Origin of the sequence: Virgisporangium ochraceum (assembly GCF_016863655.1) — a bacterium.
GTDB lineage: Bacteria > Actinomycetota > Actinomycetes > Mycobacteriales > Micromonosporaceae > Virgisporangium > Virgisporangium ochraceum.
Map to the genome: position 1 here is coordinate 1 of NZ_BOPH01000017.1, position 55,798 is coordinate 55,798.

General features: G+C 70.4%; 55 protein-coding genes, 1 tRNA gene and 5 pseudogenes (1 of these 61 cut by a window edge). 28 read left to right on the forward strand and 33 right to left on the reverse strand.

Features of this window, described 5'->3' with window-relative positions:
* Nucleotides 1-3 precede the first annotated feature (3 nt).
* Complete coding sequence (locus tag Voc01_RS05600) at nucleotides 4-1,452, reverse strand: CCA tRNA nucleotidyltransferase (RefSeq protein WP_203926186.1); 1,449 nt, start codon at nucleotides 1,450-1,452, stop codon at nucleotides 4-6.
* 112 nt (nucleotides 1,453-1,564) lie between these two features.
* On the opposite strand from Voc01_RS05600, the gene murJ reads away from it, so the two are divergent.
* The 7 genes and pseudogenes from murJ (at nucleotide 1,565) to Voc01_RS05635 (ending at nucleotide 10,015) form a co-directional block, all read left to right on the forward strand.
* Nucleotides 1,565-4,021 (forward strand): murein biosynthesis integral membrane protein MurJ, encoded by a 2,457-nt coding sequence (murJ, locus tag Voc01_RS05605; protein WP_203926187.1) that lies wholly within the window; start codon nucleotides 1,565-1,567, stop codon nucleotides 4,019-4,021.
* Between the two features lie 172 nt (nucleotides 4,022-4,193).
* On the forward strand, nucleotides 4,194-5,723 hold the full coding sequence (locus Voc01_RS05610) for a protein kinase domain-containing protein (RefSeq protein WP_203926188.1): 1,530 nt from the start codon (nucleotides 4,194-4,196) through the stop codon (nucleotides 5,721-5,723).
* Between the two features lie 38 nt (nucleotides 5,724-5,761).
* Nucleotides 5,762-6,331: pseudogene (gene sigM, locus Voc01_RS05615) on the forward strand (RNA polymerase sigma factor SigM); the annotation flags it as partial.
* A gap of 8 nt (nucleotides 6,332-6,339) precedes the next feature.
* Nucleotides 6,340-7,302, forward strand: a complete 963-nt coding sequence (locus tag Voc01_RS05620; protein ID WP_203926190.1) for an RsmA family anti-sigma factor — start codon at nucleotides 6,340-6,342, stop codon at nucleotides 7,300-7,302.
* An 85-nt stretch (nucleotides 7,303-7,387) separates the two neighbouring features.
* Nucleotides 7,388-8,320, forward strand: coding sequence for a thioredoxin-disulfide reductase (trxB, locus tag Voc01_RS05625; protein ID WP_203926191.1), 933 nt, complete (start codon nucleotides 7,388-7,390; stop codon nucleotides 8,318-8,320).
* An 8-nt stretch (nucleotides 8,321-8,328) separates the two neighbouring features.
* The gene (gene trxA, locus Voc01_RS05630) at nucleotides 8,329-8,643 is read left to right on the forward strand and encodes a thioredoxin (RefSeq protein ID WP_203926192.1); all 315 of its coding nucleotides are present in this window, start codon (nucleotides 8,329-8,331) and stop codon (nucleotides 8,641-8,643) included.
* Between the two features lie 235 nt (nucleotides 8,644-8,878).
* Nucleotides 8,879-10,015: an N-acetylmuramoyl-L-alanine amidase gene (locus Voc01_RS05635; RefSeq protein WP_203926193.1), complete on the forward strand. Its 1,137-nt coding sequence runs from the start codon at nucleotides 8,879-8,881 to the stop codon at nucleotides 10,013-10,015.
* A gap of 90 nt (nucleotides 10,016-10,105) precedes the next feature.
* On the opposite strand, the gene Voc01_RS05640 is transcribed toward Voc01_RS05635, so the two are convergent.
* The 10 genes and pseudogenes from Voc01_RS05640 to rpmH all read right to left on the reverse strand — a co-directional run bounded on the left by Voc01_RS05640 (nucleotide 10,106) and on the right by rpmH (nucleotide 20,428).
* Nucleotides 10,106-10,777 (reverse strand): GNAT family N-acetyltransferase, encoded by a 672-nt coding sequence (locus tag Voc01_RS05640; protein WP_203926194.1) that lies wholly within the window; start codon nucleotides 10,775-10,777, stop codon nucleotides 10,106-10,108.
* A gap of 1,049 nt (nucleotides 10,778-11,826) precedes the next feature.
* Nucleotides 11,827-12,190 (reverse strand): annotated as a pseudogene (locus Voc01_RS55035) (hypothetical protein); the annotation flags it as partial.
* 692 nt (nucleotides 12,191-12,882) lie between these two features.
* Complete coding sequence (locus Voc01_RS05650) at nucleotides 12,883-13,959, reverse strand: ParB/RepB/Spo0J family partition protein (RefSeq protein ID WP_203926195.1); 1,077 nt, start codon at nucleotides 13,957-13,959, stop codon at nucleotides 12,883-12,885.
* Nucleotides 13,956-15,080, reverse strand: a complete 1,125-nt coding sequence (locus Voc01_RS05655; RefSeq protein ID WP_275423695.1) for a ParA family protein — start codon at nucleotides 15,078-15,080, stop codon at nucleotides 13,956-13,958. The genes Voc01_RS05650 and Voc01_RS05655 overlap by 4 nt, the downstream gene beginning before the upstream one ends.
* A gap of 1,730 nt (nucleotides 15,081-16,810) precedes the next feature.
* Nucleotides 16,811-17,470: pseudogene (gene rsmG, locus Voc01_RS52845) on the reverse strand (16S rRNA (guanine(527)-N(7))-methyltransferase RsmG); the annotation flags it as partial.
* 113 nt (nucleotides 17,471-17,583) lie between these two features.
* Nucleotides 17,584-18,354, reverse strand: coding sequence for a Jag family protein (locus Voc01_RS54415; RefSeq protein ID WP_307781559.1), 771 nt, complete (start codon nucleotides 18,352-18,354; stop codon nucleotides 17,584-17,586).
* A gap of 121 nt (nucleotides 18,355-18,475) precedes the next feature.
* Entirely contained in the window at nucleotides 18,476-19,564 is a 1,089-nt protein-coding gene (yidC, locus tag Voc01_RS05670) for a membrane protein insertase YidC (RefSeq protein ID WP_203926197.1), read from the reverse strand.
* A complete protein-coding gene (gene yidD / locus Voc01_RS05675; RefSeq protein WP_203926363.1) occupies nucleotides 19,564-19,827 on the reverse strand; it encodes a membrane protein insertion efficiency factor YidD in 264 nt (87 codons plus the stop codon). Before yidD ends, yidC begins: the two co-directional genes overlap by 1 nt.
* Nucleotides 19,828-19,859: 32 nt before the next feature.
* On the reverse strand, nucleotides 19,860-20,273 hold the full coding sequence (rnpA, locus tag Voc01_RS05680; RefSeq protein WP_203926198.1) for a ribonuclease P protein component: 414 nt from the start codon (nucleotides 20,271-20,273) through the stop codon (nucleotides 19,860-19,862).
* Between the two features lie 17 nt (nucleotides 20,274-20,290).
* A complete protein-coding gene (gene rpmH / locus Voc01_RS05685; RefSeq protein ID WP_203926199.1) occupies nucleotides 20,291-20,428 on the reverse strand; it encodes a 50S ribosomal protein L34 in 138 nt (45 codons plus the stop codon).
* Nucleotides 20,429-20,878: 450 nt separating this feature from the next.
* Here rpmH and dnaA point away from each other — a divergent pair, with 450 nt between their 5' ends.
* The 5 genes from dnaA (at nucleotide 20,879) to Voc01_RS05710 (ending at nucleotide 27,175) form a co-directional block, all read left to right on the forward strand.
* Entirely contained in the window at nucleotides 20,879-22,759 is a 1,881-nt protein-coding gene (dnaA, locus tag Voc01_RS05690; protein ID WP_203926200.1) for a chromosomal replication initiator protein DnaA, read from the forward strand.
* Between the two features lie 579 nt (nucleotides 22,760-23,338).
* Nucleotides 23,339-24,469 (forward strand): DNA polymerase III subunit beta, encoded by a 1,131-nt coding sequence (gene dnaN / locus Voc01_RS05695; RefSeq protein ID WP_203926201.1) that lies wholly within the window; start codon nucleotides 23,339-23,341, stop codon nucleotides 24,467-24,469.
* 109 nt (nucleotides 24,470-24,578) lie between these two features.
* Nucleotides 24,579-25,454 (forward strand): phosphogluconate dehydrogenase (NAD(+)-dependent, decarboxylating), encoded by an 876-nt coding sequence (gene gnd, locus Voc01_RS05700; RefSeq protein WP_203926202.1) that lies wholly within the window; start codon nucleotides 24,579-24,581, stop codon nucleotides 25,452-25,454.
* A gap of 10 nt (nucleotides 25,455-25,464) precedes the next feature.
* On the forward strand, nucleotides 25,465-26,637 hold the full coding sequence (gene recF, locus Voc01_RS05705; RefSeq protein ID WP_203926203.1) for a DNA replication/repair protein RecF: 1,173 nt from the start codon (nucleotides 25,465-25,467) through the stop codon (nucleotides 26,635-26,637).
* Nucleotides 26,630-27,175, forward strand: a complete 546-nt coding sequence (locus tag Voc01_RS05710; RefSeq protein WP_239159975.1) for a DciA family protein — start codon at nucleotides 26,630-26,632, stop codon at nucleotides 27,173-27,175. Before recF ends, Voc01_RS05710 begins: the two co-directional genes overlap by 8 nt.
* Before the next feature lie 9 nt (nucleotides 27,176-27,184).
* Here the strand turns inward: Voc01_RS05710 and Voc01_RS05715 are convergent, their stop codons facing one another.
* Nucleotides 27,185-27,742: a hypothetical protein gene (locus tag Voc01_RS05715; protein ID WP_203926365.1), complete on the reverse strand. Its 558-nt coding sequence runs from the start codon at nucleotides 27,740-27,742 to the stop codon at nucleotides 27,185-27,187.
* Nucleotides 27,743-28,230: 488 nt separating this feature from the next.
* Between Voc01_RS05715 and gyrB the strand changes: the two genes are divergently transcribed.
* The 6 genes and pseudogenes from gyrB (at nucleotide 28,231) to Voc01_RS05740 (ending at nucleotide 36,564) form a co-directional block, all read left to right on the forward strand.
* On the forward strand, nucleotides 28,231-30,186 hold the full coding sequence (gene gyrB, locus Voc01_RS05720) for a DNA topoisomerase (ATP-hydrolyzing) subunit B (RefSeq protein WP_203926204.1): 1,956 nt from the start codon (nucleotides 28,231-28,233) through the stop codon (nucleotides 30,184-30,186).
* A gap of 258 nt (nucleotides 30,187-30,444) precedes the next feature.
* Nucleotides 30,445-31,633, forward strand: a pseudogene (locus Voc01_RS55040) (DNA gyrase subunit A); the annotation flags it as partial.
* Nucleotides 31,634-31,875: 242 nt separating this feature from the next.
* Nucleotides 31,876-33,972 (forward strand): annotated as a pseudogene (gyrA, locus tag Voc01_RS55050) (DNA gyrase subunit A); the annotation flags it as partial.
* A 414-nt stretch (nucleotides 33,973-34,386) separates the two neighbouring features.
* Entirely contained in the window at nucleotides 34,387-35,196 is an 810-nt protein-coding gene (locus tag Voc01_RS05730; protein WP_239159976.1) for a DUF3566 domain-containing protein, read from the forward strand.
* A 202-nt stretch (nucleotides 35,197-35,398) separates the two neighbouring features.
* A tRNA-Ile gene (locus tag Voc01_RS05735) sits at nucleotides 35,399-35,472 on the forward strand.
* A gap of 132 nt (nucleotides 35,473-35,604) precedes the next feature.
* On the forward strand, nucleotides 35,605-36,564 hold the full coding sequence (locus Voc01_RS05740; protein ID WP_239159977.1) for a tyrosine-type recombinase/integrase: 960 nt from the start codon (nucleotides 35,605-35,607) through the stop codon (nucleotides 36,562-36,564).
* Here Voc01_RS05740 and Voc01_RS05745 read toward each other — a convergent pair.
* From Voc01_RS05745 to Voc01_RS05760, 4 genes are all read right to left on the reverse strand, one after another.
* Nucleotides 36,561-36,962, reverse strand: coding sequence for a hypothetical protein (locus tag Voc01_RS05745; protein ID WP_203926205.1), 402 nt, complete (start codon nucleotides 36,960-36,962; stop codon nucleotides 36,561-36,563). The genes Voc01_RS05740 and Voc01_RS05745 overlap by 4 nt on opposite strands.
* Nucleotides 36,963-37,138: 176 nt before the next feature.
* Complete coding sequence (locus tag Voc01_RS54585; protein ID WP_203926206.1) at nucleotides 37,139-37,390, reverse strand: winged helix-turn-helix domain-containing protein; 252 nt, start codon at nucleotides 37,388-37,390, stop codon at nucleotides 37,139-37,141.
* Nucleotides 37,391-37,617: 227 nt separating this feature from the next.
* The gene (locus tag Voc01_RS05755; protein WP_203926207.1) at nucleotides 37,618-37,824 is read right to left on the reverse strand and encodes a DUF397 domain-containing protein; all 207 of its coding nucleotides are present in this window, start codon (nucleotides 37,822-37,824) and stop codon (nucleotides 37,618-37,620) included.
* A complete protein-coding gene (locus Voc01_RS05760; RefSeq protein WP_307781560.1) occupies nucleotides 37,821-38,711 on the reverse strand; it encodes a helix-turn-helix domain-containing protein in 891 nt (296 codons plus the stop codon). Before Voc01_RS05760 ends, Voc01_RS05755 begins: the two co-directional genes overlap by 4 nt.
* A 281-nt stretch (nucleotides 38,712-38,992) precedes the next feature.
* On the opposite strand from Voc01_RS05760, the gene Voc01_RS05765 reads away from it, so the two are divergent.
* Both Voc01_RS05765 and Voc01_RS05770 read left to right on the forward strand, forming a co-directional pair.
* Entirely contained in the window at nucleotides 38,993-39,247 is a 255-nt protein-coding gene (locus tag Voc01_RS05765) for a hypothetical protein (protein ID WP_203926209.1), read from the forward strand.
* A complete protein-coding gene (locus Voc01_RS05770; protein WP_203926210.1) occupies nucleotides 39,244-39,432 on the forward strand; it encodes a hypothetical protein in 189 nt (62 codons plus the stop codon). Before Voc01_RS05765 ends, Voc01_RS05770 begins: the two co-directional genes overlap by 4 nt.
* 140 nt (nucleotides 39,433-39,572) lie before the next feature.
* On the opposite strand, the gene Voc01_RS05775 is transcribed toward Voc01_RS05770, so the two are convergent.
* Nucleotides 39,573-39,842, reverse strand: a complete 270-nt coding sequence (locus Voc01_RS05775) for a hypothetical protein (protein WP_203926211.1) — start codon at nucleotides 39,840-39,842, stop codon at nucleotides 39,573-39,575.
* 89 nt (nucleotides 39,843-39,931) lie between these two features.
* On the opposite strand from Voc01_RS05775, the gene Voc01_RS05780 reads away from it, so the two are divergent.
* From Voc01_RS05780 to Voc01_RS05810, 7 genes are all read left to right on the forward strand, one after another.
* Nucleotides 39,932-40,720, forward strand: coding sequence for a DUF2637 domain-containing protein (locus tag Voc01_RS05780; RefSeq protein ID WP_239159979.1), 789 nt, complete (start codon nucleotides 39,932-39,934; stop codon nucleotides 40,718-40,720).
* Between the two features lie 100 nt (nucleotides 40,721-40,820).
* On the forward strand, nucleotides 40,821-41,240 hold the full coding sequence (locus Voc01_RS05785) for a hypothetical protein (RefSeq protein WP_203926212.1): 420 nt from the start codon (nucleotides 40,821-40,823) through the stop codon (nucleotides 41,238-41,240).
* On the forward strand, nucleotides 41,237-41,671 hold the full coding sequence (locus Voc01_RS05790; RefSeq protein ID WP_203926213.1) for a hypothetical protein: 435 nt from the start codon (nucleotides 41,237-41,239) through the stop codon (nucleotides 41,669-41,671). The genes Voc01_RS05785 and Voc01_RS05790 overlap by 4 nt, the downstream gene beginning before the upstream one ends.
* Before the next feature lie 4 nt (nucleotides 41,672-41,675).
* The gene (locus tag Voc01_RS05795; RefSeq protein ID WP_203926214.1) at nucleotides 41,676-42,257 is read left to right on the forward strand and encodes a hypothetical protein; all 582 of its coding nucleotides are present in this window, start codon (nucleotides 41,676-41,678) and stop codon (nucleotides 42,255-42,257) included.
* Nucleotides 42,258-42,388: 131 nt separating this feature from the next.
* A complete protein-coding gene (locus tag Voc01_RS05800; RefSeq protein WP_203926215.1) occupies nucleotides 42,389-42,748 on the forward strand; it encodes a hypothetical protein in 360 nt (119 codons plus the stop codon).
* Nucleotides 42,745-42,930: a hypothetical protein gene (locus tag Voc01_RS05805; protein ID WP_203926216.1), complete on the forward strand. Its 186-nt coding sequence runs from the start codon at nucleotides 42,745-42,747 to the stop codon at nucleotides 42,928-42,930. The genes Voc01_RS05800 and Voc01_RS05805 overlap by 4 nt, the downstream gene beginning before the upstream one ends.
* A gap of 68 nt (nucleotides 42,931-42,998) precedes the next feature.
* Nucleotides 42,999-43,136 carry a hypothetical protein gene (locus Voc01_RS05810; protein WP_203926217.1) on the forward strand — a complete coding sequence of 46 codons (138 nt, stop codon included), beginning with the start codon at nucleotides 42,999-43,001 and terminating at the stop codon, nucleotides 43,134-43,136.
* An 80-nt stretch (nucleotides 43,137-43,216) separates the two neighbouring features.
* Here Voc01_RS05810 and Voc01_RS05815 read toward each other — a convergent pair whose 3' ends face one another.
* A complete protein-coding gene (locus Voc01_RS05815; protein WP_203926218.1) occupies nucleotides 43,217-43,417 on the reverse strand; it encodes a hypothetical protein in 201 nt (66 codons plus the stop codon).
* A 36-nt stretch (nucleotides 43,418-43,453) separates the two neighbouring features.
* Between Voc01_RS05815 and Voc01_RS05820 the strand changes: the two genes are divergently transcribed.
* Nucleotides 43,454-43,666, forward strand: a complete 213-nt coding sequence (locus Voc01_RS05820; RefSeq protein ID WP_203926219.1) for a hypothetical protein — start codon at nucleotides 43,454-43,456, stop codon at nucleotides 43,664-43,666.
* On the opposite strand, the gene Voc01_RS05825 is transcribed toward Voc01_RS05820, so the two are convergent.
* The 15 genes from Voc01_RS05825 to Voc01_RS05895 all read right to left on the reverse strand — a co-directional run.
* Complete coding sequence (locus Voc01_RS05825) at nucleotides 43,663-44,028, reverse strand: hypothetical protein (RefSeq protein ID WP_203926220.1); 366 nt, start codon at nucleotides 44,026-44,028, stop codon at nucleotides 43,663-43,665. The genes Voc01_RS05820 and Voc01_RS05825 overlap by 4 nt on opposite strands.
* A gap of 12 nt (nucleotides 44,029-44,040) precedes the next feature.
* Entirely contained in the window at nucleotides 44,041-44,991 is a 951-nt protein-coding gene (locus Voc01_RS05830; RefSeq protein ID WP_203926221.1) for a hypothetical protein, read from the reverse strand.
* Between the two features lie 11 nt (nucleotides 44,992-45,002).
* Nucleotides 45,003-45,548, reverse strand: a complete 546-nt coding sequence (locus Voc01_RS05835; RefSeq protein ID WP_203926222.1) for a hypothetical protein — start codon at nucleotides 45,546-45,548, stop codon at nucleotides 45,003-45,005.
* Between the two features lie 10 nt (nucleotides 45,549-45,558).
* Nucleotides 45,559-48,378: a hypothetical protein gene (locus tag Voc01_RS05840; protein WP_203926223.1), complete on the reverse strand. Its 2,820-nt coding sequence runs from the start codon at nucleotides 48,376-48,378 to the stop codon at nucleotides 45,559-45,561.
* The gene (locus tag Voc01_RS05845) at nucleotides 48,375-50,444 is read right to left on the reverse strand and encodes a phage tail tape measure protein (RefSeq protein ID WP_203926224.1); all 2,070 of its coding nucleotides are present in this window, start codon (nucleotides 50,442-50,444) and stop codon (nucleotides 48,375-48,377) included. The genes Voc01_RS05840 and Voc01_RS05845 overlap by 4 nt, the downstream gene beginning before the upstream one ends.
* A 179-nt stretch (nucleotides 50,445-50,623) precedes the next feature.
* On the reverse strand, nucleotides 50,624-51,169 hold the full coding sequence (locus Voc01_RS05850; protein ID WP_203926225.1) for a DUF7426 family protein: 546 nt from the start codon (nucleotides 51,167-51,169) through the stop codon (nucleotides 50,624-50,626).
* A complete protein-coding gene (locus tag Voc01_RS05855; protein WP_203926226.1) occupies nucleotides 51,166-51,648 on the reverse strand; it encodes a phage tail tube protein in 483 nt (160 codons plus the stop codon). Before Voc01_RS05855 ends, Voc01_RS05850 begins: the two co-directional genes overlap by 4 nt.
* A 13-nt stretch (nucleotides 51,649-51,661) precedes the next feature.
* Complete coding sequence (locus Voc01_RS05860) at nucleotides 51,662-52,102, reverse strand: phage tail terminator protein (RefSeq protein WP_203926227.1); 441 nt, start codon at nucleotides 52,100-52,102, stop codon at nucleotides 51,662-51,664.
* Nucleotides 52,103-52,194: 92 nt separating this feature from the next.
* A complete protein-coding gene (locus tag Voc01_RS05865) occupies nucleotides 52,195-52,545 on the reverse strand; it encodes a minor capsid protein (protein WP_203926228.1) in 351 nt (116 codons plus the stop codon).
* 10 nt (nucleotides 52,546-52,555) lie between these two features.
* Nucleotides 52,556-52,888 carry a hypothetical protein gene (locus tag Voc01_RS05870; RefSeq protein ID WP_239159980.1) on the reverse strand — a complete coding sequence of 111 codons (333 nt, stop codon included), beginning with the start codon at nucleotides 52,886-52,888 and terminating at the stop codon, nucleotides 52,556-52,558.
* A complete protein-coding gene (locus Voc01_RS05875; protein WP_203926229.1) occupies nucleotides 52,876-53,571 on the reverse strand; it encodes a head-tail connector protein in 696 nt (231 codons plus the stop codon). Before Voc01_RS05875 ends, Voc01_RS05870 begins: the two co-directional genes overlap by 13 nt.
* On the reverse strand, nucleotides 53,568-54,374 hold the full coding sequence (locus Voc01_RS05880) for a DUF4082 domain-containing protein (protein WP_203926230.1): 807 nt from the start codon (nucleotides 54,372-54,374) through the stop codon (nucleotides 53,568-53,570). Before Voc01_RS05880 ends, Voc01_RS05875 begins: the two co-directional genes overlap by 4 nt.
* Before the next feature lie 12 nt (nucleotides 54,375-54,386).
* Nucleotides 54,387-54,770: a phage tail fiber protein gene (locus Voc01_RS05885; RefSeq protein ID WP_203926231.1), complete on the reverse strand. Its 384-nt coding sequence runs from the start codon at nucleotides 54,768-54,770 to the stop codon at nucleotides 54,387-54,389.
* Nucleotides 54,767-55,270, reverse strand: coding sequence for a hypothetical protein (locus Voc01_RS05890; protein ID WP_203926232.1), 504 nt, complete (start codon nucleotides 55,268-55,270; stop codon nucleotides 54,767-54,769). Before Voc01_RS05890 ends, Voc01_RS05885 begins: the two co-directional genes overlap by 4 nt.
* A gap of 71 nt (nucleotides 55,271-55,341) precedes the next feature.
* On the reverse strand, nucleotides 55,342-55,798 hold the 3' portion of the coding sequence (locus Voc01_RS05895) for a hypothetical protein (RefSeq protein ID WP_203926233.1). Its footprint extends 137 nt past the window's final position; only the last 457 of its 594 coding nucleotides appear in the window; its start codon lies off the right edge, out of view; its stop codon occupies nucleotides 55,342-55,344.

Here is a 55,798-nt window from a genome sequence, read left to right on the forward strand (position 1 = left end):
ACACTAGAGGCCCTGTTCAGCCGCCCACCTGCGCAGCTCGGCCTCGGCCTCCTCGTGGGTCAGCGGACCCCGGTCGAGCCGTAGCTCCTTCAGGTGCCGCCACGCCTTGCCCACCAGCGGGCCGGGCGGAAGCCCGAGCAGCTTCATGATCTCGTTGCCATCGAGGTCGGGCCGCACCCGGGCGAGGTCCTCCTCGGCGGCGATCCGCTCGATCCGCTCCTCCAGCGCCGTGTAGTCGGCGGCCAGCGCGGCCGCCTTGCGCCGGTTGCGGGTGGTGACGTCGCTGCGGGTGAGCTTGTGCAGCCGCGCCAGCAGGTCGCCGGCGTCGGTGACGTACCGGCGCACCGCCGAGTCGGTCCACTCGCCCCGGCCGTACCCGTAGAACCGCAGATGCAGCGCGACCAGCCCGGCCACGGCGGAGATCACGTCCTTCGGGAACTTCAGCGCCGACAGGCGCTGCTTGGTGAGGCGGGCACCGACGACCTCGTGGTGGTGGAAGCTGACCCGCCCACCGGTGCCGACCGCCTTCGTGGCCGGCTTGCCCACATCGTGCATGAGCGCGGCCATGCGCAGCACGAAGTCGGGACCCTCGCTCTCCAACGCGATCGCGTTGCGCACCACGGTGAGCGTGTGCTCGTAGACGTCCTTGTGCTGGGCGTGCTCGTCGATCTCCAGCCGGAGCCCGGCGAGCTCGGGGAGGAACTGGTCGGCCAGGCCGGTGTCGACCAGCAGCCGCAGGCCGGCGACCGGGTCGACGCCGCACATCAGCTTGACCAGCTCGTCACGGATGCGCTCGGCGGTGATGCGACCGAGATCGGCGGCCATCGCCTCCATCGCCTCGCGGACCGGCGGCGCCACCTCGAACCGCAGCTGCGCCACGAACCGCGCGGCCCGCAGCATGCGCAGCGGGTCGTCGGCGAACGACTCCTCCGGCGTGCCGGGCGTACGCAGCCGGCGCGCGGCGAGGTCGGCCAGGCCGCCGTGCGGGTCGGCGAACACGTGGCCGGGCACCGACACGGCCATCGCGTTGACGGTGAAGTCGCGGCGGCGCAGGTCGTCGTCGAGCGACCGGCCGTACTTCACGATCGGGTTGCGGCTGACACGGTCGTAGGCGTCGGCCCGGAAGGTCGTGACCTCCAGGCGCAGCCCCCCGCGGCTGAGCCCGATCGTGCCGAACTCCTGCCCGGTCGTCCAGACCGCCTCGGCCCAGCCCTTGATGATCTCGAGCGTCTTCTCGGGCCGGGCATCGGTGCAGAAGTCGAGGTCGTCGCCGAGCCGCCCGAGCAGCGCGTCGCGCACCGAACCGCCCACCAGGTGCAGTTCGTGCCCCGCGGCGGCGAACCGGCGACCGAGCTCGTCGGCGACGGGGGAGACCCGCATGAGCTCGGTCACGGCCCGGCGCTGGGCCGCGGTCAGCTCGCGGTTCGTCGTCGAAGTAGAGGTCTCGGACATCGGACGAACCTTAGCTGGGACGACGAAAGCTCCGCGCCCGGGTTTACCATCCAGCGGACGCCGCAAGATCGGGTGCAGACCCGATCGACCGCTCCGCGTAATCTCGTATGCCATGAGCCGGCCCGGTGATCCCGACGAGACCGTCGCAGCTCCCGCCGGCACAGACCCGGAACAAACCGTGGTGGTGCCGCCTGTCGGCGACTTCGACCAGACGGTGACGATGGCGGCGTCCCCGGTGACGGCCCTCGACACCCCGATCGCGCCCCCGCTGCTGGTATCGGGACCCTCCCCGGCGGACCCCGACGCCCGGCCCTCGGTCGACGAGACGATCGTGATGGCGCCGATCCCCGACGGCGGCGCGCCGCACCCCCCGGTGCACACCCACCGTGCCCGGCACGCGGCGCCCCCGACCGCGGTAGGAGCCGCCCGCGTACCCGAGGCGCCCCCCGGAGGAGCCGCCCGCGTACCCGAGGCGCCGCGCCAGCCGTACCTCCCGCCGCACATGCCGAGCGCCGCCACCGGCCACGCGTCGGTCCCGGCACCGCCCCTGCACGCCGACCGGACGATGGCCGTCGGCATCCCGGGCATCCCCGGTGCCGTGCCGCCGCCCGTGACCGGTCACGCCCAGGCCCCGACCGCGGTACCGCCACCCGTGACGGGTTCCGCGCAGGCCCCGACCGCGGTGCCGCCGCCGGTGGTCGGCTCGGCGCAGGCCCCGACCGCGGTTCCGCCGCCGGCCGTCGGGTCCGCGCGCGTGCCCGAGGCGCCGGCCGTGCCGCCGACGACCGATGGCACCACCGGTCCGGACTCGTCGGTCGTACCGCCGGTCACACCGCCACCCAACCTCGAACAGCCCAACCTCGGACAGCCCGGCCTCGACCAGCCCGTGGCGGCCGGCCCGCCCGACGCGCGGCCAACCGAGGCTGCGGCTCAGGCTGCGGCGCCGGCCGAGGCGCGCAGCGTCGCGCGCAACAGTGCGGTGATGGCCGCCGGCAGCATCGTCAGCCGGCTCACCGGGTTCCTCCGGGCGGCGGCGATCAGCGCCGCGCTCGGTGCGGGGCTGGTGGCCGACGACTACCAGCTCGCGATCACCCTGCCGAACATGGTGTTCGAGCTTCTCGTGGGTGGCGTCCTCTCGAGCGTCATCGTGCCGATCCTGGTGCGCACGCGGAAGGCCGACGCCGACGGGGGACAGGCCTACACGCAGCGTCTGCTCACGCTGGCGGTGATCGCGCTCGGCGTCGCCACCGCGCTGGCGGTGGCCGCCGCGCCGGTGTTCACCGAGCTGCTCACCTGGTCGAACGACAGGATCCAGGACGAGGACAAGCGGCTCATCACCGACCTGGCGTACCTGATCCTGCCGGCGATCTTCTGCTACGGCATGGCGGCGCTGATCGGTGCGGTGCTCAACTCCCGGGGCCACTTCGCCGCGCCGATGTGGACGCCGATCCTCAACAACTTCGTCGTGATCGCCACGGCGGGCGTGTTCATCCTCGTGACGCGCGGCGACCTGGTCGAGCCGAACACGATCTCGAGGGCGCAGATCCTGGTGCTCGGCCTCGGCACGATGAGCGGCATCGTGGTGCAGGCCGCCGGCCTGCTGCCGGCCCTGCGCCGGGTCGGCTTCCGGTGGAAGCTCCGGTTCGACTTCCGCGCGCTCGGCCTCGGCGAGATGGGCCGGCTGGCGAGCTGGATGCTGCTGTTCGTCATCGTCAGCCAGATCGGGTTGTTCGTCGTCATCGGCATCGCCAAGGCGGTGGGCACCGACGGCGAAGCCGGCGTGATCGTGTTCCAGAACGCCTTCCTGATCTTCATGATGGCGCACGGCATCGTGGCTGTGTCTGTTCTCACGGCGCTGATGCCGCGGCTGTCCGGCGCCGCGGCCGACGGGCGCCATCAGGACCTGGTCGGCCACCTCAACAGCGGGCTGCGGCTGGTCTCGGTGGTGCTGGTTCCGATCACCGCCGCCTACCTGGTGCTCGGCACGCCGATGGCGGTGACGCTGTTCCAGTGGGGCAACTACAACTCCGAGGCCGCGCTGGCCACGGGTCCGGTGATCGCGGTCGCGGGCCTCGGCCTCGTGCCGTACGCGGTGATGCAGCTCCAGCAGTTCGCCTTCTACGCGCTGCGCGACACGCGGACCCCGGCGCTGCTCAACGTTCCCGTGGTGGCGCTGCGGGTGGGCGTCGACCTGCTGTTCTTCTGGCTGCTGCCGACCGCGGCGGTCACGGCGGCCCTGATGGGCGGCAGCGCGCTGTCGTTCGTCTTCGGAGCACTGGTGAGCATCCGTCTGCTCCGCCGCAAGCTGGGGTACCTCGGGCTGCGGCGGGTGGCGTCCGCGCTGGTCAAGCTGGTCGGCGCGGCTGCCATCGCCGCGCTTCCCACGTACCTTCTCGTAGACCTGCTGAGCGGCGAGTTCGGCACCGGAAAGGGAGCCAGTTTCGTGCAGCTCCTGGTTGGCGGTGCGCTGCTGTTCGGCCTCTACTATGTGTGTGCACTGATGTTCCGGGTGGCCGAAGTTCGGGACCTTACCCGGATGGTCCGTGGCCGGCTCGGCAGATCCGGATAGCTGACCGGATAACTGAACAGTCGGTTCGTCGCCGAGTGAGACGACCGAGGTACAAACCGGGCGCGCTGCGTCCTGTGGATTGGCGCAAGGCAGGTAGGGTCGCTCTAGACCGTCGTGTCCGCCGAATAGGCTGTGAGACAAGGTCCGGCGGAAGGGAGGACGGGTGACGCCGATGGACGACGACCCTCAGGCGCGTACCCCCGCTCCCCAGGTTCTGGAGTACGGATCACCGCAGGTCGGTGAGGTACTGGCCGAGCGGTACCGGCTCGAGGAGCACATCGGCGACGACATGCTCGGTCGCCAGCTCTGGCGCGGCGCCGACGTGATCCTCCAGCGTCCGGTAACGGTTGTGTTGCGGTATCCCGGTGGCGACTCGGCCGCCGAGATGCTGTCGGCCGCCGTCACCGCGAGCCGCATCGTCCACCCGCACCTCATCGGCGTCTACGACGCGATCGACGAGGGCGACCGGGCCTACGTCGTCCGGGAATGGGTCGAGGGCACGTCGCTGCGCAAGGTCGTGGCGAGTTACGGCCCGCTGGAGGCAGACAAGGCCGTCGCGATCGCGCACGCGGTCGCCGCCGCGGTCTCGGCCCTGCACGACACCGGTATGGCGCACGGCAACGTGCAGCCGGGCACGGTGCTCATCGGAGACGACGGCCGGGTCGTGCTCGGCGACGCCCGCGCCGACGAGGCCGCCACCGTCGAGTCCGACATCCGCGCGGTCGGCGCGGTGCTCTACTGCGCGCTCACCGGGAACTGGCCGCACGCCGAGGCCGGTGTCACGGCCGAGGCCGACGCCAGCCGGAACGCCGCCGGGGTCATCCTGGCGCCGCACCAGATCAAGGCCGGCATCCCGAACCAGGTCGATCAGCTCGCCGTCGACCTGCTCAACCCGAACCTCGACCTGCCAACGGCCGACGTGCTGGCCCAGGAACTGGGGCACCTCGACAACGCCGAGGGGTCGCTGTTCGCCGACGAGCCGCTCGACCTCGACGCGTTCGACTCCGCCGCCATGGCACCCGAGTCGTCGACGCCCACCGGCCGGAAGATGGCGATCGTCATCGCCGCGCTGCTGGTCATCGCGATCGCCGGCACGATCGCCGCGGTGAACACCCTGGGCGGCGGCAGCAGCGGCACTCCGGGGCAGCAGCAGGCCAACGGGGCGCCGCCGTCGGTCTCCGCCCCGCCCACCACGGGCACCGGTGCGGCGGCTCCGATCGCGATCCAGGCGGCATCCGTGCGCGTCGTGGCGCCGGTGAACGAGCGCGACAACAACGACCGGGTCGGCGCCGCCGTCGACGGCGACCCGAACTCGGCGTGGCGCACGAACCAGTACTTCGGCTCCGCCAACTTCGGCAACAACGGCAAGCCCGGCATCGGCCTGATGATCGACCTGGGCAAGGAGACCTCGGTCTCCGCCGTGCAGATCGACATGGTGCGCGGTGGCGCCACCGTCGAGCTGAAGGGCAGCCCGACGCCCGTCGACAACTCGCAGTCGGGCGACCAGGCCGCGGTCGCCTGGCCCACCATCGGTGAGAAGCGGGCCGACGCGCCCACGAAGCTGATCCTGCCGGGCCAGGACCAGCGGGTCCGGTACCTGCTGATCTGGTTCACGAAGCTGCCGAACTCGCCGAACGACGGTGCCGACCGGTTCCGGCTCGAGGTCATCGACGTCACCGTCCGCGGGGCCCAGTCACCGTAGGTCTCCACCGTTGGCGCGATCCGGATAGATTGCACGCCGTGCCCGTCGAAGACAGCCGAGACGACGCCACGCTGCTGCGTGCGCATCTCGCGGGCGACCGTGACGCGTTCGGCATCCTCGTCGGCCGCCACCGTGACCGGTTGTGGGCGGTGGCGCTGCGCACGATGGGCGACCGTGAGGATGCCGCCGACGCGCTCCAGGACGCCCTGCTCTCGGCCTACCGGGCAGCGGAACGCTTCCGCGGCGACAGCGCCGTCACCACATGGCTGCACCGCATCGTGGTGAACGCGTGCCTCGACCGCATCCGCCGGCAGAAGGTCCGCCCGACGGTGCCGCTGCCCGAGGTCGACACCACCGTGGCGCCGGCATCCGACCGGGAGGTCCGGCTCGACGTGCAGGCCGCGCTGGCCCAGCTACCGGTCGACCAGCGGGCCGCCCTGGTACTGGTCGACGTGTACGGGTACGCGGTGTCGGAGGCGGCGGAGATCCTCGAGGTCGCCGAGGGCACGATCAAGAGCAGGTGCGCGCGGGGACGGGCGCGGCTGGCCGGGCTCCTCGGGTATCTACGGAACCCGTCGGCGTCCGCGAGCGTCGGATCTGAGCGGGAGGAGGGTGCATGAGCGAGCGCGTGGACTTTGACCGGCTGGCGGACTACGTCGGCGGGGCGCTCGACGGCACCCCCGACGCCGCCGAGGTGCGCCGGCTCGTCGACACCGACCCGGAGTGGGCCGCCGCGCACGACACCCTGGCCGCCGCGGTGTCGACCGTCGCCGTCGACCTCCGTGCGCTCGGCGCCGTCGTCGACCCTGTACCGGAGGCCGTGGTCGCCCGGCTCGACGACGCCCTCCGTCACCTCGGATCCACCGACGACGCGGCGCGACCCGCCGCGGAGGCCACGCCCGGCGGACCTCCCGCGACCGCCGACCGGGTGGGGAGATTCTCGCCGCCCGGGCGCGAGCGGGTCGCGAGCGGACCGGGCGGCACGGGGCCGGGACGGGAGCGGAGGCGCCGGACGGCGCGGTGGGCGGCCGGGTTGTCGGCGGCCGCGGCCGTGATCGCGTTCGGCATCGGGGTCGTCGCGACGTTCCCGACCACAGACAGCGGGTCGGAGAGCACGGCCGCCGGCGACGCGGCCGCACCGGCCGTGGCGCCGTCGCCGGAGGTCGCCGCCGGCGCCAACGCCGGTGGCGCGGCGAGCACCGGGCGCGACTACCGGGCCGGCTCGTTCGACGGCCTGGCCGACCTCGCGCCAGTGCCCTTCGCGGGCTCCGACACGAGCCGCGACCGAACCGACGCCAAGGCGGCCCAGGTGCCGCCGGCAGACGGGGAGGCGCCGCCCGAACTGGCCCGGTTCCGGTCGCCGGCCGCCGTCGAGTCCTGCCTCGACGCGATCCGGCGGCTGTTCGGCGGCGACGTGCGGGTGACCGACCTCGCACGGTACGAGGGCCGGCCGGCGGTCGTCGTGCTGCTCGACAACTCAGTCGTTGGCGGGGGCCGGCCGCTGGTCGTGGTCGCGGGACCGCGCTGCGGGGAGATCCCCGGCGACGTCGACGAGGTTTACCACGCCCCCTTGGCGTGACCTGACACACGGACCGCGCACCATCGGGAATGACCACTTCGTACGATGGCGTTCTGCTGGTGACGTTTCGTAGAAGGAGCATCTCGTGGACGAGGTCCGCAGCCTCATCATCGTGGGGTCTGGCCCGGCCGGGTACACCGCCGCCGTGTACGCCGCGCGCGCCAACCTGAAGCCTCTGGTGATCGAAGGTGTGACCTCGGGTGGGGCCCTGATGACCACCACCGAGGTCGAGAACTTCCCGGGGTTCCCCGACGGGATCCTGGGACCCGAACTCATGGACAACATGCGCAAGCAGGCGGAGCGCTTCGGTGCCGAGTTCATCACCGACGACGCCACCCGGGTCGAGCTCGAAGGCCCGGTCAAGACCGTGTGGATCCACGAGACGGCCTACAAGGCCCGCGCCGTGATCCTGTCGACCGGTTCGGCCTGGCGGCCGCTGGGCGTGCCGGGGGAGCAGGAACTGCTCGGGCACGGCGTCTCGTCGTGTGCCACCTGTGACGGGTTCTTCTTCCGCGGCCAGCAGATCGCGGTGGTCGGCGGCGGCGACTCGGCGATGGAGGAGGCCACGTTCCTCACCAAGTTCGCCGAGAATGTCACGATCATCCACCGGCGTGACTCGTTCCGCGCCAGCAAGATCATGGCCGAGCGTGCGCTGTCGAACCCGAAGATCTCCGTCGCCTGGAACTCGACCGTTTCCGAGGTCATCGACGGCGGAGGCAAGGTCAGCGGCGTCCGGTTGACCGACACGGTCACCGGCGATTCGCGTGAATTGCCGGTCAGCGGGGTGTTCGTGGCGATCGGCCACGACCCGCGGAGTGAGCTTTTCCGCGGGCAGGTTCCCCTCGACGAGAACGGGTACGTACTCGTGGAGGCGCCGAGCACGCGCACGTCGGTCACCGGTGTGTTCGCCGCGGGCGACTTGGTCGACCACACGTACCGGCAGGCGATCACCGCCGCCGGCACGGGTTGTGCGGCCGCGCTGGATGCCGAGCGGTTCCTGGCCTCCCTGGAACAGTAGGAGTTGAGTTGAAGGTCGTTACCGACACGTCGTTCACCAGCGACGTGCTGCAGTCCGACAGGCCTGTGCTTGTCGACTTCTGGGCGGACTGGTGCATGCCGTGCCGCAAGGTCCAGCCGCTGCTCGAGGAGATCGCCTCCGAGCTCGGCGACAAGGTCGAGATCGTCAAGCTCGACATCGACGCGAACCCCGAGGTCACCCGGGCGTACCAGGTGATGTCGGTTCCGACGCTCACGGTCTTCCGGGGCGGGCGCCCGGTCAACACGCTGATCGGCGCGCGCCCGAAGGGTGACCTTCTGAAGCTGATCGAGTCGGCTCTCTAGCGCCTGCTGGGAGAGAGGGCCGAACTGTCGGACGTTTGACGGGCGCCCCGGCGGGACGGGTGATTGTCCCCCGCCGGGGCGCCCGCTTATGGTGGGCCGCTTGATCTTTTCGACCTTCCCGGGCTGCGGCCTTCTCGCGTTGGTTGTACGCTCCGGCCGGGTATCAGGCGTTTTGGCCCCGTAGCTGGCTCTGTGGTGAATCGTGTTATACGTGACACATCTAGGAGGCTTGTGGATGCGTCCGATCCGGCCCGGCGAGCGCGGTCCAGCCGTCGCGGAGATTCGTAACGTCCTCATGACTGTGGGTGCTCTCGCCGACGGTCCCGCGCATGACTTCTATGACGCCTCCACCGAGCAGGCGGTCCGCGCGTTCCAGCAGAGTCGCGGTCTCTCCACCGACGGCGTCGTGAGCGAGGAGACCTGGCTCGCCCTCGACAGCGCCCGCTGGCGCCTGGGGCAGCGCGCCCTCTACTACGGCGTGTCCGACCCGTTCACCGGCGACGACGTCCTGCAGCTGCAGGAGCGCCTCCTGGAGATGGGTTACGACCCGGGCCGTACCGACGGCATCTACGGCCAGCGCACGGCCCGCGCGGTCGCGCAGTTCCAGCGCGAGGTCGGGCTCGACTCAGATGGCTCCTGCGGGCCGCAGACGCTCGGCGCGCTGCGGCGGCTCGGCCGGAAGGTGGTCGGCGGGCGTCCGCAGTGGTTGCGGGAGACCGTGGCGTTCGGTTCCTCCGGTCCGGCCCTCCTGGGCAAGCGCATCGTGATCGACCCGGGCCACGGCGGCTCCGACCGGGGCGTGGTCGTGGGTCCGTACGCCGAGGCCGACCTGGCGTACGACCTCGCCGCCCGCCTCGAAGGTCGGCTGGCCGCCGCGGGGATGCGGGTGTTCCTGACGCGCGGACCGGCGTCCGGCGACGTCTCCGACCGCGAGCGGGTGTCGCTGGCGAACGAGCTGGGTGCCGATCTGTTCATCTCGCTCCACGTCGACGGCTACAAGAACCCGGAGGCGGAGGGCGTGGCGACCTACCACTTCGGTACGACGGCGGGCGTCTCGTCGACGGTGGGGGAGCGGCTGGCAGGTCTGGTGCAGCGCGAGATCGTGGCCCGCACCGGCATGCGCGACTGCAAGACCCACGGCAAGGTCTGGGACCTGCTGCGGCTGACCCGCATGCCCGCGGTGCGCGTCGAGGTGGGGTACCTGACGTCACCCAACGACCGGGCGCGGTTGGTCGACCCGCAGTTCCGGGAGCTGGTGATCGAGTCCATCATGGCCGCGGTGCAGCGGATGTACTTCCCTGTGGACTCCGATGTGCCGACCGGGTCCATCGACGTGAGCGCGCTGCGGGCGTTGGTGGCTGCGGAGTCTTAGTGGTTCTTCTGATGGCGGCCGGTCCCCTGTGGGGGCCGGCCGCTTCTCTCTCTACGACTTGTCTTTACGGCGTCTTGTTGCGACTTACCTTTACGAGGAGCTGCGGGTGGCCGGCGCCGGGCGGACGGGGCGCAGGAGCGCGTCGGGCGTCATCGAGCCGAGCAGCTTCTCCAGCGCGTACTCCACGTCGGACTTCCACGACAGCGCGGTGCGCAGCTCGAGCCTCAGCCGCGGGTAGCGCGGATGCGGCCGGACGGTCTTGAACCCGACGCTGAGGAAGAAGTCGGCGGGGGCGAGGCATCCGGTGCGGTTGTGGTCGCGCTCGTCGGCCTCGCCGAACTTCGCGTCGCCGAACGCTTCGATCGCCTTGATGCCCCGCTTGGTGAGGTCGCGGGCGACTCCCTGTACGAGCATGCGGCCGAGCCCACCGCCGGCGAACGGACCGACGACGTGCGCCGTGGTGAGGAGCACCGCGTCGGGCGAGACCGGCGACGTCGGGAAGGCCATCGAGCGGGGGACGTACGCCGGAGGCGCGAACATGACGTACCCGGCCGGCATGCCGTCGACGTAGATGAGCTTGCCGCAGGAGCCCCACTCCAGCAGCGTCTGGGAGACCCAGGCTTCCTTCTCGAGGGCGGGGTCGCCGGTGGCACAGGCCCGTTCGGCGGCTACCGGGTCGAGCTCCCAGAAAACGCACTGCCGGCACGAGCGCGGCACGTCTTCGAGCGTGTCGAGGGTCAGATTGACCAGGCGTCGCGACATACACCGATCCAGACGATCAGAGTTGGCTGGCCGAGGGGCCTCAGGCATCCAAGCAACAGATCGTACGCGCGTTGGGTCGATCAGGGGAGATGACGGTGATATTTGTCGTTTATGCCCTGTGGTGGTCGGTACAGCGGGTGACGGCCCTTTGTACTTCTCGGCCTACGCCTCCGCTTGGGCCTCTGCCTCGGTCTTGGTCTTGCTCTGTGCGCCGGCCTCGGTCCTTGCCTGGGCCTGGGCCTCGGCCTGGGTCCTTGCCTTGGACTGGGCGGCCGCCATTGCGTCGCCGGTGGGGAAGACCATTGTCTGGGTGCCGTTCCCGGAGACGCCGCTCGTGCCGAACCGCATCGTGGGGGACTGGTCGGCGGGTGCGTTGCCCGGGCCGCTCTGGGCGGCCGAGCGAGACCCTTCGGGAGCGCCCTGTGAGGCGGCCTGCGGGCCGGTCTGGCCGGCGTGCGGGTCTGTGGTGCCGGCGTGCGCGTCGGCGCGTGTGGCGGATCCTGTGGCGGGTCCTGCGACGCCTCCGGTGCTCGTTCCGGTGTCGTCCGCTCCGGGTTCGCCGTTTGCTCCGGCTGCTCCGGGTTCTCCGTTTGCTCCCGGCGCTCCCGGTGCTCCGGCGCCTCCGTTGCCGGCGCTGGCTCCAGCGCCGGTGGTGAAGCGAACCGTCGAGCCGCTCGCGACGTCGGCCAGGTTGACCGTCTCCCCGCCCGCCGTCCGAGCGGTGGGGATCCGGACGGTCTCGCCACCGCCGACGTCCGCCAGGTTCATGGTGCGGTCGGTTCCACGGGAAACCACGTCGTCCGTTTCACGGGCCGGCTGCCCGGTTCCCCGTGAAACCGTGCCGCCCGTCGTTCCGCGGGGGATGGCCACGGTGGTCACGCCGTCGCGCCCCACGGGGGCGGGCACGTGTAGTTCGCGGGTCAGCTCGCCGGTCTCGGCCGCGACGACGCTGGAGCCCATGCCACCGGTCTCGACCGGGTCCTCGGCGTCGTCGACGGCGAACGCCGGCTCGGAGTCGTCGACCTCGGCGCCGTTCGGGATGTTCAACAGCGCGGGGGACTGCCAGTCGATGTGCGGAGGCTCGGCGAGCGCTTCGCCGCCGAAGTCCGCGAGCCACGCTGCGACCAGAGCCAGGTTCTCGCGCCACTGTGTCTCGGGGATGCGGGGAAGGATGTCGTCCCACAGCGAGAGGAACGTGCCGCGGAGCTGGAGCCGACCGGCCGGACGCGCGAGGAACCAGACGTGCAGATGCGCCGACCCGTCGCCCCACCGATTCACGTGAACCCGAGCCACTCCGTCGAGCGAGCGGATCGCCCTCTCCAGTCGGACGGTCAGCACTCCGAGTTCCGCCGCGAGGAGGTTGGTCAGATCACCCATGTCGAGGTGCGACCGTGACTCCAGGATCAGCACCATCGGCAGCCCGGTCGGACGGTCGAGCGAGCGCACCCGCCACCGCTCGCTGATCCAGATGTAGGCCGAGTCCGGCGCGCGGCAGGCGCTGCACTCGGACGGATCCTCGCCGTGGCGGGGCGGCTCCTCGTCTACCGGATCGGCGAGCCGCTTGACCCGCAGATCACCCTCGAACGGGAACGTCGGCCAAGAGGTGAAGGCCGGGAGAGGGAGGGGTGCGTCCGACACGTGCCGACCCTATAGGACATGCGAGGGGCCTGTCGTTCCCCTGGTTGGCGCTCCTTCGGTCGACACCCGGTCGGCCATGAAACCGGGCCGGCCACCGGGTCGCCGCGCGGCCGGCCGCCGGGGCAACAGGGGAGATCGCCGACACCGTGGGGGCGACCGCGAACGGTCATCGTCGCCCACCGGGCCGAGCAGCCCCGGCGTTTGCCTAGCTCGGCAGTCCCGCCCCACCGGAGCTGCGCAGCCCGTCACCCCGGCGTTTCATCCACAGGCCCACAACGCCGCGACCGGCGGTTTCACGTGAAACGAGGCCCCCCTGTGGAAATCTCCTGTGGAAACCCGTGCGGCGGATGGGGCCGGCGGAGAAGGGGAGGCGGGTGGTTGCCGCCGACCGGTCCACGGACAAGCAGAACGGCCGGCGTCTCCGCCGGCCGTTCGATGTTCCTTGCCTCCCGCTGGAGCCCGGTGCGCTACTCCCGGCCTTCCATTCCGATGATGCCGACGATGCGCTCCAGGTCGTCCACCGTGGCGAACTCGATCGTGATCTTCCCCTTGCGACGGCCGATGTCGACCTTCACGCGGGTGTCGAAGCGGTCGGACAGCTTGTCGGCCAGGTCGTTGAGCGCCGGTGCGTGCGGCTTCGCCCGGCGCTGCGTGGGAGCGGGCTTGTGACCGTTCTCCGCGTCGGCGAGCGCCAGCTTCACCAGTTCCTCGGTCGCACGCACGGACAGCCCTTCGGCGACGATCCGTCGAGCGAGCTGCTCCTGCTGCTCCCCGTCGGTGATGGCGAGGAGGGCCCGTGCGTGGCCCGCCATCAGTACCCCGGCGGCGACCCGGCGCTGAACCGCCGGTGGCAGGTTCAGGAGACGGATCGTGTTGGAGATCTGCGGACGGCTCCGGCCGATCCGGCGCGCCAGCTCCTCGTGGGTCGCCCCGAACTCCTCCAGCAACTGCTGGTACGCGGCCGCCTCTTCCAGCGGGTTCAGGTTGGCCCGGTGGATGTTCTCGAGGAGCGCGTCGCGGAGCATCGCGTCGTCGCGGGTCTCCCGCACGATCGCTGGAATCGACTCGCGCCCGAGCGCGGTCGCCGCGCGCAGACGGCGCTCGCCCATGACGAGCTCGAAGCGGTCGGGCCCGAGTTCGCGGACCACGATCGGCTGGAGGAAGCCGACCTCCTCGATCGAGGTCTTCAGCTCGTCGAGCGCTTCGTCGTCGAAGACCTGGCGCGGCTGCTTCGGGTTCGGCGTGATCGCGCTGACGGGGATCTCAGCGAAGCGGGCACCCGGAACGGGAGCGAGCTCCTCGGCCGGCGCGGGCGCCGGTGCGGCCGGCGCCTCGGTCACCTCCGGTTCGACCGCCTTCGGGGCGGCCGGCGGCTCGACCGGCGACGCCGGCTCGGGCACGGTCTCAAGCGCCGGGACCGAGGGGGTCGGCACCGGCGGTGCCTCCGCGACCGCCGTCGCCGTGCCCCCGCCGGCCGGCGGGGGAGCAGTAGGGATCAACGCGCCGAGGCCCCGGCCGAGACCGCCGCGTCGGGTTGACTTCATCCGTTGCCTCCGGACTGGGTGCGCTGTGCGCCGGGCTGGGTGCGCTGAGCGCCGCGCAGCGCGATTTCCTGTGCGGCCTCAAAGTAACTCACTGCGCCCCGCGAACCGGGGTCGTACGTCATCACCGACTGGCTGTAGCTCGGCGCCTCGGAGACCCGGACGTTCCGGGGGATGACGGCGTTCAGGCACTTCGCTCCGAAGTGCGCCCGGACGTCCTGCTCGACTAGGTCGGCGAGTCGCGTGCGGCGGTCGTACATGGTCAGGAGGACCGTGGTGACCTCGAGCACCGGGTTCAGGTGCGACCGGATCATCTCGATGTTCTCGGTCAGCGCCCGCACACCCTCCAGCGCGTAGTACTCGCACTGGATCGGGATCAGCACCTCGTCCGTCGCCACAAGGGCGTTGACGGTCAACAGACCGAGTGACGGCGGGCAGTCGATGAAGATGTAGTCGTACTCGCCCTCGGAGGCCCGGATCGCGCGCTGGAGCCGCGATTCACGTGCAACCACCGAGACGAGCTCGATCTCCGCACCGGCGAGGTCGATGGTCGCGGGGACGGCCCACAGCGTGGGGATTCCCTCGACCGCCTGCGTCACCGCGTCGAGCGGGACGCCGTCGATCAGGCACTGGTAGATGTCCGGCACACCGGAGTGGTGTGGCACGTTCAGTCCCGTCGAGGCATTGCCCTGCGGGTCGAGGTCGATGACGAGCACCCGGTTGCCGTGGAGCGCCAGCGCGACCGCGAGGTTCACGGCGGTGGTGGTCTTCCCGACGCCGCCCTTCTGGTTCGCGACGCAGAGGATCCGCCGCTTCGGCGGTCGAGGCATGGTGATCTCGCCACTGGGATTCAGGATTTCGACCGCTCGCTTCGCTTCCTGGGCCAGCGGCGGATCCTCCGTTTCACGTGAAACGTAGGCGTCGGTCATATCGTTCTCCGCAAGATCAGACTCGGGAATCGGGCGCGGCGCGGGCCGGAACGGCGACTCATCCGATACTCCCCTGTGGGACGCCTCTTCGACCCGACCGACACGGCCATCGTCGGAAACATCGGCCGGACGGACAGGTGTGGGCGCCGGGGAGAGGCCGCCCGGGGGCCGGAACACGGGCGCGGCCGGACCCATCCCAGCGACCGTACTAGAGGGCACCCCACCGCCGGGCGGTCCACCCCGAGCTGAGACCGCCGGCGCCGGGCCGTCAGATGCGGGACGCGCGTGCGGCGGCCCGCCGGCTCCCCGGCGCAACGATCCCACGGGACCCGACTGTGGCGGCCCCGCCGAACCGACCGCGGACCGCTCGTCGCCCCCAGGCTGGAGCCCGGTTGGGAGATCGGCCTGGAACCCGGTCTGGGTTCCGGCCTGGAGCCCGGCCGGCCCTGGCCCGCCCGCGGGCTCCGGCGATGCTCCTCCCGAACTGGCCGGGTGGAGACCCTCCAAGGGCTCCCACGATGGCTCTTCCGGGCCCTCCGAACGCAGTCCACCAGAACGTTCCTCTGACGGTTCCCTGAAGTCCGCTGGGCGCAGCCCTCCGGAGGGTTCGCCAGAAGCCGCTGGACGAATCCCCGCCGAGCGACCCTCGGACGCCTCATCGGTCGGCCGCAACCCACCCGAACGCTCCCGCGCCGGGGCGTCCGGGTCGGCGGGCCGGAGACCGGCCGACCCTGTCCGCAGCGGCTCGGGAGAGCCCGACTGCGGGGAGCCCGGGATCGATGGGCCCGGGACCGACGGACCTAAGGGCGGCCAGTCCGACGCCGGCGGGGCCGGTGGGCCCGAGACCGGCGGGGCCGAGACCGGTGCCGGTACCCCCGACGACTGAGCCGAGACCGCAACCGGGGACCCCGCCACACCCGCCGACGCACCCGGAAGCGGGGCGACCGGCACCGTTCCCGACTCCGGCGACGTCTCAGGGGACCCGGGCGACCCAGCGGTCCCAGAGGTCACCGGATTTCCGCCTCGGCCGTAGACCGTGCCCGTGCGTTGGATCGGAGCGGGCAGGTGATCCGCTTCCGCTGTCGCGACCCGGGATGGCGCGGCCGCGCGTCCCATGAAACGGCCCATGTCGACCGTCGAGGTCGCCTCCTCGTCCAGCGGACGTGTTTCACGTGAAACCGGCGGCCCTTCTGAGCCGCCCGCGTTCCGTTCCGGAACGAAAGCGTTGTCGCGCACCGTGTCCGATCCATTCGATCCCGATGATGGGGCGCCGCGAATGTCCGTCGACTGCGGCGCCGAGCCCGATTCCGACACCTCGGTGTCCGTATCGATTGCGCGCGCCAAGCCTACGGTCGACGGCTCAGCCGTGCTATGCCCGTCTGACTCACAACTTGATTCGGACCGCTTCCGGCGGCCCCGAAAGGCCGGAAACATGGTCCGAACCCGCCGCTTCAGCCCCGCCCAACCGCCCCGCCGATCCACTGCTTCATGAGGCTCTCCGACGTCCCCCAACGCCAATCGCCGCATCCAGGAATCCCCCGCTTCTATTTCCTCGGGTGATCGCCCCCGTCACCCGATCGCGCGCCCCCATGCGTCCCTCGGGCATCACGGGCCTCTTGCGCCCCGCGGCCTCCGGACCGTCCTGCACCGGCGGAGCGGGCTCGTCCGCCCGCTCGACCACCGGCAGGCTTCTTCTCCACCCGAGCCTCGCCCCGAGCCGCGTGTGCGTCATCGCGGGCCTGGGCACGGGAGTCACCCCGAGCACCGGCGCGGGTGTCACCCCGAGCATCGGCCGGCGTTCCGCCCCGGGCCTCTGCCCGCGGTTCGGCTCGGGAGCCACCACGCGAGGAACCACCATGCGAGGAGCCACCACGCGAACCGGCCCGCGACTCACTCCGGGAGCCGGCTCCCGCATCGGTCCCAGACCCACCTCGAGACCTGACGGACCCGCCGGCCGTCCCCGTGTTCCGGATCTCCACGACCGTCGTCGGCTCGGGCAGCAACCGCATCCCGCACTGGACCAGCGACGGAGACCCACCACCCAGACGCCGCACCGCGGCCCGGTGCTCCTCGATCTCATCCGCCGCCGACGAGCCCTTGATCGCCAGCAGCACGCCACCGGGACGCGCGAGCGGGAGGCACCAGGACGCAAGCCGGTCCAGGGGGGCGACCGCGCGGGCGGTCACCACGTCGGCCGGTTCGAGTACGTTGACGCACTCCTCGGCGCGGGCCCGTACGACCTCCACCGACGACAGGCCGAGCTCCTCGACCACCTCGGTCAGGAACGCGGTTCGACGCGCCAGCGACTCCACGAGGGAGATGCGAAGGTCAGGGCGCGCCACCGCTAACACGATACCGGGCAAACCCGCACCGGAACCTACGTCTACAACATAGACCCCAGACGGTACTAATTCGCCCAGAACCGCACAGTTGAGGAGATGCCGGTCCCAGATGCGGGGAGCTTCGCGGGGACCGATCAGACCCCGCTCCACCCCCGCGGTGGCGAGCAGGGAGGCGAACCGCTCCGCCAGAGGAAGGCGCTCGCCGAACAGCTCGACCGCCGCGCCAAGCAGCAGATCAGGAATGCCGTCAGGAAAAGATTGAGGAACAGCGCCAGGAGCGGCAGGAACACCGTCCGGAACGGCATCGGGCGTCGACGCGGCCCGCGTCGACGCCCGATCAGGTTCTGCCACCGATGTCAGGGAGCCGGACGCACGACGATGCGCCGGCTCGGCTCGACACCCTCCGACTCGCTCTCCACCCCGGCGAGCGCGTTGATGACGTCGTGCACGCACTTCCGCTCGAACGCGCTCATCGGCTCGAGCCGCACGGCCTCGCCGAACTCCTTGACCTTCTCGGCCGCGTTCTTGGCGATCGCGCCCAGCTCCTTGCGCCGGGTCGCCCGGTAGCCGCCGACGTCGAGGAGCAGCCGGCTCGGCGAGCCGGTCTGCCGGAACACCGCCAGGCGGGTGAGCTCCTGCAGCGCCTCCAGCGTCGCCCCACGGGTACCCACGAGCGAGTTCAACCGCCCACCGACGACCTCGACCATCGGACGGCCGCCCGACACGAGCTCGTCGATGTCGCCGTCGTAGTCCAGGATGTCGAGCAGGCCCTCGACGTAGTCGGCGGCAATCTCGCTCTCCCGGAACAGGTCGGTCTTCGCCGAGGGCGCCGCCCCGTTGCCGGACGCCTCAGCGCCCGAGTCGTCATCATCGTCCGCGTCGTCGTCATCGTCGGAATCGTCCGAGTCGTCGTCCGAGTCCTCGTCCGAGTCCTCATCGTCGGAGTCCTCGTCGTCGGCGGAGTCCGAGGAGGAGACGGAAGAGGGGACGGAAGAGGCGTCGGGGGAGGAGGTCTCGGTATCAGCGACCGCCTCGGCCTCGTCGACGTCGGAGTCGGCATCGGCGACGGGCGCGTTCACCACCTCGTCCTCGGTCGGCCGGGTCTCGATGCCGCTAACTTCGTTCACGTATTACTCCGCACTGTTCGGGGCACCCGCAGGCACCTGACGTCCGTCTAACGGGCGGCGAGCCGGTGGGGGAGCGCCACACCGCCCGGCAGCCGACTGCGGCTCCCGGGCGGTGGTCGCATCAACCCGACGATGGCCGGCGGGCCGTACCGCCCTTCTTGTTGCGCACCGGTTTGGCACCCACGCGGGGTCCCTGCACCTTGGTGGGCGGCGCCGCTGCGTCGTCCGCCTTCTTGCCCTTGTTCAGGTTCGGCTTGGAGGCCTTGCCGTTGGACGCGGCCTTGTTCTCGGTGCGGTTCCGATCGGCGGAGCCCAGGCCGAACGGGTTCTTCGAGGCCGGCTTCGCCGGGGTGTTGCGGCTGGCCGCCGAGCCGGACGCCCGCTCGCTCATCGCCTGGTACGAGGTGCCGGCCGAGGACATCTTCGGCGGCGGGTACTTGCGCAGCACCCAGAACTGCTGGCCGAGGGAGAACAGGTTCGTGGTGACCCAGTAGATGACCACACCGATCGGGAACAGACCGCCGGAGATCAGCAGCGAGAAGGGGATGCCGTAGAGCATCAGCTTCTGGATCATGCGCTGCTGCGGGTCTTCGGACCAGCCGGTCTTGAGGATCATCTGACGGCTGGTCATGTACGTGGTCACGATCATGATCGCGACCAGGAAGCCGGCGACGATCTTCACCGTGACGCCGCTGCCGTTCAGGTCGGCCAGCTGCTCGGCGCTCGACGTGAAGTGCGCCGGGATCGGCGCCTTGAACAGCGTCGCGTTGGCGGCGCTCTCGAACTGGTCGGCGGTCCAGCCGTAGAGAGTCTGCATGTTCTCGGGCCGGCCCGGGCGCACGCGCTTGAGCACGTGGAACAGGCCGAGGAACACCGGGATCTGCAGGAACATCGGGAGGCAGCCCATGAGCGGGTTGGCCTTCTCGGTGCGGTAGAGCTCCATGAGCTCTTTCTGCATCGACTCCCGGTCACCCTTGTGCTTGGCCTGGAGTTCCTTGATCTTCGGCTGAAGCGCCTGCATCGCCCGCTGCGACTTGATCTGCTTCACGAAGATCGGGAACAGGATCACCCGGACCGTGATCACCAGGAACACGATCGACAGGATCCATTCCCAGTTCGTTCCGAGGAACGCGCCATCCGGGAGCACCGCATCCCAGAGCCCGTGCCAGCGCAGCAGGATCCAGGAGATCGCGGTGTAGATATAGTCCATCACTTCGCGGCTCCAGAAGCTTCGGTGTCAGCCTGTCCAGTGTCGGCCTGTCCAGAACGGGCGGGCGGCACCGGGTCGTAACCGCCGGGGTGGAACGGGTGGCAGCGCAAGATCCGCCAGGTGGTCAGAAGCAGTCCGCGCACGGGGCCGTGCACAGCGACCGCCTCCAACCCGTATGCGCTGCACGAGGGGTAGAAACGACAACGCGCCGGTATCACCGGGCTGATCCATCGACGGTACCCGCGGATCGGGGCCGCGATGATCCGGCCTCCGAGCGTCGCGGGCTCGGGAATGGTCACCGTCTCCTCCCGGAGGTCGCGCGGGCGAGCGCGCCGTCGAGATCGGCACCGAGCTCGGTGTAGCTTCGCTCGGCCGCGGCCGGCAGCGCACGTACCACCAGCATGGCACCGCGCGGCAGCGCGTCGATGCGCGCCCTCACCAGATGCCGAAGCCGGCGCTTCACCAGGTTGCGCACGACCGCGCCACCAACGGCCTTGGAAACCACAAAACCGGCCCGCGGCGGAGGCAGGGCCTCCGCCGAGGCCGGAGTAGTCGCGGATCGCGCCGGTTCCGGGTTCTCCGGGACCGGCGGCGCCGCGGCCGCAAAACCATAGTGGACGACCACAGCGCCCCGAGCCGCTCGCCGGCCGCCCCGGATGGTGGCGGCGAAGTCGACCCGCCGACGTAGCCGGTGGGGCGCCGCGAGCACGAGAGAGGTCCGCTAGGTCAGGCGGCGAGACGGCCGCGGCCCTTGGCCCGGCGGCTGTTGAGGATCGCGCGGCCCGCCCGGGTGCGCATCCGCAACCGGAAGCCGTGGGTCTTCGCCCGGCGACGGTTGTTGGGCTGGTAAGTGCGCTTGCTCACGTGAGGCTCCGATAACAGTTCGGTATGAACGGGCAGGTTCAGCGGGCACAGAGATCAGCCGCGCTGACCCAGCACAGCCGTTCCAGAGTACGCACCCGATGGGGTGAGGGTCAAAACGGGCCCGACCCCGTCCCTCAACCTGTGCACAACTGTTGAGGCCTGTGGACAACGCTGTTAGCGTCGCCCGTTGCGCGGAACGCATCGACGGTCCGCGCGGCAGTCCTTGGGGGGTGGCCAGCCGACGCCGCGAACGAGTTCGGCCGGTCACACGGTGTGGTGTTTGTGCACCATAACCACATCTCGTCGGGCCCGGATTCCGATCCGGGCCAGTTTGTCCAGGCGGGGACAGACCGTTGGCGGCGGGTCACTCGTTGATACACAGGTTGTGGATAACTTGTGGACAGCGACCCCGCTCGGTCGCTGCCGCGAACAGCGAGGGGGGAACCGCGCGTGGGGGACGCGATCGACTTGGCGGCCACCTGGGACGCCGCCACGGACGAGCTGGCCGACGGCATCGTCTCGGCGCAGCAACGCGCCTACCTCCGGCTCACCCGGCTACGCGCGATCGTCGACGACACGGCGCTCCTGTCGGTGCCGGACGCCTTCACGCGCGACCAGATCGAGTCCCGGCTGCGCCCGGCGATCACCGACGCGCTGACCCGGCGGCTGGGCCGGCCGATCCAGGTCGCGGTCACCGTGCGCCCGGCGAAGGAGACGCCCGCCGGTGGTCAGCCGGTGCCGATGGCCCGCAGCGGCGACCGGCTCTTCGACGACCCGGCCGCGCCGCTCGACCCGGCCGGCCCGTACGAGGCGACCCGTTACGAGGCCGCCTCCTATGAGACAGGTCCGTACGAGCCGAACCCGTACGGTCCGGCCCCGTACGAACCCGTCGCCTACGAAGCGACGGCGCCGACCAGCCCGGCCGCGCCATACAGCCCCGCTGCGGGTCCCGCGGCGGACGACGCCCCGGCCGGCGGCGCGCCGGCACCCGCCGAGGTCGGCGCCACCGGGGTCTTCGAGACGACCGACCCGGCCGCGCCGGTCAGCCCCGCCGGTCCGCGGACGGTCGAGCCGGAGCCGGAGCCCGTGCTCGCGGTCGAGCCCGTCGGGTCCGCGCTCGCCGGCGGCCACTCCGCTCCGGCCGACGACCGCCCGTACGAGCCCGCCTACCGGGGTGGGTACGAGGCCCGTGAGAGCTGGAACACCGTCCGTCCGCCGATCGAGGAGGTGCCTCCGCCGCCACCGCCCCCGCGGCAGGGGACCGGCCGCGACGAGCGCCGTCCCGCGACGGCCGACACCGGCGGCAACCGGCTGAACCCGAAGTACACGTTCGAGACGTTCGTCATCGGTTCCTCCAACCGGTTCGCGCACGCCGCGTCGGTCGCGGTGGCCGAGTCACCGGCGAAGGCGTACAACCCGCTGTTCATCTACGGCGGGTCCGGGCTGGGCAAGACCCACCTGCTGCACGCCATCGGCCAGTACGCCACCCAGCTCGGTCATGTCCGACATGTGCGGTACGTGTCGACCGAGGAGTTCACCAACGACTTCATCAACTCCCTGCGTGACGACAAGACCAGCGCGTTCCAGCGCCGTTACCGCGACGTCGACATCCTGCTGATCGACGACATCCAGTTCCTGGAGAACCGCGAGCGGACACAGGAGGAGTTCTTCCACACGTTCAATACCCTCCACAACGCCAACAAGCAGATCGTCATCAGCTCCGACCGCAAGCCCAAGGACCTGGCGACGCTGGAGGACCGGCTGCGCACCCGGTTCGAGTGGGGCCTGCTGGCCGACATCCAGCCGCCGGACCTCGAGACCCGGATCGCGATCCTGCAGAAGAAGGCCGCGCAGGAGCGGCTGTTCGCGCCGGCCGACGTGCTGGAGTTCATCGCCTCGCGGATCTCGAACTCGATCCGGGAGCTCGAGGGCGCGCTGATCCGGGTGACGGCGTTCGCCAACCTCACCCGCTCACCGGTGCAGCTCGCCCTGGCCGAGGAGGTCCTGCGGGACTTCATCCCGGACGGGTCCGGGCCGGAGATCACCGCGGACCAGATCATGGCGTCGACCGCCGACTACTTCGGCGTCAGCCTCGACGACCTGCGGGGCCACTCGCGCTCGCGCGTGCTCGTCAACGCCCGCCAGGTGGCCATGTACCTGTGCCGCGAGCTGACCGACCTGTCGCTGCCCCGGATCGGGCAGGCGTTCGGCGGGCGCGACCACACCACAGTCATGCATGCAGATCGCAAGATCCGTCAACAGATGGCCGAGCGTCGCTCCCTCTACAACCAGATCGCCGAGCTGACGAACCGCATCAAGCAGACGACCTGAGTCGCGTCTCCCTCCACCGCCGTCATCCACAGCCTGTGGACAGTGGCTGGGGACAGCGCTGTGGACGTATTCGATGGGTATCCATCAGGTGACGGAAAGGTGTCTCCCATCAGGCCAGATGCGGTGGACGAGCCGTGTGGATAACCCTGGGTAACGGTGGACCGAGGGTGGACAGCTTGTTGAAAACTTCTGTGGACAACCCGGCCTGTGGATGGAGGGGCCATTGATGCACGGGGTTGTGCACAGGTCGTCCACCGCCCCCATCAGGCGATGACCTGCATCAACAACCTCTGTCCACAACATCCACAACGCTGATGATGACGATGTTTTGATCTTTGATGAAGAAAACCAAAAACCATCTGTGTGTGGAGAGCGCCCGTCAGGCCCCCGAAACACTCGGTGTGCCAACCCCAGGGGTCCGTTGCACGGATGCCCCCTCGACGCCCTAAGGTGCGAGGGGCACGATGTGCAGCCAGTGCTCTACGGGGTCGTTGAGGTATCCGGTTCGTTCCCAACGGGCCCTCCCACCAAAACTCCGGTTTCAAGATCCAGCCCACCGTGACGCGGAGGATCCGCGAGATGAAGTTCCGAGTCGAACGCGACGCGTTGGCCGACGCTGTCGCGTGGACCGCCAAGAGCCTGCCCAGCCGGCCGTCGGTGCCCGTTCTGGCGGGTGTCCTCCTGCGGGTGGCCGACAACCGGCTCCAGGTGTCGGGGTTCGACTACGAGGTCTCGAGCCAGGTCACCGTCGAGGTGCAGGCCGACGCCGACGGTGCGGCCCTGGTCTCCGGCCGGCTGCTCGCCGAGATCGTGAAGTCGCTGCGGGCCCTGCCCATCGACATCGCGGCGGTTGGCTCCCACGTCGAGATCACCTGCGGCAGCGCCCGGTTCACCCTGCCGACGATGCCGGTCGAGGACTACCCGTCGTTGCCCGACATGCCGGCGACCGCGGGCACGGTCGAGGCCGGCGCGTTCGCCGCTGCCGTGCAGCAGGTGGCCATCGCGGCGGGTCGCGACGACACGCTGCCGGTGCTCACCGGCGTGCGGCTGGAGCTCACCGGGAACACGCTCACCATGCTCGCCACCGACCGGTACCGGCTCGCGATCCGCGACCTCGAGTGGCACCCGGACGAGTCCGACGCCGACCTCGCCGCCCTGGTGCCGGCCCGCACCCTGCACGACACCGCGAAGACGCTCGGCCCGCTGGGCGGTGCGGTCACCGTGGCGCTGTCGCGGGGCGGCATCGGCGAGGGCATGATCGGCTTCGCCGCCGGCACCCGCCGTACCACGTCGCGGTTGCTCGACGGGGAGTTCCCGAAGGTCCGGGCGCTCCTGCCCGACACCCACAACGCCCAGGCCCGGGTGCCGGTCTCGGCGCTCACCGAGGTGGTCAAGCGCGTCGCGCTGGTGGCCGAGCGCGCCACCCCGGTGCGCCTGTCGTTCGGCGACGACGGCCTGGTGGTCGAGGCCGGTGGCAGCGAGGACGCGCGGGCCAGCGAGGCCATGGACTGCGAGTACACCGGCGAGCCGATGACCATCGCGTTCAACCACCAGTACCTGCTCGACGGGCTCTCCGCCCTCGACGGACCGGTGGCCGTCCTGTCGTTCACCGAGCCCAAGAAGCCGGCAATCATGTCGCCGGCGGGAGAAGATGGGCAGGCGTCGTCGAGCTACCGGTACCTGATCATGCCGGTACGAATCGGCGGCTGAGCCGGGCAGACGGGAGGCCGGCTCGCGGGGCCGGTCGGAAAGGGTCGGCGGTCCCGTTCTGGGGGGCGCCGGCGCCGTCAGGCCGCCGGCTCGCAGGAGGAGGAGCACCATGCAGCTTGGTCTGGTCGGCCTGGGCCGGATGGGCGGCAACATGCGCGAGCGCATCCGTGCCGCCGGTCACGAGGTATTCGGCTACTCGAACGATCCCAATGTCGCCGATGTGAAGAGCCTCGCCGAGATGGTCGAGAAGCTGACCGAGACGCCGCGGGTGGTCTGGATCATGGTGCCGGTGGCGGCCACCGAGGCCCTCGTCGACGAGGTCGGTGCGCTGCTGTCGCCCGGTGACATCGTTGTCGACGGCGGTAACTCGAAGTTCGACGGCGACGGAGCCCGCGCCGAGCGGCTCGGCAAGCGCGGGGTCGGCTATGTCGACGTCGGCGTGTCGGGTGGCATCTGGGGCAAGGACTACGGCTACGCACTGATGGTCGGCGGCGAGAAGAAGGACGTCGACGCGGTCAAGCCGATCTTCGACGCGCTCAAGCCGGAGGGCGAGTTCGGCTACGTCCACGCCGGCCGGCACGGTGCCGGGCACTACGCCAAGATGGTCCACAACGGCATCGAGTACGGCATGATGCACGCGTTCGCCGAGGGCTACGAGCTCATGAACGCCGCCGAGATCATCGACGACGTGCCGGGCATCATCAAGTCCTGGCGCGAGGGCTCGGTGGTCAAGTCGTGGCTGCTCGACCTGCTCGACAAGGCTCTCGACGAAGACCCTCAGCTGTCGAAGATCCGCGGCTACGCCGACGACACCGGCGAAGGCCGCTGGACCATCAACGAGGGCGTCCGGCTCGCCGTGCCGATGAACGTGATCGCGGCGTCGGTGTTCGCGCGCTTCGTCTCGCGTCAGGAGGACTCGCCGGCGATCAAGGCGATCGCCGCCCTGCGCAAGCAGTTCGGTGGGCACGCCGTCAAAGACGCCTAGAGTCGGGTAGATGTACGTCCGCCGGCTCGAACTCGTCGACTTCCGCAGTTACCAGCGGGTGTTCGTCGAGTTCGAGGCGGGTCCGGCCGTTCTGGTCGGACCCAACGGCGTCGGCAAGACGAACCTGGTGGAGGCGCTGGGCTACCTGGCGACGCTGGGTTCGCACCGGGTGGCCACCGACGCCCCGCTCGTGCGCGCCGGCGCCGAGCGGGCGGTGGTCCGGGCCGAGATGATCAACGAGGGCCGCGAACTCCTCGTCGAACTGCAGATCGAGCCGGGACGCGCGAACAAGGCTCGACTGGGCCGGGCGCCGGCCACCCGTCCCCGGGACATCCTCGGCGCGCTGAAGCTGGTGCTGTTCGCGCCCGAGGACATCGCGTTGGTGCGCGGTGACCCCGACGGCCGGCGCAAGTTCCTCGACGAGCTTCTGGTGGCCCGTCAGCCGCGCATGGCCGGCGTCCGGGCCGACTACGAGCGGGTCGTCAAGCAGCGCAACGCGTTGCTGCGTACCGCCTACCTCACCAAGCGGGTCCGCGGCGCCGGCGGCGACCTGTCCACGCTGGACGTGTGGGACGCGCACCTCGCCCAGCACGGCGCCAAGCTGTGGGCGGCGCGGCTGGAGCTGGCGGCGACGCTGGCGCCGCTCGTCACCACCGCGTACGAGGCGGTCGCCGCGGGCAAGGGCGCCGCCGGTCTGGCGTACGTGTCGAAGACCCCGGCCCCGGAGCCGGCGTCGCTGGGGCCCGCGCCCGCGGAGGCGGGCGCATTGAGCAGAGCCCCGGACGGCGCGGATCTGGAGAAGGTGCTCGCCGAGGCGATCCGGGAGCGGCGGCCGGCCGAGATCGAGCGTGGGGTCACGCTCGTCGGCCCGCATCGCGACGACCTGGCCCTGACCCTGGGCGACCTGCCCGCCAAGGGCTACGCGAGCCACGGGGAGTCCTGGTCGGTCGCGCTGGCGCTGCGGCTGGCCGCGTACGAGCTGCTGCGGGCCGGCGGCTCCGAGCCGGTGCTCGCCCTCGACGACGTGTTCGCCGAGCTCGACACCGGCCGGCGGGAGCGCCTCGCCGACCTGGTTTCCGGAGCCGAGCAGGTGCTGGTCACCTGCGCGGTCGACGACGACGTGCCGGCGCGCCTGCGCGGCGCCCGGTACACGGTCCGCGACGGTGAGGTGCGGCGTGGCTGACGAGCCTTCTGAGAAAAAAGACATTCCGGGCGTCCCCGAGGGCCTGGCCGGTCCGGAGCTGGCCCGGGCCGCCCTCGACGCGGCGCTCGCCCGCCGCAAGGTTCCACCGCGGCGCAAGGCCGTCGGCGATGGCGGTGCCGGTGGACGCAGGCTGCGCGGCTACTCGGGGCCCGGACCCGACCCGCGCGACCCGCAGCTGTTCGGGACGCTGCTCGCGAGGCTGGTCAAGTCGCGGGGCTGGCAGAAGCCGGCCGCCGAGGCCCGGATCTTCGGGGAGTGGCCCAAGGTCGTCGGCGCCGACCTGGCCGAGAAGTGCCGGCCGGTGAAGCTCGAGAATGGCGAGCTGACCGTGGAAGCGACGTCGACCGCGTGGGCCACGCAGCTCAAGCTGCTCAGCGGCAAACTGATCAAGAGCATCGCGGCCGAGGTCGGCGACGGCGTGGTGCGCAAGCTGTACATCCACGGGCCGGTCGCGCCGTCGTGGTCGCGGGGTCCGCGCCGGGTCCGCGGCCGCGGCCCGCGCGACACGTACGGCTAGAAGTCCGCCCTAGAAATCCGCGTAGACCGCGAAGCCGCGGTCGGCGCACCGCCGGTAGAAGGCGGCCAGCACGGTCAGCTCGGTGAGCGTGAAGCTCCACTGCGGCGGCTCGCCCGACTCGTCCCGTAGCGCGTCGAGCCGACCGTCGAGCCAGCGCAGCTGCTGCTCCGCCAGCCGGGTGCCCTCGAGGGCCTTGCGCATCACCGCGCCGACCGACTCGAACGTGACCTCCTCGCCGTGGTCACGGTGACCGGCGAGGAAGCGCTCGAGGCCGCCGGCGACCCAGGCGCACTGATCGGGGTCGAGCACCGGGTCCTCGTCCTCTGCGCTGGCATCAGTGGCGTAGAGCACACCGCCGAGGCCGAGCAGGAGGTCGACGAGTTCGCTGTAGCTGGTGGCGCGCACCGTGCCGGTCTTCGCGATGTGGTCGGCGAGCGCCGCGGCCGGGCCCGGCATGGTGGGGTTGCTGTCGGCCATCGCCTCGAAGTCGACGAACTCCGCCGGGGCGACGGGATCGTAGAAGCGGCCCGTGCGGGGCCACTGAACCGCCACGTTGTCCAGCCCCATCCGCCCGCTCACCTCGCTCTTCGTCCCCATCGTGCACCGTGTGCCGCGCTCCGCCACCTCTGAAACGCGCTCACCGCGTCCCCTTAATACGGTCGTGTCCCGTTCAGGCGTACGTGCCCATCCACCGCGCGCGGAATCTACGCTAACGGCGACGGTTTGGCGAGCCGTTCTCGTCGGCCCAGAGCCTGATGAGCGCCCGACCGCCACTTCCGGTGCGCAGCGGCTCACGGGCGGCTCGGCCGCCCACCCCGCGTGGGGGGAGATGCGACGGGGGATTTTCTCGCCGCTACGCGCGCCACAGGTACCTGCGAGGCGCATTCTGTCGTCCGAACCCAGTAAGATTGACGGAGCACTCCAGTACGCGTGCGTCGCGGTCGCCACACGGGTCCGTCCCGTCCGGGTTCCCAATTTCGGGGCACTGCCCGGGGCTTCCGCGTGCCCGCCCTACCCTGCCCGGCCGCCAGGTTCGGGCAAGAAAGCGACCGAGAGTGGCATCGCCGAAGCAGCAGTCCGAGTACACCGCCTCCACGATGACAGCGCTGGAGGGCCTGGAGGCTGTCCGTAAGCGACCGGGTATGTACATCGGCTCCACCGGCGAGCGCGGCCTGCACCACCTCGTGTGGGAGGTCGTCGACAACTCCGTCGACGAGGCGCTGGGCGGCTTCTGCGACAGCATCGACGTCACGATCCTGGCCGACGGCGCGATCCGGGTGATCGACAACGGCCGCGGCATCCCGGTCGACGTCAACCCCAAGACGAAGAAGACCGGTCTGGAGATGGCACTGACCATGCTCCACGCCGGCGGCAAGTTCGAGGGCAAGGCCTACCAGGTGTCCGGTGGTCTCCACGGGGTCGGCGTGTCCGTGGTCAACGCGTTGTCCGTGAAGGTCGAGGTCGAGATCCGTAAGGACGGTCACGTCTACCGGCAGACCTACCTCAACAGTAAGCCTGCCGCGCCGCTGGAGAAGGGCGAAGCCACGCAGGAGACGGGCACCACTGTCACCTTCTGGCCCGACGACAAGATCTTCGAGACCACGGTCTTCAACTACGAGACGATCTACCGCCGGCTCGAGGAGCGCGCGTTCCTCAACCGCGGCCTCACGATCGCGCTGCGCGACCTGCGCCCCGGCGCCGAGGGCGAGGAGTCGAAGCCGCGCGAGGTCACCTTCTGCTACAAGGGCGGCATCGCCGACTTCGTGCGGCACCTGAACAAGACCAAGACCGCGATCCACAAGTCGGTGATCGAGTTCGCCGCGGAGGGCGAGGGCATGGCCGTCGAGGTGGCCATGCAGTGGAACGAGTCATACGGCGAGAGCGTGTTCACGTTCGCCAACCTGATCAATACGCACGAGGGTGGCACGCACGAGGAGGGCTTCCGTACCTCGCTCACCGGCATCGTGAACAAGTACGGGTCCGACAAGAAGATCCTCAAGGGCGACGAGAAGCTCTCCGGTGAGGACATCCGCGAGGGTCTCGCGGCGATCATCTCGGTGAAGCTGCGCGAGCCGCAGTTCGAGGGTCAGACCAAGACCAAGCTCGGCAACACCGAGGTGCGCAGCTTCGTGCAGAAGGCGTGCAACGAGTGGCTGGCCGACTGGCTCGAGCGCAACCCCGCCGAAGCCAAGATGATCATCACCAAGGCCACCCAGGCCGCCCGTGCGCGTATCGCCGCCGCGCAGGCGCGCAAGCTGGCCCGGCGCAAGTCGCTGCTCGAGTCGGGCTCGATGCCGGGCAAGCTGGCCGACTGCCAGTCCACCGACCCGCGCGTCTCGGAGCTGTTCATCGTCGAGGGCGACTCGGCCGGCGGCTCGGCCAAGCAGGGGCGTGACCCGGTCACCCAGGCGATCCTCCCGATCCGCGGCAAGATCCTGAACGTCGAGAAGGCCCGTATCGACCGGGTGCTGAAGAACAACGAGGTCCAGTCGCTGATCACGGCGCTCGGCACCGGCATCCACGACGAGTTCGACATCGCGAAGCTGCGGTATCACAAGGTCATCCTGATGGCCGACGCCGACGTCGACGGTCAGCACATCCAGACCCTGCTGCTCACGCTGCTGTTCCGCTTCATGCGTCCGCTGGTGGAGCTCGGCCACGTCTACCTGGCCGCGCCGCCGCTGTACAAGATCAAGTGGAACAAGAAGGGTGACGACGCGCAGTACGCGTACTCCGACCGCGAGCGCGACGGGCTGATCCGGCTGCGCCAGGAGAAGCGGCCCAACGCCAAGCCCGACGACATCCAGCGGTTCAAGGGTCTCGGCGAGATGAACTACCCGGAGCTGTGGGAGACCACGATGAACCCGGCCACGCGCACGCTGCGTCAGGTCAACCTCGACGACGCCGCAACCGCGGACGAGCTCTTCAGCGTCTTGATGGGTGAAGACGTCGAAGCCCGCCGGTCGTTCATCCAGCGCAACGCGAAGGACGTGCGCTTCCTGGACATCTGAGTCCGCTCTGATTGGCCCAGCCCCGCCCGGCAACCTTCGACAGACCAGTAAGGAAAATCAGTGACAGAGCCTGATGGCGCGCGTCCCGACGACGATGCGACCGATGCGGCCACCGGAGGTCAGCCCGATCCCATGAGTGGCCCGGTCGGTGCCGGTGCCGGCGAGACGCCTACCGAGGCCGGTCTCGACGGCGCGGCCGCCGGCAACCCCGGCGACGGCACCGGGAGCCGCATCGAGCCGGTCGGCATCGAGGTCGAGATGCAGCGCTCGTACCTCGACTACGCCATGAGCGTGATCGTGGGCCGGGCGCTGCCCGACGTCCGCGACGGTCTCAAGCCCGTGCACCGCAAGATCCTCTACGCGATGTTCGACTCGGGCTACCGCCCCGACCGCGGGTACGTGAAGTGCTCCCGGGTCGTCGGCGACGTCATGGGCCAGTTCCACCCGCACGGCGACTCGTCGATCTACGACGCGCTGGTCCGCATGGCCCAGCCGTGGTCGCTGCGCTACCCGCTGGTCGACGGCAACGGCAACTTCGGCTCGCCGGGTAACGACCCGCCGGCGGCCATGCGGTACTGCGTCACCGCCGACACGCTGGTCCGCACCGTCGACGGCACGGTCCGCATCGGCGGGATCGTGCCGGGCGCGGAACCGAACTCGACGCACGACATCGACCTGAAGGTGCTCGACCGCAGCGGCAACCCGGTTCAGGCGACGAAGTTCTTCCACTCCGGCAGCCACCCGACGCTGACGCTGCGCACCCGCGAGGGCTACGAGGTCACCGGCACCCACAACCACCCGGTGCTGTGCCTGGTGTCGGTCGGGGGAGTGCCCACGCTGCTGTGGAAGCTGCTCGAGGAGATCAAGCCGGGCGACCGGGTGGTCGTCCAGCGCACCCCGGCCCCCGAGGTGGGCCTCGCCGCCGCGAAGGAGATCGACGCGGCCGTGGTCGCGGGCGCGTTCGCCGCGGCGGGCTGGGTCTCCGGCGACCACGCCGGCTTCTGCACCACCGACGAGGAGTACTTCACGCGGGTGCTCGCGGCGTACGACTCGGCGGTCGGCGGGGAGCGCACGGTCAACGAGCGTCCCGGCGGGCTCTACGAGCTCGACGTGCGCACCCCGGCCGAGCTGGTCGCCGCCGACCGGGTCCCCGAGTTCGTCTGGGGCGCGGCTCCGGTGGTCAAGGTGGCGTTCCTGCGTGCGCTCTTCGAGGGCGACGGCGTCACGAATGTTTCACGCGAAACCATCCAGGTCTCGTACCCGACGCGCGGCGTGCGCCTGGCCCGCGAGGTGCAGCAGCTGCTGCTGGAGTTCGGCGTCGTCAGCCGGATCCGGCGCCGGGGGAGCACCGGCTTCGCGGTGGTCGTCGGTTACGGGGAAGTGCGCGCATTCGCGTCCAATGTGGGTTTCCTCGGACGCCGCCAGCGCAAGCTCCAGACGGAGCTCAGCCGCGCCCGCGCAGCCTCGGCCCGGAACGGTCGCGTGCCGGGGCTGGCCGCGTTCACCCGCGAGCTGTCGGCGCACCTGACCGACGGCGACCTGCGGGCCGTCACCGAGCCGCTGGCCGACGGGCGGTTCCACTACGCCGAGGTCATCGGGGTGACGCCGGCCGGCACGCAGCCGGTGTTCAGCATCCGGGTCGACACCGACGACCACTCCTTCGTCACCAACGGCTTCGTCAGCCACAACACCGAGTCGCGGCTCGACCCGCTGGCGATGGAGATGCTGCGCGACATCGACGAGGACACCGTCGATTTCCAGCCGAACTACGACGGGCGGGCGCAGGAGCCCACGATCCTGCCGTCGCGGATCCCGAACCTGCTGGTCAACGGCTCCGAGGGCATCGCGGTCGGCATGGCCACCAAGATCCCGCCGCACAACCTGCGTGAGATCGCCGAGGCGGTGCAGTGGTGCCTCGACCACCCGGACACCGACGAGGCGACCACGCTCGACGAGCTGATCAAGATCGTCAAGGGGCCCGACTTCCCGACCTACGGCCTGATCGTGGGCCAGCAGGCGATCAACGACGCGTACCGCACCGGCCGCGGCTCGATCCGCATGCGCGCGGTCGTCGACGTCGAGGAGGACCGGCGGGGGCGCGCGACGCTGGTCGTCAGCGAGCTGCCCTACCAGGTCAACCCCGACAATCTGGCCGAGCGCATCGCCGAGCTGGTCAAGGAGGGCAAGCTCGCCGGCATCGCCGACATCCGCGACGAGTCGTCCGGCCGCACCGGCATGCGGATCGTGATCGTGCTCAAGCGCGACGCGGTGGCCAAGGTCGTGCTGAACAACCTGTACAAGCACACCCAGCTGCAGGAGACGTTCGGCGCCAACATGCTGGCGCTGGTCGACGGCGTGCCGCGCACGCTCAACCTGGCCCAGTTCGTGCGGTACTACGTGGCGCACCAGGTCGAGGTCATCGTCCGCCGCACCCGGTACCGGCTGCGCAAGGCCGAGGAGCGGGCGCACATCCTGCGCGGCCTGGTCAAGGCGCTCGACGCGCTCGACGAGGTCATCGCGTTGATCCGGCGCTCGCCGACGGTCGAGGAGGCCCGCGGCGGCCTGATCCAGCTGCTCGACATCGACGAGGTGCAGGCCACGGCCATCCTCGACATGCAGCTGCGGCGTCTCGCCGCCCTCGAGCGCCAGAAGATCATCGACGAGCTGGGCCGGATCGAGCTCGAGATCGCCGACCTGCAGGACATCCTCGCGAAGCCCGAGCGCCAGCGGAAGATCATCTCCGAGGAGCTGGCCGCGATCGTCGAGAAGTGGGGCGACGACCGGCGCACCCAGATCGTCCCGTTCGACGGCGAGGTCTCCATGGAGGACCTCGTCGCCCGGGAAGACGTGGTGGTCACGATCACACGTACGGGTTACGCCAAGCGCACCAAGGTCGACCTGTACCGCTCGCAGAAGCGCGGCGGCAAGGGCGTCGCGGGTGCGTCTTTGCGCCAGGACGACATCGTCAGTCACTTCTTTGTCACGTCGACCCACGACTGGATGCTGTTCTTCACCAACAAGGGTCGGGTGTACCGGGCCAAGGCCTACGAGCTCCCCGAGGCGAACCGGGTGGCGAAGGGCCAGCATGTGGCCAACCTGCTGGCGTTCCAGCCGGAGGAGCACATCGCCCAGGTCATCCAGATCAACAACTACCAGGTGGCCCCGTACCTGGTTCTGGCGACCAGGAACGGCCTCGTCAAGAAGACCAAACTCGAAGAGTTCGACTCAAACCGGTCGGGTGGCATCATCGCGATCAACTTGCGCGACGATGATGAACTGGTCGGTGCGGCACTGGTCGGGCCGGACGAAGATCTGCTGTTGGTGAGCAAGCACGCGCAGGCGATCCGCTTCACCGCCAACGACGATGTTCTCCGGCCGATGGGGCGGGCAACCTCTGGAGTGATCGGCATGCGCTTCACCGACGGTGACGAGTTGCTGTCGATGGAGGTGGTCCGTGACGGTATGGATGTTCTGGTAGCTACAGACGGTGGATTCGCGAAACGGACTCCGATCGAGGAGTATCCCGTACAAGGGCGAGGCGGTAAGGGAGTCCTGACCGCTAAAATCACGTCCCGCCGGGGCGGCCTGGTGGGAGCGGTGGTCATCGATCCAGATGACGAACTGTTCGCTATCACCTCCAACGGGGGAGTGATCAGGACTCCGGTCAAACCTGTACGTCGAACACGAGACCGGAACACAATGGGGGTCAAGCTCATGGACCTGCCCTCGGGCGTGACCCTCATCGCGATAGCACGCAATGCCGATGAGCCGGACGAACAGGACTAGTCGATGACGGAAACTCAGGCGGCCGCCAACGCACGGGCGGCTGAAGCCGCGGCGGGACGGGACGGAAAGTCCGACCAGGAACCCCCCACCGCGGCGCGCGGGGCCGGGGCCGGCGCATCGCCGGGCTCGGCGCCCGGCGGGTCGCCTGGGTCTCCGCCCGGTGGTTCCGGCCCGGGGGGCTCCTCCGGTCCGGCTGGCCCGGCGGGAGGCAACCGACCGGGTGGCCCCGGCGCGGCGCGACCCGGCGGTGGGCCGAACCTGGCCAAGCCCGACGACGCTCCGTCCTCCGACGGTGGCCGCCGTGCACCCAGCTCGGGCGCACCCGGCGGGTCGCCCTCCGCCGGTGGACCGCCGCGCAGTGACTTCGGCCGGCCGGTCGGCACGACTCCGACCCCCGGCCCGGGTGCTCCGCCGGTGTTCTTCCCGCCGCCGCCCTCCGGCGCGGTGGGTGGGTCGCCCGCTCCCACGTCCGGCTCGCCGGCGTCCGGATCGTCCCGTCCGGTCTCCGGCTCCGCGGCCGGCCGGGCCGTCGTCGGGCGCGCGGCCGTCGGCGGTGAGACCACCGGACCCGCGCCGTCCTACACACGGGCGCCGGGCATGGCACCTCCGCCCGACGTCCTGGTTCCCTCGCAGGGCGGTGACTCGGTGGGCACGCAGGCGCTTCCCACCGGTGTCGGTGGGCCTGGCCGTCCCGCCGCCGCTGCGGCACGCGGTGCGGCGAGCGTGGGTAACCGCCCGCCCGGCTCCGAGCACGACCGGGACACCACCGGTCCCATCACCGGTGCGGCGCGGGTCACCGAGGCGGTGCGGGCAGCGCGTGCCACGGTCGCCGGCGCCGCCACCGGTCGCGCCGGTGGCACCAGACGGGCGCGTCTCCACATCAAGCGGGTCGACCCGTGGTCGATGATGAAGTTCTCGTTCGCGGTGTCGCTGGTGCTCTTCTTCGTGGCCGTCGTGGCCACGTCGGTGCTGTACCTGGCACTCGACGCGATGGGCGTCTTCGACGAGGTCAACAAGGCGCTCTCCGAGCTGGTCGGCAACGCCGGCGGCTCCGCGGGTGGCGGCTTCAAGATCACGGCCAAGGGCGTCGTGGGCGGCTCGGCCCTGCTGGGCGCGGTCAACGTGGTGCTCTTCACCGCGCTGGCCACGCTGGGTGCCTTCATCTACAACGTGTGCGCCGACCTGGTCGGCGGCATCGAGCTGACCCTGGCCGAGAAGGACTGACCACGTAGCCGGCGAGATCCGCGGGCCGTGTGGCCGGCCTGCGGATCTGCTCGGGCTGCCTGTCGTGCGTTCCGTGCGGGGGTGGCGGACTTTGTGAGCTGTGCGCGGGCCGCGGAGCTGCCGGGATGGCGTTAGGGCGATACCGGTTTGAGGGCGGCGAGGGGCGTGGGGTAACCTTGCTCGTCGCTGCTGAGAGTGCTTCGGGGCTATAGCTCAGTCGGTTAGAGCGCAGAGCTGATAACTCTGAGGTCGCTGGTTCGATTCCAGCTAGCCCCACCGAACCCCCTCCACCAGGCATTATGCCGGTAGCTCCCGAGAATCGGGAGACCGAACAATGCTCACGCAGTACAGAGCAACGCCCCGTCCACCGATACGGGCGGGCGGGGCGTTTTCGGCAAGGTGGTCGTCGTGACCGCAGCCGGAGCCCGCAACCCCCGCCCGCCCGTACCCACCTGGGCGCAGCCCTGGATCGACAGCTTCCGCCTCTACCTCGAGGCCGCTGGCCGCGACGAGAAGACCGTCTACCGCTACACCGACGCCACCGGCTGGCTCGCCGGCTGGCTCGCCGCCGAACGGCCAAAGGTGGACGACTGGGACCAGGTCGACCACAAGCTCGTCCAGGCCTGGATCGTGGCGCTGCAGCAGGCCGGCTACAGCCGCAAGTACGTCAACGCCATCGCAGGCGCCGTCCAGCAGTTCTGGGCATGGTGGGCGGCCGAAGAGGACCTCCCCAACCCGATGACGCGCGTGACCATCCCGGCCGCGCCGAAGCTCGGCGAGGAGCCCCCGCCGGTCCTCGCCGCCGAACACCTCGCCGAGCTGATCCGCGACGCCGAGAAGGGCCGCGACTTCGAAAGCCGGCGCGACGCCGCGCTGCTCCGCCTCTTCGCCTCGACCGGCGCCCGCCTCGCCGAGGTCGCCGGCCTGGCCCTCACCGACCTCGACCAGAAGAAGCGCGAGGCCACCGTCACCGGCAAAGGCAGCAAGCGGCGCACCGTCCGCTACGACGCCAAGGCCGCGCTCGCCCTCGACCGCTACCTCCGTGTCCGGACCAAGCACCGCCACCACGAGCTGCCCGCGCTGTGGCTCGCCGTACGGGTGCGCTCCGCCACGCCGGCCGGAATGACCCCGTCGGGAGTGCGCCAGGTCGTCCAGCGCCGCGGCGCCCAGCTCGGCCTCCGCCTGCACCCGCACCTCTTCCGGCACACCTTCGCCCACCGCTGGCTCGACGCCGGCGGTGCCGAGGGCGACCTCGAAGAGCTGTGCGGCTGGGACTCCTCCCAGATGCTGCGGCACTACGGCCGGTCGGCCCGATCGGCGCGCGCTCGGCGGGCTTACGACCGGGTCGACGTGATGGGCGGCGTCTAGCCGGCCTCACGGTTCAGCCGGTCGACGGCGCCGGCGAGGTAGGCGTCCATGTAGCCCGCGCCCGTGCGCTCGTCGAGTTTCGCACCGATCGCCTCCAGGACCCTGCGCTGCTTGCGGATCTCGGCGGCGAGGTCGTCCTCCACGTCGTCACGCTGGCCGATCGCGCGGAAGAGCTGGCGGCGTTCGGCCCGGCTCGCGTCGATGGCTCTCTCGGCGCGGCGAACGTGGGTCATGAGCCAGGAGACGCCGGCGACGAGGCACAGGGTGGCCGCGGCCTCGGCGAGGTCGGAGGTGGCGCCGGCGGTGATGGTGGCGGCGACCTCGAGGAGGACGGCGGCGGTGGCGCCGGCGGCGATGACGGTGGTGCGAAGACTCGGCCGCTTCGCGGTGTGTCCCATGGGTCTGGCTCCTGATGCTCCTCGACGGTCAGATGGGCGATCTCTTCCGGCGGTAGTCATCAGATCGTGTGCAGGGCACTTCGCCCAGTAGCCGGACGATCATCATCCGTGTGGCCGGTAAGAGACGTCGCGTCACCGAACGGCCACGGTGTCCGATGTGACCGACCAGCATCGCGTCACCCGGACGGGGCCGCTGGCCGGACGGGTGGATGGGGTGCGACGAACACTCCCTTGCCCGGGATGCCTTCGACCCAGCCGGACGCTTCGAGGATGCGCTCCGCGGTCTTGATGGGTGTCTCGGAGCAGTCGAATATGGCCCTCAGCTGTTGGTACGAGGGCAGGCGATGGCCGGGCGGCCATTGCCCAGACTCGATGTGAGCCTGCACGTAGGCCACTATCCGGTCCACGATCGTGGCGCGCGGCAGCATGGGTCTCCCTGATCAGCGAGATCCATTCAACCGCCAGCCTGGGATCCTAGGGATCCCAGGTGTTGCACCTAGGATCCCTAGGATCCTAGGTTGGGAGCCGGGCCGGCCTTCTCCCTGATCAGCGTCTCGGCGACGGCCGGCCCACCCCACGGGTCGGTGGGCATGCACGAAGACGCCCGCCCCGGCTCCGGTGTCGGCCGGAACGCGGGGCGGGCATCGTTGCAGAGTCAGCCGCGGTGCAGCCGGCCGTCCTTGATGTCGGCGACCAGGTCGGCGACCGCCGCCGGGTCGAAGCTGAGGATGGGCGACGAGTCGCCGAGCTTGCTGTCGCGGACCTCGCGCCGATCGCCGTTGTGGCGCATTTCGACGCAGCTGCCGCCGTTGCCTCCGCTGTAACTGCTCTTCTTCCACGGGGTCGGTGTGGTCTTGCTCATCGGTACTCTCCGATCGGTACGGACTGGGTGTAGATGCGCTCGAAGATCGCGCGGTACCTGGCCACCTCCTCCTCGATCTCGATGTACCGGCCGTCCACCTCGGACTCGACGTAGGCCACGTCCGGGTCCTCGCCTTCGGTGTACGCGAACACCCTGAAGGCGCCGGTCATCGCAGCATGCGCTCCGGTTGCGAACGGCAGGTAGCGGATGTCGATGTGATCCTTTTCCCCGAGCTGGCGGAGGTGGTTGACCTGGTCGGCCATCACCTCACCGCCACCGACCTGGCGCGCCAGGACCGCCTCGCCAAGCACGATGGTCAGCCGTGGCGCACGGGCGAACAGCCGCTCCTGCCGCTGCATCCTCACCTCGATCTGCCGGTCGACCGCCGCTCGGCCGTTGTCGCCATGCGCCGCAACGAAGACGGCCCTGGCGTAGCCCGGCGTTTGGAGCTCGCCAGGCACGACGGAGTCCTCCCACGCCCGGATATGGTCCGCCGTCGCCTCGAGGTCGACGTAGATCCGCAGCCACTCGGGGATGACGTCGCGGAATTCCTGCCACCAGCCCGGCCGGCTGGTGGCGAGAGCGAGGTCGACGAGTTGCTCGGTCTCCGCGTCGGTGGCGCGGTAGACGCGGCACATCTCGCGTACGTCGGGGACCTTGACCGGGACCTGGCCGGTTTCGATGCGCCACAGCTTGGCGTGTGAGCCAAGGTGCGCTGCCTCCGCCTGCGCAAACGTCATTGTGGCGGCCTCGCGGAGCCGCTTGAGACGTCGTCCGAGCTGGCGCCGGGCCAGGGTCGGTCCGGATACGGGCACTGTCACCTCCTGGGGGGACATAAGTGTTGCACGGTGCAATACACCTTGCGAGACGAAGCCGGCGGTAGCCATCTGGCTAAGAACCGTTGTTCACCATGTGCTATTTCTCGCCGTGAAATATTGCACGGTGCTGATCCTCGCGGTTAGGTGGGCGTGCACGGCGCGTCACGGTCGGCCTTTCCGCTCGACGCGTCGTCACCGGGCGCGGCGGATCTCTTCCGGCAGAAGTAGCCGTCGCGCCCACCAAAGCAGGGGTGGAAGGAGCCGCGACCGGGTGGCCGCCACCCCACCTAAGCCGGCCGGGCCGCGTACCCCGGGACCCCCCTGCGCGGTCCGGCCGCCAAGGAGGCGACATGGCACACGGACCCTCTCTCGGATCACGACTCGCCGCGCTGCGGAACCCGGGACGCTACCGACCGATCTGCCGCGTCGACGGCCACGCCTGGCCCTGCCCGGCCGCCACCGAGGCCGGCCGCTGGAGCGGCGACGGCCCAGTCCCCGACGGCGACCGCTACCCCCCGGACCCACCCGAGCAGGTGCCCGCCGACTTCATCCTCAACGGCAAGCGCCTGTTCCCCATCAACCGCAACTTCGGCAAGCCCCAATGACCGGCGCTGTCCCCGACGACGGCCGCGACATCACCTACGGCTCGGACGAGCTGGTCACCGAACACGACGGGGACTACGACCACCTGCCCCCGCACCAGCGCGAGGAACTGGAATGGATCGACCGGCGGCTCGCCGAGCGTGAGCGGACGCGCGGTGCCCGGCGCGACCAGCCCGGAGGGAGGTGACCATGAACATCATCAGTGTTGGCGACGACACCTGGACCGAGAAGGCCCCGAACGACCTGGCCGACCTGATCGAGGTCATCGCCTAGCGCCCGAAGGACGGCCCGGCCACCACCGCAGCGGTGGCCGGGCCGTTGCACGTCTTACGGCTGCTCGCCGGCGTCCTGGCCGGGTGGAGGCACATGCCGGTGCACCGTCGTGCGTCCGCGGCTCGTCTTCCCAGCGATGAATCGCGCTGGCACCCGCAGCTTCCGAGCGACGCGAGCAGCTGCCCAGACCCTTTCCCGGGCCTCATCGATGATCGCCTTCGCCTGCTTCTCCGCATCCTCGAAGGCCTTCACCGCCGCCTCGAGGTCAGCGATCGCGCGGCGCTGCTCCTCGTTCTCAGGTTCCACCCACTTCGGCCGCGGCATGGCGATGATCCTAGGCCCCCGGCTGTGCTGACGCGTTGTCCCTCTGTGATCGGCTCTGTTAGTGTTCCACACGACTGAACACTAACCCGATGGGAGTCAACGTGACCCCGCGCCAGCTGCACCGGATCCGCTGGGCCGTCCGCGCCGTCCTAACGCTCGGCATCGCCGCCTCCATCGCGGCCAACGTCCTCCACGCCGAGCCCAACCCGATCGCGCAGTCCATCGCCGCCTGGCCGCCCATCGCACTGCTTCTCACCGTCGAGCTGGTCGGCCGCGTCCCCGTCTCGCGCCGCCTCGGCTGGGTCCGCGCGCTGGCCACCGCGGTCATCGCCGGCATCGCCGCCTGGGTGTCGTACTGGCACATGGTCGGCGTGGCCCAGCGGTACGGCGAGACCGACGCAGCCCCGTACCTGATCCCGCTGTCCGTCGACGGCCTGGTCGTCGTCGCCAGCGTGTGTCTGGTCGAGCTGACCGGCCAGATTAGGGCTGTCGGATTGCTCCGGCTGCAGGCGCCCGAGAGGCGGGCAAAGCGTCAGCCCGGTCGGCCCTCGAACGCGCAGGTCAGGCCAGCCGCCGCACACGGGCAATCCGTCACCGCACCGACGCCGGCGAAGCCGCGACGGATTGCTCCTGCCAAGAGCCGGGCGGACGTCATCTCGGACGCCATCGCCGCGGTGCTCCGTGGCGCCGACGTCGAGGAGACCGCCCGGGCGGCCGGGGTCACGCCGCGGACGCTGCAGCGGTGGGCCGACGAGGCCGCGGAGAAGACGCGCCGACCGCGCGGCGGCCCCCGCAGGCAGGCGGCCGAGCCGCAGCCCGAGGGCGAGCTGGTGGCCGCCGGAGCGTCGACCGGGGGAGGTGGTGCCGGTGCGCGATGACCTCGACTGGTCGAAGTGACGCGGCGGGCCGGCCCTCTGCCGGCAAGCGAACGGCCGGCCCCCGCACCCCACCCGGACAACCGAACGGAGCAGCACCAGCATGACCGAGACGATGTACACCCGCGACCTGCGGGTGATCTGGTGGCCCAGCCACGAAGCCTTCACCCTGCCCGACGCGGAGCACCCGTGGACAGTGGCCCGCAGCGGCGACACCGGCCTCTGGCACGGCTACGACGCCCACGGCGACGCCTCCATGGACGTGTCACGCAAGACCCACCCCGACGAGGTGATCCACGGGATCATCGGCGAGCCGCAGGACGCGACCAACGAGGAGGCCTTCCTCCTCCTGGCCGCCCAGAGCGAGCCGATGCCACAGTCCGTCGCCTACGACACCTTGGCCGCCGGCAAGGAGATGGATCACCTCATCGAGCGGGGCCTGTTCGAGCAGGTCATCCACAACGAGGTGACCTACTGCCAGCTGACCGAGGCCGGGGCGGCGAAGGCGGCGATGCTGGCATGAGCAACTACACCGCCTGGGACTACGACCTGCGAGTCGTCCAGCTCAACGACGCCCACTACCGGCTGTTCCCCGACGGCGCCGACGCCTCGTACTGGCAGCTGCACCACAACGGCGCCCACTGGAACGTCTTCGACGACGCCGGCCAGTTCCGCCAGGAGCTGTCCGGCCACGACGAGCGCGACCTCGGCTTCGCCGCCGTCCTCGGCGAACCGCAGGTCCCGGCGTACGACGACAACCAGGCCCACCTGCTCACCCACGCCGCGGCGATGGGCGGGTGGCTCGGCGCGACGTACTGCGAGCTCGAGGACCTGGCGGAGGCGACCGCCCAGCTCGTGTACTGGGGCCGCCTGGTGTACCAGCAGGACGGCAACTTCAGCCGGTACCGGCTTACCGTCAAGGGGCAGCACGAGGCCGCCAGGCTGGCGGGCTGACCCGATGGGTGGCGCGTACTACTGGGGCGCGGAGATGTCGGCCGCCGGCATCTTCGCGACCCTGCTCGCCGCGCTGATGGTCGACGGCTTGTCGATCTTTCCGCAGGCCTGGCGAGACCGGATCGCATTCGTGCTCGGGCTGGCCGCGATCAGGGAGGGCTGGGACGGCAGCCCGGTGGACCGATACACCGTCCAGCTGCTCTCCAGCTGGATCGACGCCGCCAAGGCCACGGGCAACAGCACGCTCGCGCAGGCCGCGACCGCGCAGATCCTCGGCGTCCTGGTCGCCGCCATCGCCGTCTACACCGCCGGCGTGCTGATGCCGCCGTCGTGGTCGGCCAAGGCCGGCGAGCTCGCCAAGCTTTCGTGGTCGAAAGGCAAGGGGGGAGCGGGCCCGGTCGGCCCGCCTGGCTCCGGTGGCGGTGCCAAGTTCCGGCTGACCTCGAAGCTGTGGATGTGCGCATTCTTGCTCGGCCTGATGGCGGAGCTTCCCAAGGGGATTATCGGGACTCTGGTCCTCGGCATTGTGACCGGAATTGTTAATGCTGTCGCTCCACTGCCGGGCGTTCTATTTGGAGTTGCGTGATGTGGGGTAAAGACGGTTGGGGGCAGCTACTCGCACTCGTGCTCGCATGGGTGGTTTGGCGGGTCGGGCACAACATCTGGACGGGGTGGAGGAAGGCCCGCTCCGACCACTCCCCCATCACCGTGGCACTCGTGCTGTCTTGGATCACCCTGCAGGTCAGGCGTGATCCTGATCCTGACACCGACACCGAACTCGACCCTGCGCCGGTCCATCGGAAACGGGTCGGTCGGCGCACGGTCCAGGTCGCCGAGAACCGTTGGAAGATCGAGCGATACGACCTCGACAAGGACGAGCTGCCGCCCGCCACACCGACACCCCAGGCACCGAACTCGCAATTGCACATCTGGATCCGGCGCAGTTTCGACGAGGGCGCTCGATACAGCGATATCGTCCGCGACGGACAAACCTTGTTCAAGCGCTCCGAGGCGAGCATAAAACGCGCAATTCGCGAGGTCCGGAAAGGCCAGAAGAATGCGAGGGCTGGACGGTGAAGTGCGTATTCATCCGCTACGACGGTCTCCGGCTGTGCGAGAAGCGCATGGATCTGCCGCCCGTCCGCGGGGACTACGTCACCGACCTCCCCGACCAGGGCACCCAGGAGTGGTACGTCGAGCGCCGTCGCCACCGTGTCGAATTGGAGGTGATCGAGCTGTGGGTCAGCCTCACGACCTGAGTCAGCCCGGACTGGGTGCACGCCTGTTCAGGGCGGTGACCGGCCGGCCATGGGTGACGGTGCGGTCGATGCGTGACGAGTTCGGGCCGCCGCCGGCGGAGCACTTCGCCGGCGAGCTGGCCGGCCTGGGCGACGACGAGTTGCTCGCCGGGCCGCAGCGGCGCGCACCGCGGCGGAGTAGCCGTCGTACCGCCCTGGCGCGGTGAGACCTGGGCCAGACACGAGAAGAGCCGCCCTCCCCGCCACGAAGGCGAGGAGGGCGGCTCTGTGCATGCGTGGGGGTGGGTCAGGCGCGCCGGTTCGGCACCTTGTACACCGTCGCGACGGTCACCACTGCGGCGACGATGCCGGCGACCAGGCCGCCGACCTCGCTGGTGTCGAGCACGTTGTCGGCGAAGACGCTCGCCACCACGGTGGCCGCGCTGCCGACGCCGGCGGCCCACGCCTTGGCCTTGGTAGTCCTGACGATCGGGTAGTTCTCGGGCATGACCCCTCCTTGTTCGAACAGTCGTACGATGCGGTGATGAGCGAAGCCACCCTGGCCGCGCGAGCTCGAGCGCTCGCCGACCTACGCGCTGCCCGGCAGCGGTACGTCGACGCCCAGGTGCCGATGGAGAACCCGGACGGCAGCTCGCCGCGGTGGACGTCGGACCAGCACATGGCCGTCCTGGGCTACGTCCGGGCCTGGGACACGTTCTGGCGCGCACACCAGAGCCACTCGGAGATGCCGTCCTAGTCGCGCGTCAGAGCCACCCTCGCCGTCGGGTCGATATGACCCTCGTTCTGATGCCACGTGACGTGCTGGCGAAGCAGCTCGGCGTCGACGGTGACAGCCGCGTCGATGCGGTCCACCGCGTCCTTCAGCGACCCGCCGGAGTTCGGGGTCACCTCGTGCCGGATGGTGGCCACCGACTGCTCCAGCACCCGCAGACGGGCCGGGATCCCGGGCACCTCGTCATGGCCCGGCCGGCCCGGGCGGCCGTTCCAGTCCTCCAGGAAAGCGGCGACCGGCCGCCAGCGGTTCCGGACCCAACGCGCGCTGGCGCCAATCGCAGCCAGCGCACCACCGATCGCACCGATAGCGCCGGCGATCTGCACCGGATCCACCGGCTACGCGCCGGGGTTAGCGACTTGGGCCAGCTCCTCCGGCGAGGTGGCCTCCTCGTCGACAACCGCCCGGATCTGCTCGAGCGACGGCACACCCTCGCGGATGCGCAGCCCGAGCTCGAGCAGCTGGTCGGCGGTGAGAGTGGCCAGGAGCGGCGCCGGGTCGTCGTCGAGCCGGTCCAGGTTCACGCCGAGCAGCTCCTTGTGCGCGGCGTCGTTCGGCCACTCCCAGATCGTCGTGCCGAGGCCGTTGCTGGTGAGGGCCTGCTTCAGCACCGGGAAGCCGGCGCCAGTGACCCAGCGGTTGGTCATGAAGTTGTCGACCAGGTGCACGGTGTCGTTGCCGGCGAGCTTGGCGAAGAAGAGCAGGGGCGCCATGTCGTCCTCCAGAGAGTTGCGTCGGGCCCGCCAGGTGGCGAGCGGCTCGCCGGACAGCAGCGAGAACAGGTCGGCCATCGCCACCGGGTCGTTGCAGTAGACCGTCAGGACGCCGATGTGCATGTGGGTCTCGTGCGACCGGTCCGGCACCCGGAACTTCTTGACCGGGTAGAAGACGTAGCCCTCGGGCTGCCGGTCTTCCGGGGTCTGGCACAGGACCTCGAACAGCATGTAGGTTCGTGGGTCGTTGGTCTCCCACGCGGCCTTGATCCGCAGCGAGTAGATGCCGATCTGCGACCAGTCACCGGACCATGCCGACGGGAAGCCCCAGTCCCACGCCCGGCCGTACCTGCCCTGCTCCGGGGTAAACACCCGCTGCTTGGGGCCCTGCAGGCTGTAGTCGTTGGGGCGGTTCGCGAGCAGCCACGTCGCGTCGGCGTGCGAGCCCGGCTGCCGGACCCAGACGCCGGCCTGTTCGTCCTTCATCGCGACGGTCGTGGTGAGGTTGCAGCACGGCACGATCAGCCGGTCCCACATCGCCGTGGAGATGCGTTTAGGGTTGGGGTTTGTGGCCACGGTGCGCCTCCTCAGGCGAGTCGAGTGAGGACGATGCGGGAGCCCTTGCGCAAGATCGTCGCCGTGGCGTTGCTGGTCGTCTGCGCCCACTGCACCGTCAGCGCACCCCCGGTCGCGCCGACGTGGAGCGTGCCGGCTAGGCGCACCGGCACGTTGCTGCCGGTTCCGACCAGACCGGTGACCGCACCACCCGGCGAGCTGACCCCCGATGCGAGCGCCTGCCACTCGTCCGTGCCCGGGTCATAGGCGAAGCTCGCCGCCTCCCACGTCCCCGACGGAAACGTGAACTGGATCTTCATCTGGCCGGTCGCACCAGCCTGGTACAGCCCATAGAACTCGACGGGGTACACACCGTTCGCCGCCACCGGGACGGTCAGGTGCGGGTCATCCGTATACGTCGCCCCCGTGGTTGCCGACGACCGCGAGGTATCCGACGCCTTGTACGCCCCGGACACAACAGCACCGGCCAGCAACTCGTTGGCCGCGTTCGCGTACTGCTCCAGCTCGGCCGCGGTGGGCACGTGCAGCGCCGGCAGAGAGGGCACCGGTGACGTCATGGGCTCCTCCTCACAGTGCTGTCCTCGCCGCGCGCCACAGCCGCAGTTGGCCGCGGCCCGGGCCGGCCGACGGTGGCTGGATCGGCCGGTCCCAGCCGTCGATCCCGCGCACGACCGTGACGGTCTGCGGGCTGCTCGCGCCCGACACCGTGGTGATGCGCATCGGCACGCCGTCGACGAGCACGTCGCACGGGTAGTCGCTGCTGTCCGTGGACAGCAGCGGCCCCTCGGTCGTCGCCACCGACAGGCTGGTCACGCCCGCGCCGTACGCCTGGGTGATCTCGGCGGTCGCGTCGAGCCGCCACGGCGGCGACGTCAGCCCACCGAGACCCTCGATCACACCGACCGTGTATGGCGCCGCCGGCGACGTAAACAGGGTGACCCGCCACGACCGGCGACCCCACACCTTCTGCTGCCTGCCCTCGACGAGCTGGTCGACCAGGTCCTCCGCATGCCCGAGCCGGCGCGCGCCGTGCACCTGCATCCGGTCGCCGAGCTGCAGCGCCTGCCACGCCGGCAGCAGCTCCTCGTGCCGGCCCAGGTCGGTGCTCAGCGACGGGTACCGGTAGCCGGGCACGGTGCCGATCGCGACCCGCGCCTGGGCCTGCAGCAGCATCGCCAGGTGCGTGTCCGGGTTGATCGCCGCGGTGTCTTCGAACCGGCCCCGGGACTGGGACTCCTCGTCGACCCAGACGACGCGGCCGAGCGGGCTGGACACCTCGACCTCGTTGCGGATGATCGTCACGTCCCGCTTCGGTGTGAACGGATCACCCAGCTGCTGCTCGGCGACGTCGAGCTCGAATGCCGGCGCCTGGTTGTACAGGGTGTTCAGCGGCCGGTAGTGGACGCCCCACGTGCGTTCGGAGAGGCGGCCCATGCCGGTGCGTTCGCACTCCTGCGCGATCTCGATGACCTTCGCCGCGGGTTGCGCACCCATGCGGACGGCCAGGTCCGTGATGACCACCTGGTGCCAGGAGAAGACCACGGGCTTGGAGTTGGAGTTGCCCGTGCCGACGCCGGAGCGGACGCCTGCGAAGCCGGTGCCTCCGAGGTTGTCGTCGGTCTCGGTGGCGTGCCAGCCGGCCGGCTCGACGTCGCCCTGCCACACCTTCATCCGGCAGCGTGTGCCGATGATCTGTGCGCGGATCTTCAGCGGCTGGCCGGCGTCGTGGACCAGGTCGGGCACCGTGGTTGTCTCGATCGCGGTGTCGACGTTGTCGACGAGCCGGCGCAGCTGGGCCTGCACTGTGCCGCCCGGGGCGATGACCGCCCGGGCCAGGTAGTAGTCGACGCTGCTCGTGCCGCGCAGCATGATCGTCGGTTCCAGGTCGCCACCCGTCGGCGCGGCGACGGTGACCTCGGCGTACACCTCGACGTCGCCGAGGTACACGTCGAGGTAGCTGAACCGGTACGCCGCGGCGGCCGGGACCGAGTGCAGGCCCGAGCCGCCCGCGACCGACCAGTCCGACGCCGACACGGTGCCGCCCGAGCCGAGGTTCGTCCAGGTCTTGCCGCCGGGCTCGTCGCCCCAGCCTGGGCTGACCGTCCGGTCGAAGTCGTCGACCACGTCCGTCATCCCGGGGTCGACGGTTACCGGGAAGCCGGCCTCGCGGCCGATCCGGATCAGCCGCTGCGAAGGCGTCTCCCCGGTGAACCCCGACGCCGCAGCACCGTGGTCATTCGTGAGCGTGGCCGTGTTGTGCACCACGAGCCCGGACAGCGCCGCCGTCTCCATCACCGACCCTGGCGTAGCGGGGTCCAGGACAGTGGGATCGTTGGGGTCAGCACCGACCCGCACCCTGGTGATCGCGCCCAACGTGTAGCCGGTCCACGTCGAGACGTCGTGGAGGTCGCCGTTCGCCCAGACCTGGACCTGGACGTTGGCGCCAACCTGTTTGCAGCTGACCCGCCAGTGGTGCCACGCCGCCGTGCCGAGGAAGCTGGTGCCCTCGGCCTCCTGGATGCTGTTGTCGGCATCCAGTGCGAAGACGGTGAACGAGATCTGCCCGTCTTCGGGCGCGACGGCGCCGACCAGCTCCCAGCCGCCGACGCCGATCGTGCCGGTGGTGTTCCAGCGCGCCAACACCACTGAGGCGCTGAACGAGTTCCCTGCGCCTGCCACCAGGTAGGCGTTGCCCTCGACGGTCCACTCGGTGGCCGACCCGCCGATGATCGGGGCGACGATCTCGCCCGTGAACGCCGCCGACTCGATGAGCAGCGGCACCGAGTCGGGTGCACCGGCCGGGCCGGCGAGCGCGGCCGGCCGTGGGAGCAGCCCGGTGGCCGAGCGGAGCGGGGTGCCGGCGGCGAGCGCCGAAGCGTACTCGCTGGCCTCGGATCCGTCGGCCAGCTCCCAGTACGCCAGCGGCGCCGAGGCGAGGACCGCGCGCCGGTAGGCGGAGGGGAGTGGCCGCTTGCCGCGGCTGAGGAGGCCGAGCCGGCCGAAGACGGCCATGTCGACGACCTTGTGCCGGCCGTTCCTCGACGACCAGCGGGGCGTCAGCCCGGAGAGGAACCCCTGGACCAGGTCGTAGTCCTGGCCGCCGGTGTTGATGGTCCACCACAGCGGGGTGCCCTCGACGACGTGCGGCCACAGCTCGCTGCGGGCGTCCTCCGGCGTGTAGCGGCCGTCCGGGTTGCGCACCTCCAGCGCGGGGCTGACCGACAGCGTCTCGGCCTGGGTAGCGCCTTCGGACCGACCGTCCTTGATCGTATACTCGGGCGCCCACTCAACATCCTCGTGGATGTCCGACCACACCCACGTGGACGGGTCATCGCGGAGGTCGGAGCCCCAGGCGACCATGATCCGGTGGCGCATGTCGATCGTCACGGCGCGTCTCCCAATGCGGCCTGGACGTCACCGCCCAGGTTGGCGATCTCCTGCCGCAGGCCTGCGATGACGTTGGCGAACTCGATCAGCACACGGTGCGTGATGGTGCCTCCCCGGCCGGGCTGCTCCTGGTCGCGGAGGCGTTCGGCCTGGGCGGCCGGGACGACGCGCTCGCCGGCATGCACGACGGCCAGGCCTGTGCGGGTGATGTCGCCGCCGACGTCGAGCAGCGGGACGCCGGGCACCCGGAGGGTCATGCCGCCCCACACCTGGCCGATCCCGGGGATGCTCACGCCGGGGATCTTGAAGCTGAGGTTGTTCCACTTCGACAGCACCCAGTTGATCGCGCTCTTGAAGCTGTTCTTGATCCCGTCCCACATGCCCGACGCGGCCGAGGAGATCTTGCCTGGCAGGCTGGTCACGAAGGCGACCAGCCAGTTCCACTTGTCGACGATCCAGCCGACCGCCACCCCGACCGCGTTGAAGACCATGGTCCAGGTGCCGATGAACAGGTCCAGCCAGGCCAGGAACGCGGTCTTGATGAAGTTCCAGTAGATCTGGACCGCGTCCCACCACAGCTTGGCGCCGGCGACGATGCCGTCCCACACCGCGTTGACCGCGTTCCTGAACCACTCGACGTTGTTGTAGAGCAGGATGAACCCCGCGACCAAGGCGATGATCGCCAGGATGATCAGGCCGATGGGGTTGGCGTAGAGCGCGGCGTTCCACAGCCACGTTACGAACGTCACGATCTTAACCACGCCGGCGAGGACCAGCAGCACCGTCGCCAGCCCTCCGAGCGCGCCGATTACCGGCACCAGCCACGACTCGTTCGCTGCGCCCCACTTCGCCAGGTCGGTCAGGTACGGCACGGCCTTGGCGACCTGCTCGACCAGGGCGTGCTGCAGCTTCCGCTTGAACACCTCGAGCTGCGCGCTCGCGGAGCCGCCGAGAGCGTCGGCTGCCTCCTGGGTCTCGCCGGCGAAGTCACCGATCCCGCGCTCGGCCTTCTTCAGCCGCTCCAGGAACTCCGGGATCTCGGCCTTGTTCATGTCCTCGAGCGGCGTACCGAACAGGGCGATGGCCAGCTGCGCCTGCTTGGCCGGGTCCTTGACCGCCTGCAACGCAGTCACGATCTTGAAGAAGGCGGTGTTTGCCCGATCGCCGCCCGCGAGCAGGTCATTCGCCATCTTCTGGGCGTCGAGCCCGAGCGCCTTGTACGTCTCGGCAGCCGCATCGACATCGGTCGACAGCAGGGTGAACTCCTTGATGCTGTCGCCCAGCTTGTCGATCCCCCAGGTGCCCTTCTCGCTGGCAGCCGCCAGCGCCCCGAAGACCTCTGTGCCGGAGAAACCCAGCGCGCCGAAGAACTGGCCGTACTCGTCGACGGCCATGAGCAGGTCCTGGCGGAGCGCCATCGGCACCTGCCGGCTCGCGGCCAGCATCAGGTCGAACGCCTCGGTGGCGTCCTTCGCCAGCCGCGCCTGCAGGATGGTGTTGGCATAGTTCGCCGCGTCGGCCACGTCGATGCCCAGCACCTGGGCGAGCGCCTGCGCCTGCGACGTGACGGTGGCGATCGCCTGCTGGGTGGCGTCCTCGTCGACGAGCCCGGACGACCAGATCGCCTGGACAGCGGTCATGTTGTCCCGGACCGACTCGCCCCAGCCCTCCATGTACAGCTGGCCAGCGACCTCGCCCATGTGCTTGGCGAAGGCCTCGTCGCCGAGCGCCGCCTCGAGCTCGTGCTGGGCGGCGTCGACGTCCATCGCCTCGACCAGCGCCGCGGTGAGTGCGGCACCGATGACGGCGCCGGCCGCCGCAGCGGCCATCTCGATGCGGCCGGACCACCGCTCGAAGCGGGACTCGGCCTGGTCGAGGCCCTGCTGCATCTCACGGCCGTCGGGCGCCAGCTCCCGGTCGACGGCCTCGGCGGTGGCGTCGGCGATGTCCTCGACCTCGTTGCGGAACCGGTGCATCGAGGTCTCGGCCCGGTCGAGGCCCTGCTCGAACTCGCCGACGCGGGCTTCGATGGTGGCGGTGAGGTCGCCCAGGTCCAGCGCGGGCATGGGCGACCTCCGTCACTTCTTGTCAGGGTTGAGCGCCCGGTTCAGTCGGGTGTCGGCGGAGAGCAGCCCGACGATCCGCGTGCGCAGCCACCGCCAGGACCGGTGCCGGAGCAGGTCGGGCTGTTCGACGTCGATCCCGTACGTCTCGTGGAGGTCCGCCTCGACGAGGTGCCACCGGGTCAGGATGTCCGACCAGTGGACTTTCGGGCCGAAGCCTTTGTGGGCGCTGCTTTCCGGGATCTCGTACCACTCGTAGTGGCCGGTTTCTTCGTCGTAGTCGCCCCGCCCGTACTGCGCGATGGACGCGAGGCCGTCCGTCGCGCTGCCCGGTTCGGGGCCGCCGATTCCGGGCGGCCACCCGCCTGCAGGTAGCGCTGGGCGGCGTCGGCGTCGACCAGGACCCAGATGTACGCCGCCTTGGCCAGGATCTTGATCGCCTCGTGGTGGATGCCGTCGGTGATCAGTTCGGCGTGCAGCGGGCCCAGCATGCGTTCGGCGACGGTGAGGTCGCCGTCGAGCTTCGGCAGCGCGTCGATCTTGGCGACGGCGTCTGCCCGCTGCTCGTCGGTCTCGGCCTCACGGACAGCACCGGCGACCTCGGCCATCCGCTGCGCCCACAGGCCGGTGAGGCCGTCGACGGGCTTGATGACGTACTTCTTGCCCTTGAGCGTGAACTCCAGTCCGGCGTCAAGGAGGTCGTCGAGGGCGCCGAAGTTGGTGCTCACGCGAGCGGGTGGGCGATGACGCCGAGGCCCTGGCCGTAGTCGGAGAAGGTGACCTTGATCTTCTCCAGGTTGCTCGACCCGCTGGCCGAGGTCTCCCATTTGACGTTGAGGTACGCCTCGTAGGCCTCGCCGGTGTTGTCGTTTCGGTCGTACCACCGCACGTGCACGACGCCGTCCTCGCCGAGGAGCAGCCGCGACGCATACAGCTTCTGCGCCGCGGGGTCCTTGACCCCGACCAGGGTCTTCTCCCGGAAGAACGTCACCTCGCCGGAGATCTTGAGCTTGGTGTGGCGGGTGCCCTCGTAGTCGCTGTCGTAGTCCGACTTGGTCTCGGCGATCGGCTCGACGGACTCCGACGGAGGCTTGAAGTCGTCGATGCCGAGCAGCGGCGACCAGCTGGGGCCACCGCCCGGGTAGCCGGTGTCGACGTCGATCTTCCAACGGCGCGCGATCTCGGTGGTATGCGTGGGCGCGGTCACGGTGTCCTCCTGCTCAGATGGGTCGGTGCGCGGTGGGTCTGGCCGCGTCCGCGTAGTAGTTGCTGGTGATCTCCCACAGGTCGCGGCCGTCGCGGACCTGTCCGAGCGCGGCGCTGGAGCGCCGCCACATCTGCTTGATGTGCGCCGTCCCGAACGTCTGATAGGTCAGCCCGTGCAGCTGCTCGTAGACCAGGTCGTCGAGATCGTGGACGGCCGTCGGGTCCGGGCCCGCGCGGGTGCGCACCTGTACCGCGGTGACCACGTGCGGCAGGGCCACGTTGTCATCGACCGGGTACGAGGCCAGCACGATCGCCCGGGCCGGATCCGGTGGCGTCGCGGCCAGGTAGATGCCGGTCTCGGTCGGCTGGTAGACGCCGGTCGGGCGCCAGGTGCCGACGCCTTCGTCGGCGAGCAGCTGCGCGAGGCCTTCGAGGAGGTCGTTCACCCAGCCCATTCAGCACCCCACCGAAGCGCCCAGGGCGAAGGCGAACACCAGCACGCCGACGCCGATCACTGCGAAAAGCACCTGGTACACCCATTCGGGGGTCACCGGAGAGCCCGCCGGATCTGGGCGGCGATGATCGCCTGCATCGTGTCCCGCTCGGTCGCCATCGGCGTCTCGAGGTACTTCGCCTGGCGGCCGGGCGCGTGCCGGTAGTTCAGCTCCTCGTGCTGCCGAACGGCATACGGCGTGTCGTAGGTGACCGTCGCGCGGAGGTTGGTCTCGTCGACGACGACGGTGCCGGAGCGCTCCAGGGTGCCCTCTTCGAGGGGGACGAGGGTGCGGCTCTCGCCGAGGAGGTGCTCGGCGGCGAGGGTGATGCCCTGGATGGCGGCGGCGCGGACCTTCTTCTTGATCTCTTCGCCGTTCCATTCGACGGTCGCGCGCTGGGGCATCGCCGGCCTCCTATTCGAGGGTGATCTCCAGGTGCTCGGCGGCCTCAGCAACGCCAGCAGCACGGCGCTGGGCGGTGCCGATGACCAGGGCGGTGTGCCCGTCCGGCAGCGTCACCCTCGACCGCGGCGGGCAGCTGGTGTCGAGCGGTGCGAACACCGTGGTGCTCGATACGACCTGTGACCCGTTGGGCGCGCGGACCAGGCGGCGCTTCTGGTCGACGAAGCACGTCACCGTGACCGGGTCGCCGTATACGTCGCCGCGCCCGGAGCTGCCCTGGTACGGCTCGAGCTCGACGGTGTGCGGCTCCGGCAGCACCTGGGCCAGCCAGGTCAGTAGATCCATCCGGGCTCCCCGACGGGATGTCCGGTGAGGCCGGCCTGCTGCAGGAGGTCCCAGGCTGCCTGGGCCCAGCGCGGGTTGCCGTCGACACCAACGCCCGCCTTCGCCCGGGTGTAGCTGAGGGAGCCGAGGCCGACCTGCGTGATCGCACCAGCGCCGACCAGGTTGGCGTCGCCGGTGAGCTTGGCGTACTCGGCCTGCGCGCACGTCGCGAGCTTCATCGCCTCGGCCACGTCGGCATCGGTCGGAAGGCCGTCGTCGTCGACGTCGTAGATGGCCGTCAGGAGCATCCGGTCGACCTCCCGGGACGCAGCCGCGAGCGCCCGCCGCGCGCCCGCTGGCGGGGCCGCCAGGAGGTAGGTGGCGTAGTCCGTCGTGGTCGCGTACACGCGCATTCCGGTGAGCGCCGCGGCGGGGTCTGGGGCCACGAGGAGCGTGGTGCGCTGCTTGCCTGCACCCTTGCCCGTGACCACCCACCGTTCGACCCACTCGCCGGCGGCGGTGAACTCGTACGCCGCTGCGGTGTGGGTCGCGCCGCCGTCGGAGGGCGTGACGGTCGGCTGCGTGGTGGTGCCGTCGGGCCGGATGACGGTGAGCACCGCGGTGGTGGTGCCGTCGCCGGCGCTGCCATCGGCGTCGACCACGGACAGGGTGGCGATGCGGAAGTCGCCCTCTTCGTGGCTCACGGCCTGCCTCCTGCGGTGAGCGTGCCGGAGCGGCCGGCAGCGGTGAGAGTGGCCGACCGGCCGTCAGCGGTGAGGACACCGGGCGCGACCAGATCGACCGCGAGCCGCACGGTCAGCAGGCCTGACGCGGTTAGCGCGGTCGAGGCCCGGCGAACGGCCCGGGGCGTGGCGGTCAGCGACGCGGAGGCAGCAAGCGAGACAGCCGCCCGCGCGACTGCCCGCGGCACCACCGTGAGAGCGCCGCCGGCCGCCAGCTGCGCGGCCGATCGGGCTACGAGTCGTGGGGCGACGAGCAGGGTGCCTGCCCCGGTTAGAGCGACCTGGCCGGTCACCACTTCGCCGCCGAACTGGACCAGCGGTGAGACGTGGTAGTTCGCGCCGACGCCGGTCGTCGGCCGGGCAACGCCGGCGCCGTAGGTGAACCGGCCCGCGTTGGATGCTGCAGTGAACAGGGTGTCCGTCGTGTCGGGCCACGCGTAGCCGGACGTTGCGGCGATCCGGTTGCTGTGCCAGCCGGCCATGTAGTCCACGCCGTCGACTACGTCCACGGGGTCGTCGAAGAGGACGTCGACAAGGCTGCCCAGCGGGCTTGGCGTGAACGTGCGGGTGGCGAGCTGGTCGCCGGTGATGTCGTTGTAGGCGAACGCTGTGACGGTGATGCCGGGCGCCCCGGTCGGGAGCTGGATGCGGTTGCCGATCCACGATCCAGGGGCGGTGGTGGCCCACAGGAGCCCGACATTGACCGGGTCGTCGCTCGCGTCCGGGATGCCCGGGTCGCCGAAGTCGAAGGCCTCGGTCGCCATCGGACCCTCCGATCAGGTGACGGCCAGGTCGAGGTCTCCGACCGCGATCTCCAGCACGCCGTCGGTGACGTTCTTGGCGCCGCCGGTGAACGCCCCGTGCCACCAGCGGAACGGGGTGCCGGCGCTGTCCCAGATCTCGATGCCGGCGACGCTGGTCGGGTTGGGGATGCCCTCGAACCGGACGATCGCCTCGTTGGAGCTCGCGCCGCTCGCGACGTTGGCTGCGTCGAGCTCGACGGGGGCGTAGGTGCCGCCGGCGATCTCGGTGCCGGCGGCGCTGTCGGAGCCGTTGGCGGTCATGGCGCGGACCATGAGCGGCAGGGTCGGGGCGGTGGTGGCCTGGCCAAGGAGCCAGGCCAGCGTCCGTGTCTCGGCGGCGTCGGTCAGGGAGGTCACGCCGACGCGCCGATGATGACCACGTCGTACGTGACGCTGCTGCCGGAGCTGCTGTTGGCGATGTTGATCAGGTCGCCGGTGCCGGCAGTCACCGCGACACCGGTCGCGTCGGAGCACGCCCACAGCAGCATGCCGCCGGGCCGCACGGAGATCGCGTCGGAGGCGGCCGAGAAGATCGGCACCCCGTTGCTGGCGGGGCGCGAGACCACCACGTTGTTGGTGTTTCCGGCCGCCGCGGCGACGTACAGCACCTTGATCCGGGCGAACGTCAGCGTGGCGCCGAGCGCGTCGGCGAGCACGCCGGCCAGGTCGAGGTCCTCGTTCCCAGACGCGGCGATCGTGCGCGTGTCCGAGAAGATCCGGTCGGCCTGCCCGCTTCCCGTGCCTGACGCGAGCCGGATGGTGTCGGTCAGGGACAGCGGCGCGGACGGGGTGGTGAGGTCGGCGGTGCCGGTCAGCGCGGCCACCAGGGAGACAGAGATCTTGCTGGTCAGGGCCACGACGGCTCCTCCGAAGGTTGTGGGTGAGAGGCCGGCCGCCACCCTCCAGCGGCCGGCCCCAGATCAGTGCGTCAGGTGACGATGGCGAGCGGGCACTTGGCCACGCCCGTCTGCGTCCCCGTCGTGCTCGGCGCCGTGTCGCCGGTGGCGGAGCCGAAGGTGAAGCCCATCGCCTTCGACTGCGAGCCGGCCACGATCGCCGATGCCGTCACGATCGGCGCAGCGCCGATCAGCGTCTGCACCGTGCTCGCCGTCGTGCTGGTGGCGACGATGTAGAAGCCGTCCGCCGTGATCGTGTACGGCGCGGTCAGGGCCAGCTTCCGGGCGGTGTTCGCCGCCCACGCCGTCGCGCCCTGCGCGGCGGACTGGGCGAGCTTGTTGCCGTCCGGGTCGTACAGGGCGTGCCAGCCGGCGGTGCCGGTGGCCAGCGCGGTGTTGCCCGCGACGAACGCCAGGTTGGTGACGACGTCGCCCTTGCGGAGGAACACCCGCGTGCCGATCGCCACACCGGTACCGGTCGCCGCCAGG

What these genes read in the sequence shown, in the direction of transcription:
- Voc01_RS05780 (WP_239159979.1), top strand. Translation starts at nt 39,932, where the DNA reads ATGGGAGTCAACGTGACCCCGCGCCAGCTGCACCGGATCCGCTGGGCC.
- Voc01_RS05870 (WP_239159980.1), bottom strand. Translation starts at nt 52,888, where the DNA reads ATGGATCTACTGACCTGGCTGGCCCAGGTGCTGCCGGAGCCGCACACC.
- Voc01_RS05865 (WP_203926228.1), bottom strand. Translation starts at nt 52,545, where the DNA reads ATGCCCCAGCGCGCGACCGTCGAATGGAACGGCGAAGAGATCAAGAAG.
- Voc01_RS05820 (WP_203926219.1), top strand. Translation starts at nt 43,454, where the DNA reads ATGAGCGAAGCCACCCTGGCCGCGCGAGCTCGAGCGCTCGCCGACCTA.
- Voc01_RS05790 (WP_203926213.1), top strand. Translation starts at nt 41,237, where the DNA reads ATGAGCAACTACACCGCCTGGGACTACGACCTGCGAGTCGTCCAGCTC.
- Voc01_RS05620 (WP_203926190.1), top strand. Translation starts at nt 6,340, where the DNA reads ATGAGCGAGCGCGTGGACTTTGACCGGCTGGCGGACTACGTCGGCGGG.
- Voc01_RS05760 (WP_307781560.1), bottom strand. Translation starts at nt 38,711, where the DNA reads ATGGCTACCGCCGGCTTCGTCTCGCAAGGTGTATTGCACCGTGCAACA.
- Voc01_RS05600 (WP_203926186.1), bottom strand. Translation starts at nt 1,452, where the DNA reads ATGTCCGAGACCTCTACTTCGACGACGAACCGCGAGCTGACCGCGGCC.
- Voc01_RS05785 (WP_203926212.1), top strand. Translation starts at nt 40,821, where the DNA reads ATGACCGAGACGATGTACACCCGCGACCTGCGGGTGATCTGGTGGCCC.
- murJ (WP_203926187.1), top strand. Translation starts at nt 1,565, where the DNA reads ATGAGCCGGCCCGGTGATCCCGACGAGACCGTCGCAGCTCCCGCCGGC.
- Voc01_RS05745 (WP_203926205.1), bottom strand. Translation starts at nt 36,962, where the DNA reads ATGGGACACACCGCGAAGCGGCCGAGTCTTCGCACCACCGTCATCGCC.
- gnd (WP_203926202.1), top strand. Translation starts at nt 24,579, where the DNA reads ATGCAGCTTGGTCTGGTCGGCCTGGGCCGGATGGGCGGCAACATGCGC.
- Voc01_RS05880 (WP_203926230.1), bottom strand. Translation starts at nt 54,374, where the DNA reads ATGGCGACCGAGGCCTTCGACTTCGGCGACCCGGGCATCCCGGACGCG.
- Voc01_RS05835 (WP_203926222.1), bottom strand. Translation starts at nt 45,548, where the DNA reads ATGACGTCACCGGTGCCCTCTCTGCCGGCGCTGCACGTGCCCACCGCG.
- Voc01_RS05775 (WP_203926211.1), bottom strand. Translation starts at nt 39,842, where the DNA reads ATGCCGCGGCCGAAGTGGGTGGAACCTGAGAACGAGGAGCAGCGCCGC.
- Voc01_RS05610 (WP_203926188.1), top strand. Translation starts at nt 4,194, where the DNA reads ATGGACGACGACCCTCAGGCGCGTACCCCCGCTCCCCAGGTTCTGGAG.
- recF (WP_203926203.1), top strand. Translation starts at nt 25,465, where the DNA reads ATGTACGTCCGCCGGCTCGAACTCGTCGACTTCCGCAGTTACCAGCGG.
- Voc01_RS05715 (WP_203926365.1), bottom strand. Translation starts at nt 27,742, where the DNA reads ATGGGGCTGGACAACGTGGCGGTTCAGTGGCCCCGCACGGGCCGCTTC.
- Voc01_RS05650 (WP_203926195.1), bottom strand. Translation starts at nt 13,959, where the DNA reads ATGAAGTCAACCCGACGCGGCGGTCTCGGCCGGGGCCTCGGCGCGTTG.
- Voc01_RS54585 (WP_203926206.1), bottom strand. Translation starts at nt 37,390, where the DNA reads ATGCTGCCGCGCGCCACGATCGTGGACCGGATAGTGGCCTACGTGCAG.
- Voc01_RS05635 (WP_203926193.1), top strand. Translation starts at nt 8,879, where the DNA reads ATGCGTCCGATCCGGCCCGGCGAGCGCGGTCCAGCCGTCGCGGAGATT.
- Voc01_RS05845 (WP_203926224.1), bottom strand. Translation starts at nt 50,444, where the DNA reads ATGCCCGCGCTGGACCTGGGCGACCTCACCGCCACCATCGAAGCCCGC.
- dnaN (WP_203926201.1), top strand. Translation starts at nt 23,339, where the DNA reads ATGAAGTTCCGAGTCGAACGCGACGCGTTGGCCGACGCTGTCGCGTGG.
- Voc01_RS05765 (WP_203926209.1), top strand. Translation starts at nt 38,993, where the DNA reads ATGGCACACGGACCCTCTCTCGGATCACGACTCGCCGCGCTGCGGAAC.
- yidC (WP_203926197.1), bottom strand. Translation starts at nt 19,564, where the DNA reads ATGGACTATATCTACACCGCGATCTCCTGGATCCTGCTGCGCTGGCAC.
- Voc01_RS05640 (WP_203926194.1), bottom strand. Translation starts at nt 10,777, where the DNA reads ATGTCGCGACGCCTGGTCAATCTGACCCTCGACACGCTCGAAGACGTG.
- Voc01_RS05810 (WP_203926217.1), top strand. Translation starts at nt 42,999, where the DNA reads ATGCGTGACGAGTTCGGGCCGCCGCCGGCGGAGCACTTCGCCGGCGAG.
- Voc01_RS05755 (WP_203926207.1), bottom strand. Translation starts at nt 37,824, where the DNA reads ATGAGCAAGACCACACCGACCCCGTGGAAGAAGAGCAGTTACAGCGGA.
- Voc01_RS05795 (WP_203926214.1), top strand. Translation starts at nt 41,676, where the DNA reads ATGGGTGGCGCGTACTACTGGGGCGCGGAGATGTCGGCCGCCGGCATC.
- Voc01_RS05860 (WP_203926227.1), bottom strand. Translation starts at nt 52,102, where the DNA reads ATGGGCTGGGTGAACGACCTCCTCGAAGGCCTCGCGCAGCTGCTCGCC.
- Voc01_RS05770 (WP_203926210.1), top strand. Translation starts at nt 39,244, where the DNA reads ATGACCGGCGCTGTCCCCGACGACGGCCGCGACATCACCTACGGCTCG.
- Voc01_RS05655 (WP_275423695.1), bottom strand. Translation starts at nt 15,080, where the DNA reads ATGGGTCCGGCCGCGCCCGTGTTCCGGCCCCCGGGCGGCCTCTCCCCG.
- Voc01_RS05815 (WP_203926218.1), bottom strand. Translation starts at nt 43,417, where the DNA reads ATGCCCGAGAACTACCCGATCGTCAGGACTACCAAGGCCAAGGCGTGG.